This window comes from Streptococcus sp. SP8 (genome assembly GCF_030440045.1).
In the GTDB taxonomy this organism is placed as follows: Bacteria; Bacillota; Bacilli; order Lactobacillales; family Streptococcaceae; genus Streptococcus; species Streptococcus parasanguinis_I.
In genome coordinates this window covers 1-57,671 of sequence record NZ_JAQFJL010000011.1, presented here as the reverse complement: position 1 = coordinate 57,671, position 57,671 = coordinate 1, and the positions used below count along the sequence as shown (strand labels likewise).

Sequence of the window (57,671 nt, the reverse complement as noted above, 5' to 3'; positions counted from 1 at the left end):
ACTGGGTATGGTAGGTATGAATGACTGGAATCCGCAACTCGCGTCCAATCCACACTCCCAAAAGGCCCAGTGAAAACTCAGTCTGGGTATGGATAATATCCAGCTGGTATTGCTTGGCAATGGCAAGCGCCTTTGAGAAGCCACGATAAGCAACGCGGCGGTCCTTAAAGGCGAAGAAAGGCACACTTGGAATCCGAATGATCTGCCAATCTTCATAGCGGTTGACATCTTTATCCGTTGTCGTAAAGATAAAGACCGTGTGACCCAATTTTTCTAATTCTGTTTTGAGCGTCCGAATGCTGGTCGCCACTCCCGAAACTTGCGGGAAATAGGTATCTGTAAATAATCCTACACGCATCTTACATCTCCAAAACTGTTTGATAGGCTTCGACCAATTGATAAGCCACTAAGTCAATCGAACGACTTTCAGCAACCTTGTAGCCCGCCTCCCGCTTGTCTACTTGTCCGTTCAAGACCTTGTTCAAGGAATCCACAAATTCATCAACATTATGGCACAATTCAGAGGACGTCTCGTCGATCCAGCCATTGTATACTGGAATATCCCGCAAGACCGTGTGCTGATGACTGGCCAAGGCTTCCAAAACAACGATTCCTTCTGTTTCTTCATAAGATGGGAAGAAGAAAGCATCTGAACCCGTCATAGCCCCTTGGAAGACCGCTCCCTTGAAGTAGCCAGGGAATTCCACATTACTCGGATGATCCTTTTCCACGATACGACGAATCTTACGCGGAATGATCCATTTGTTGATAGAACCTAGCCAAATAAAGCGAACATCCGGCATGCGACGGGCCACTTCTACGAAATCTTCAATCCCTTTGCGTTTAAAATAAAGCCCTGCACAGATGACAACCTTTTGGCCTTCTTGGATATTAAAATGCTTTCGAAAGACCTCTTCTTTTTTCGGATCCTTCTTGTATTTTTCCAAATCAATTCCATTGGAGACCGCGATAATCGGTGTGGTCACCCCATAAGACTGAATCAGGTGTTTAGAATATTCAGATGGCGTGATCACATAGTCTGCCTTTTGGTACATGTGAGCCAAATACTTTCCAAACAAGGGCGCAAAAAAGTTAGACCCGATAAAGGAATTTTCAAAATCCTCACGGGTTGAATGGCCATGCATGATGACTTTCTTTCCACGACGCTTTGCTGCATGGAGCAAAAGGAAACTCCGTGGGCCATAGGTATTGATATGCACCACATCATAATCTCCTAAAATATCTGTCGTATACGGAATCCCAGCCAAATCAAGCGCATGCATTTGATGCTGCAAGGCTCGACCAATTCCTGATTTTTGTAATACAGATTTTCCTTCTAAATACAGTAAAACTTTCATACCTTCTATTATACCGAAATAAAGAGTGCCCAGCAAGTCTCTACCTGTTTGCAGTATAAAAAAGAGGCTAGAACAGTTCTGTTCTAACCTCTCAGACTAGTAGACACGTCTTCCCAAGTCGAGACTCTAGTCAACTAATCCTTATTTTTTGGTCGTTCCACGTTGGTTGATCGTATGAGACAACAGTACTTCGCGTTCTTCCAACTCTTCTTTATGCATGATCTTGGTCAACATGCGCATACTGATCGCACCAAGGTCATACAAAGGTTGGCCAATCGTTGATAGATTTGGACGTGTGTAACGAGTTACTTGTGAATCATCACTAGTAATGATTTCAAAGTCTTCTGGTACTTTGATACCGTGATCAGACAAGCCGTTCAAGAGACCTGCAGCCAATTCATCCCCTGTCACAAAGGCAGCTGTTGCTTTAGACGCAATGATGCGTTCTGCCAAGTTGTAACCTTCATCATAACGGTACTTGGATTCAAAGACAAGTCCTTCGCTGTAGCTCAATTTTTTCGCTTTCAAGGCATCTTTATAGCCAGCCAAACGGATTTTTCCATTGATATCATCCACCAATGGGCCACTTACAAAAGCAATTTTCTTGTTGTGTTTTGCCAATTGTGCAACAGCATCCACAGTCGCTTGCTTGTAGTCGATATTGACACTTGGTAATTGGTGTTCAACATCCACTGTCCCAGCAAGGACAACTGGCGTCCGAGAGCGTGAAAATTCTGAACGAATCTTTTCTGTCAAATGATAGCCCATGAAAATGATCCCATCCACTTGTTTTGAAAAGAGGTTGTTTACCACTGAAACTTCCTTGTCATCGTCTTCATCGCTATTTGCAAGAACGATGTTGTACTTGTACATTTCGGCAATGTCATCAATCCCTTTAGCCAAGGTAGAGAAATAGCTGTTGGTAATGTTTGGAATCACAACACCGACTGTTGTGGTTTTCTTACTGGCAAGACCACGCGCAACAGCATTTGGACGGTAATCCAAGCGTTCGATCACTTCTAAAACTTTTTTACGTGTATTTTCTTTAACGTTTTTATTTCCATTTACTACACGACTAACGGTTGCCATTGAAACCCCTGCTTCACGGGCGACATCATAAATTGTAACTGTATCGTCTGTATTCATAAGATTTCCTTTCATTGTTGAAAATTTCGTTTTCACTCTCTAATTAATCCTATTTTATCATGTATTGTAAACACTTTCAAGTATTTTGGTAAAATTTTGTAAACTCTTGCTTTTTTGGGGAAAATTTGACAAAATAGATCCATAGAAAGAAGGTAGCATTATGTCTAAATTAGATCAAATCGTCGATTTTCTTGAAACTGAAAAAACAGATGTCGCTGTTGTATCCGATCCTGTCACCATCAATTACCTGACTGGATTTTACAGTGATCCCCACGAACGTCAACTCTTCTTGTTCGTCTATACAGACCACGAACCCCTTCTCTTCGTTCCTGCACTTGAAGTGGAACGGGCGACTGCAGTTGTCGATTTCCAAGTAGTTGGCTATGTAGATTCTGAAAACCCTTGGGAAAAGATTAAAGGGGCTATCGCTAAACCAGATGCCAAAACTGTTGCACTTGAATATGATAACTTGATTCTGACCAAGTACAATGGATTGCGCACTGTCTTTGAAAAAGCGGAATTTACTAACTTAACACCACGGATTAACCGCATGCGCTTGATCAAATCTGCTGATGAGATCCAAAAGATGTTGGTGGCCGGTCAATACGCAGATAAGGCTGTCAATATGGGTTTTGACGCCATCTCACTGGATAAAACGGAAACTGATATCGTGGCAGAAATCGACTTTGGCATCAAACGCTTGGGCTATGAAATGAGCTTTGAAACTATGGTCTTGACGGGGAATAATGCAGCTAACCCACACGGAATTCCTGGAAGCAATAAAGTCGAAAACAATGCTCTCTTGCTCTTTGACCTTGGCTGTATGGTCAATGGTTATGCATCAGATATGACCCGTACCGTCGCGGTTGGAAAACCGGATGATTTCAAAAAAGAAATCTACCACTTGACGTTAGAAGCTCAACAAGCAGCCATCGATATGATCAAACCTGGTGTAACCGCACATGACGTTGACCGTGCTGCACGGAGCGTCATCGAAAAAGCTGGCTATGGTGAATACTTCAACCACCGCCTTGGACACGGTATCGGTATGGATGTGCATGAATTCCCTTCTATTATGGAAGGAAATGACCTGGTGCTTGAAGAAGGCATGTGCTTCTCAGTCGAACCTGGGATCTATATCCCAGGTAAAGTCGGAGTCCGTATCGAAGACTGCGGCTATGTCACAAAAGACGGCTTTGGACTCTTTACAGAAACCAGCAAAGACTTGCTTTACTTTGACTAATCCTTTTGTAGATCCAAGTCGCAGCAAACAGAATGTTTCGTCAATAAATATAAAAAATGAGGCTGGGACAAAAGTCCTAGCCTCTTAATTGTTTTTGGATTGTCGAACAAGACGCAGTGGTTGAGTAGTCTCTACTACGCTGATTTCATCAGCTTTTACAGCCTACTCAACTGTTCGGAGGTGGGACGACGAAATCGAATTCTAACGAATGACCGATTTCTGTCCCACTCTCTTTTTTCTTATGAAACCGATTCGAGGTCCATTCTTTTCTGCGCGTCTTCTACGACTTCTTTTAGGCTGGTTTGAGCCATCTCTTTTTCCATAGCAGTCTGAATGTCTTCGAGCTTCCCATCTAAGACATGATGGATATTGTGACCTATTGGGCAATTTGGATTGGGGTTTTCATGGAAACCAAATAATTGGCCTGTCGAACCTAAGCATTCGACCGCTTGATAGATATCCAGCAGACTGATCTCATCTGCTGCTTTAGCGAGTTCAGCTCCTCCTGTCCCACGCGCTACATGGATCAATCCCGCTTTCTTTAACTGAGACAAGGTCTTTCGAATAATGACCGGGTTCACCCCAACACTCTCAGCAATCATATCACTGGTCACCTTGGTACAGTCCCCTTTTAGGGCAATCATCACTAGTACATGGGTTCCAATGGTAAACCGACTCGAAATTTGCATGTCTTTTCTCCTTTCTGCCTGTTCTAAAAGTGACATCCATTGGACGATTGTCAACAGACGACTCTTACTACCCTTATTATACTAGTTTTTGTTGTAATGTCAACAGTTACACTATTGAAAAAAGTCCTCTAACCAAGCATCGATTTCTCGATCATGACCTTCTCTCTGCTCAATCTCATGAAGTAGCTCATGATCGTGGGTATGATGAATGCCATTGACCAAACTTTCATAATACACTTGATAATAAGGAAGATGGAGGTCTTTAGCAAGTTGGAGTTCTTTTTGCACATCATAATCCACCCGTCTAAAATCGATATCTTTTAGCCCCATTTGATCAAATTCAAGAATGGCATACATGGCCCGAAGATCCTTGCGAAGATTCTTTTCCAAAAAGAAAGGTTGACCGATCGACCCAGGATTGATGATCAGTTCTCCTCCTGTCCCGTAGCGAAAAAACTGCTGGTGAATGTGTCCGTAGACTGCAATATCACAAGACGGATTTGTCACCAAGCGATCAAAATCCTTCTGCTCACCAATGTGGATCAATTCCCGACCCCAATTCTTATCGGGTAAGTGGTGGGTAATGCCGATCTTTAAACCGGCGATTTCTCTATGGACCTGCATGGGCATTTCCTGCATGGCTTCAATTTCCTGAGGCGTGATTTCTTCAAGAATATATTGACACTGGCGCATAAGGTAGCGATGGCTTGATCTAGTCTCATCCAACATCCCCCTCATGGCGCGCCAAAGACTATCTTCCCAGTTTCCAAGGACTTTCACCGTAATAGGAAGCTCCTCTAACAGCTCCAAAAGGGCGCGTCTGCCTGTTCCAGGCATCAAACTATCACCCAAGAGCCAATATTCATCCACCTTGGCTTTTCGACTATCCTCAAGGACAGCTTCCAAAGCTGTCGTATTTCCATGAATATCTGAAAGTAAAGCAATTTTAGTCATGATCTTCTCCTTCTCTCCATTATAACAAAGCCTCAAAAATCTTTCAGCCTGAAACAACTATTTATAGGAAGTTCCTTTTTTTCTATTTATTTGATTTTCAAATGATTTTTCACTAAAAAGGGCAAGAAACCTCTCATTATCATGAACTATTATATATTTTATGCTATAATGGAGACAAATTGATTTATTCTTAGAAAGAAGGCTCATCATGAGTTTACAACAGTTTGAAAGGAAATCACTTCAAGAAATCAACCAATCTATTGACGTACCAAAAGGCATCCCTTTTTGGAAGACCCTCCTGCTCTTTTCAGGACCAGGAAGTCTAGTAGCTGTCGGCTATATGGATCCGGGAAACTGGATTACTAGTGTCGTCGGAGGGGCCCAATACCGTTACCTACTCTTATCAGTGGTTCTTCTCTCCTCTTTAATCGCCATGCAGTTGCAACAAATGGCTGGTAAACTAGGAATTGTCCATCGTAAGGACCTGGCCCAAACAACCGCCCATCACTTGCCAAAATGGCTTCGCTATACCCTTTGGATTGTGATCGAGCTTGCCCTGATGGCGACAGATTTAGCAGAAGTCATCGGATCAGGGATTGCCCTCCACCTTCTTTTTGGCTGGCCCTTGCTTTTTTCCATTCTGATCACCATCTTTGATGTCTTCCTCTTATTGGGGCTCATGCATCTAGGATTTCGAAAGATCGAGGCCATCGTTTCAACCTTGATCCTCACGATCCTTGCAATTTTCGGCTATCTGGTTTTCCTATCGAAACCAGATATCGGGGGAATCTTTGCTGGATTCCTGCCTCAAAAAGAAGTACTGGGAATTGGGCTTCCAAAAGGAAATGAAGCCTTGACCTTGGCACTTGGAATCATCGGGGCAACGGTAATGCCCCACAACCTCTACCTCCACTCTTCCATTTCGCAAACGCGAAAAGTTGATTATAAGGATCCAGCAGATATCAAACGGGCAGTGCGCTTTATGACCTGGGATTCAAATATTGAATTGAGTTTGGCTTTCGTCGTCAACTCCCTCCTCTTGATTCTTGGAGCGGCCCTCTTCTTCGGGCACGGAGATAAGATTGGTGCTTTCTCTAGCATGTACAATGCCCTCAAGGATAACCATATTGCTGGTGCCATCGCAAGTCCTTTCTTGTCCACTCTCTTTGCCATCGCTTTGTTAGCTAGTGGTCAAAATTCAACCATTACTGGGACCCTAACCGGTCAAATCGTTATGGAAGGTTTCTTGAGATTCCGCCTGCCACAATGGGTCGTTCGTCTCATGACTCGGATCATTGCCCTTCTTCCTGTCATCATCGTTGCGATCTTATTTGGAGATCAGGAACATGTCCTCGACGACCTTCTAGTCTACTCTCAAGTCTTCCTATCAGCGGCTCTTCCATTCTCCATCTTCCCTCTGGTTTATTTCACCTCCAACAAGGAAATCATGGGAGAACATGTTAATGCGAAATGGAATACTTTCTTAGGCTATCTCGTTGCGATTGTCTTAACTATCTTAAATTTCAATTTGATCGTGACGACTTTTATCAAATAAAGAGAGAGTGGGACAGAAATCGGTAATTCGTTAGAATTCGTTTTCGTCGTCCCACCTCCGCACAGTTGAGTAGGGCTGTATAAGCTGATGAAATCAACGTAGTAGAGCCCACTCAACCACTGCGTCTTGCTCGACAATCCAAAAATAATTGAGAGGCTAGGACTTTTGTCCCAGCCTCTTTTGGTTTATTACACTCCCTTTTCCATCTTGCTCCTCCATTTCCTAAAAATTTCCTGACCATTTTTTTAGGAGGGAATTATTTTAAATCACTAATTATTGTGAGATTTTCACAAAATCTTGTCAGTGCCCGTCACTCATAAACTTTTAAAATTTTTGTACATTTTTCGTTATCTGTACAAAAATGAGAATTGTTGTCTAATTTATTCTTTTGGAGTATAATGCTCTTTGTTAGTGTCGTGAAATTATTTAACCTATAAATTATTTTAACGTCAAATAAATAAGAATAAATTTATACAACTACAGAAAGGAACATATGGTACGCCAAAGACAAACAACAACCAAGTCAGACTTACGAAATGCGCTCTCAAAACTCCTCTTGCAACAACCTTTTGAAAGCATCACTATTCGACAATTAACTGAAACCGCTGGGATTAACCGCGGGACCTTCTACTTGCACTATGTCGATAAATACGACATGTTTGAGCAAATGAAAATGGACATGATGCAAGAATTGGATAGCCTCTTCGTTGAAGGAAGCCCTGTCAAGGTGAACTTTCTCAATGTCTTGACTGCTATTAAAGAGAATTATGATTTTATTTATGCGTTGTCCCAATCCTGCTGCTCGGACTTCCGTAAATTGGTAAGAAGTTTTACCCTCCATGCACTAGACGATACTCCCCATGCGAAAGAACACATCATTTCAGACTTTCAAGTTCCATACAAGTATGGGCTAGAAATTTTCATCGCTACGATTGAATCTGTAATTGTGACCTGGTTAGAATCCGGTGCCAAGGAAGAGCCAATCGAAATCGGGACGATCATTCTCAGCGTCTGCGACTTTGCTAACTGGAACTAAATTCCCCAACCTTCTCCTACCTTTATGGAGAAGGTTTTTCTTTTTGGCAAATAAACAACATTCAGATCACCTTGTCCAACTTGTTTGTAGAAAGCAAAAAGGCAGGATCCTAACATCCTACTTTTAGAATGTAGACAAATTACTTTAAAGTAAAATAAGTTAAGCGATTTTGCAAAAAAAAATAAAAATGAGTTCCAATTTTTAAATCGATTCAAGAAAATACCGAAACTTTCCGCTGTGAGAAAAGTGCCTGAAACAATAACATTTCAGGCACTCGGGAGTTTTGAGACCCTAGGCTCAAAACTAAGTCTTGGAACTTCTTGGATTGCTGAAATCATCCACTGGATAATTTCACCTAACGTCCGTACTCACCTAAGGAAGGTTTTTTAAATGACTTTGTCTTCAATCTGAAGGCAGGATCTTAACATCCTGCTTTTTCTTTATTTTTCTTTGCCAACATGGTTGCAAATCGAAGTTGAATCCGATGGCCATTTTCATCTCGACGATGGAGATGGCCTGGATTTTCATTGTACTTGACCAATTCCCAATCCTTGTAATACTCCGCCAATTCTCCTTCTTTAAAGGTGAACGAGAAGGGCATCTGGCAAGGATAATCTTCCGTATCCATGGCACAGACAATGAGATTGTAACCACCTGGATTGGTATGCTCTTGCATATTGCGGATAATCGCTGGAATCCGATCAGCCTCTAAAAACATGAGGACCACAGTCGATATGATGAAGTCATAGTTTTGGGTAAGAGCTGCAGCATTGATATCATAGAGTCCCACTGGCATCTCTAGATCTTCCTCAGCGACAATACTTTGTAAGATCTCAAGAGCCAGTTCATTTTGATCCACCGCTGTTACGTCAAAGCCATGTTGGGCCAAAAAGAGGGCGTTTCGACCTTGCCCGCATCCTAGATCCAGCGCCTTTCCAGCTGGGACAATTCCCACTGCTTCTAGCACTTCTGAATGGACAGGATTGGTATTGTATTTTTTGGGGAAATAGTCTTTTGGCTCACAGTAAAATTCCAAGTACCACTCCACATCGTCCGTCGCTACTTCCACACGGTGCCAGGCCTGGGGCTCAGCCATGGGGTTCTCTGCTCCTGCTTCAAATAGGTGGCTCGCGATTTCTTCCCCCTCTTCGGTCAATTCAATAAATCGTAACTGACCTTTTAAAACTGTAATCTTCCCCCAGGTTCCTACCTTGGTATTGTGCTTTCTTTGAAGAGCTTCTGGCATGCTATCCTTAGTCCAGATAGGCATGCGTTTGTAGGCGATCAATTTTTGTGTCATGCTGCTTCTCCTTTTTCTTTCACTACCCTTATCATACAGAAAAAAGCCCCTTTTTACAAGTTGGAAAAAGGAGAGCCCATCTCCAAGAAAAAAGACAGATCTGAAACAAGTTTCAAAACTGTCTTTTTCTTTAACGTGTATTGTATTGTTTCATGACCCGTGCGATGTCCCGGTTTTGTTCCCGACGCTTGATGGATTCACGCTTGTCATAATCATGTTTCCCTTTAGCGAGCCCCAAAAGCAATTTGGCATAGCCGTCCTTGAGATAGACCTTCAAAGGCACCAAGGTCATTCCGGTCCCTTTGGTGTCTTGGTCCAGATTTTGGATTTGCTTTTTATGAAGAAGGAGCTTGCGACGACGGTCTGGATCTTGGTTCCAGATATTGCCTTCCTCATAAGGGGCAATGTGGACATTGCTAAGCCAAACTTCGCCATTTTTTACTTGTGCAAAGCCATCTTTCAAGTTAATGCGTGCCGCACGGACACTTTTGATCTCTGTCCCCGTCAGCACCATCCCTGCTTCAATCGTATCCACGATGGTGTAGTCATGTCTCGCCTTTTTATTTTGCGCGACTACCTTTCCTTCGCCCTTTGCCATGTTTGGCTCCTTTCTTTGCTACTTCCTTGTAAAATGGTTTCTTCCCTTTTTTCTTTTTGGATTTAGAGGAAGAATCTTTCCGCTTGTCATCTTTTCTAGCGGTTGATCCCTTAGAAACTTTTTTGTCCTTGCGTCTGCGATCTCTACGATTGCCATCTCGGTCACGTCCTTTAGACTTGAGACCTTTTTCGACGACATCCCATTCACTTGGAATATAAGAGAAATCAATCTCTCCTGTCATCTTGTCGGCTCTTTCTACCTTGATCCGGATTTGCTGACCGACACGGAAGGTCACTCCTGATTTTTCTCCGCGAAGGGTTAGATCCCGTTCGTTAAAATGGTAGAATTCAGGAAGATTAGTAATATGGATCAAACCTTCAACCGTATTGGGCAACTCCACAAAGAGGCCAAATTTTACCACACTGGAAACCACGGCATCGTATTCTTCACCAACATAGTCTTCCATGTATTCAGCCTTCTTCATGGCTTCTACTTCGCGCTCGGCATCAATAGCCCGGCGTTCCCGACTAGAGGATTGGCTGGCAATGTCTGGAAGGACTTGTTCAAAGTGTTCAGCCACTTCTTGGGATTTTCCATATTCGCGCACCATTCGATGAACCATCAGGTCCGGATACCGACGGATGGGACTGGTAAAGTGGGTATAAAACTCAGCAGCAAGCCCATAGTGGCCATGGTTGTGCTCTGAGTAGCGGGCCTGTTGCATCGAGCGCAACAACATCATTGAGAGAACGTCTGCATAGGGTTCTCCTTCGACCTTGCGCATAATTTCTTGTAGGGCTTCTTGACTCATCTCACTAGCCGTTCCGTAGATTTGGATCCCAAAGCTGGAAGCATAATCGATAAACTTCTGTACTTTTTCTGCCTTTGGATCTTCATGGATCCGGTAGATGAACGGCAGTTTCAGTCGCGTAAAGTGCTCCGCCACCGTTTCATTGGCAATCAACATAAAGGACTCAATCATCCGCTCCGCAATTCCTCTTTGACGGAGGACGATATCAACTGGTTTTCCTTCTTTATTGACTAGGATTTTAGCCTCATTGGTATCAAAATTGAGGGCTCCTCGGCGAATCCGCATGCTTTCTAGAATACCATGCAGGGTGGCCATTTGATGAATACTTGGGACAATTTTCTTAAACTCTTGAGCCTTTTCTTCGTCGCCTGCTAAGATATCATTGACGTCACTATAGGTCATTCGGAAGGTCGTATTGATCACTGTTTGGGTAATGGTGTGCTTGACTACCTTGCCATGAGGATCAATCTCCATGATGGCAGACTGGGTCAAGCGGTCCACATTTGGATTTAAAGAACAGATCCCATTAGAGAGACGCTCTGGTAACATGGGTACTACTCGGTCAGTCACATAGACAGAAGTTGCACGATTTAGAGCTTCCTTATCAAGTGCTGAGCCTTCTGTAACGTAATAAGAGACATCTGCGATGTGAACCCCCAGCTCAAAATTGCCGTTCTTGAGCGGCTTGATATGGACCGCATCGTCCAAGTCTTTGGCATCCGCTCCGTCGATCGTAAAGGTAATCTCCTCTCGCAGATCCAACCGCCCCTCTAAATCCTTTGCAGACGGTGCATCTGGAACCTGCTCAGCCTCTTTCAGCACTTCTTCTGGAAATTCTGAGACAATGTCCATGGATTCTAACACTTCCAAGACATCGATTCCTGGATCTGTCACATGACCGACCACATCCCGCACAGTCGCCACAAAATAATTGTGTTTGCGGCTCGGGTATTGATCAATTTCGACTTTGAGGATTTCGGTCCCTTCCAATTGGATGGCTGGCTTCTTCACATAGATCAGCTGGCTGATTTTTTGATTTTTCGAACGAATGTAGCCGGCATATTTGGGCTTTTCCTCATCCAGAACAATTTGTCCAACAACCGTTTTGACGCTATGATCCAAGACATCAATAATCTTAGCTTCTGCTGCCGTTCCTTTGTTTCGGTCTGCTACCTTGGTAATGACGATCTCAACAGTATCCCCATCGATGGCGTGGTTGACATCATTTCGACCAACAAAGAGGTCCTCTTCTTCGCCTTCTAAACTGACAAAGCCAAAGCCATTTTTATGGGCATGAAAGAGCCCCTTGAGGGTAATGGCTGGGGCCTTCTTTTGAGCCAAACGAAGAGAGCCATCATCCTCGAATTTCAACTCATGACGGCGTTCCATCAGAGAGATGGTTTTGACCAAGTCACGAAAATCCTTAGATCCTTCTTTTCCTAGAGCTGCTGCCAGATCATTGATCTGGGCTTTGTCATGCTCTTGTAAATATTCTTTTATATCTGTTTTCATTAATTTTTTGCTGGTTATCCAGCCTCCTTTTTTCTATCTAATTTTATAATCATCGTTTTGCAAAATAAAAATAGGCAAAGACATTGTCTGAGCCTATCTTATCTACTAGAAAGTACCATTAAGATCATCGCGATCAATAACCAAAAGAAGATCATAATAGCTGTTAAACGCTGCATCACGGCTTCAAACCCGCGCGCTTTTGAACGTTCAAACAAGTCATTTGAGCTTGCGTCAAAGACGTTGCTCGATTGGTTTTTTGTTGGTTGCATAAAAATTGCGATAATAATCAATACTGATAATACTAGTAAAATAGTTGTTAATGCTCCGCTCATATTCAAAACTCCTTAAAATCCTCACTATTATACCATGAAAATCATTTTGATTCAATATGTAAGGTTACTTTTCTTTCCTTGGGACAATACTTCAAGACCTCGATCTTTTCAGGATGGGTTTTGGTATTTTTACTGGTCAAATAATTCTGACTCCCACAGCTGGTGCAGGTCAATTGAACTTTAATTCGCACGTACGTCTCTCACTTTCAAATACTTTCTAAATAAGAATAAGAGGAACATCAAATCGGTAAAGGCCAAAAGGGCTGTACCGTAAAATACCCAATGATAGCCAAAATGCATGAAAATACTCGATCCCATCATTGGCCCTAATACACCACCTAAGTAATAAAAGAGCTGGTTGTAGCTAAAGATCCGAGAAATCCCTTCAGGAGGGGTTAAACGATTCAATAATGCAGAAACTCCAGGTAGTAGGGCTCCTGTCCCGATCCCAAAGAGGAAGCGTAAAATCCCTAATTGAAGGGGTGATTGCGCTTGGGCACAAAGGATATAGAGACAGCCACTATAAAGAAGGGCGATTAATAAGAGCCGGTGATTCCCGATTCGGTCTCCGAGTTTTCCCATCCAACCTGAAAAGAGCATACTAGAGACTCCCATAGCTGAAACAATCATCCCCGATACAAAGATCAGGTTATCTCTTTGTCCCAAAGCTCGCACATAAAGAGGCAGGATCGGAGAAATAGATTGGGCGATCATTTGAATGGTCATGCTGGTCAAAAAGAGTCCCAAGAGGATATCTTTTTGCTGAATAGACATGAGCAACTGCCAACTGGATTTTTGTTCTTCTTTTGGAAGGGGCTCATACTCTTCCTCAATACCCCAGAAGGTTAAGAGGGAAACCAAAAATAAAAAGAAGCCGACCAAGAGAAAGACATTGCGCATTCCTAGATTTTCAGCAATGAGTCCTCCAATCAAAGGCCCCATCAAGGTTCCAGCCACGACACCGGTCGACAAGGTCCCTAGGGCATAGCCGGATTGGTCCTTGGGAACTTGACTGGCAATCAAGGCTGTACTATTAGGGACAAAGCCTGAAAAGACCCCATTGAGCAAGCGAAGGACCAAGAGCCAAAAGACAGAAGGGACAAAGGCAATGCCTCCCATGGTCAGCGTCATGGCAATGGAAGCTCTAAGCATCATAGGTTTTCGACCATAGCGGTCGGCTAAGCTCCCCCAGATGGGAGACATGATCGCAGAAGTCACAGAAGAACTCGCGACGGCAATCCCAGCATAAAGGGGAACAGCCTTGCCCGTAACACCCAACTCTTCCACAAAGAGGGCCATAAAAGGGACGACTAAAGAAAGGCTGGCTCCGATGAAAAAGCACCCGATCCAGGCAATATATAGATTTTTACGCCAATTGATTTCTCTTGTGATAAAATCATCTTCTTTCTAATTGTTTTAGGGCTGCATCTAATTGGACATAGAGGGCCGTTAGATCGCCATTATTGTCTAAGACCAGATCTGCATGGACTCTTTTTTCATCTAGCGGCATTTGAGACGCGATGCGTTCTTGGGCCTGCAGTTCTGATAAGTGGTTGCGTTCCATCAAGCGTTTGAGCTGGGTTTCTTTTGATACAGCTACCAACCAGACAGATTCAAACCACTCGTCATAGTGCTGCTCGATTAAGAGAGGAATATCCATAAAAAAGAGATCGGATTGTGCAGCTTGTCTGTCTCTTACCTCAGCTAGAGCCTCACGAATAAGCCTTCCTTGGACGCGATTGGACCAGTCTCTTTCACTAGGGGCTGAAAAGATCCGCTGACCCAAAGCGACGCGATCCAACTCTCCTTCTTTGGTAAGGATCTCTCTACCAAAATGATCCACTAGGACACGGTAGAGGGCTCCTCCTGGTGCCTGCAAACCATGAACCACTTGATCCGCATCAATGACAGGATACCCTTTTTCTCTCAGATAGGAGGTCACAGTGGACTTTCCTGAAGCAATCCCTCCTGTTAATCCGATGATTCTTGCCATCTAGTTCTCCTTTTGACAGTGCGGGCAAAAATGGGTTCCGCGTCCCCCCAGCTGGATTTTCTCGATCGGTGTCCCGCAGTGCAAACAAGGCTGGCCTGTTTTCCCATAGACCTGGTGCTCTTCCTGCATGGTACCATCCTCTCCGAAGGCATTGCTGTAGGAGCGAATGGTGGAGCCACCCTTTTCAACAGCTTGAGCAAGCACAGCAATCGTTTCTTTGCGAACGGCTTTGGCTTCTCTAGCAGTCAAGCTTTGACCCAAACGGGCTGGATGAACCTTGGCTCGATAAAGAACCTCATCCACATAAATATTGCCCAAACCAGCTACTAATTTTTGGTCTAAAAGAGCTGATTTAATGGGTTTCTTTGATTTTTTAAGAGCTGCTTGGAAGGCTGGTGCTTTAAAATCCGCTTCCGTCGGCTCTGGACCAATTTTTTTCGCCAAAAAATAGCTGTCGACAAGCTCAGGTATGAGGACTTCCATGGTCCCAAACTTGCGGACATCTTCATAGACCAGGGTGCTACCATCTGTAAAATGAAAGAAGACATGGGCATGCTTGCGAAGAGGAACCTCGTCTGGATAAAAGAAATACTTGCCTTCCATCCGCAAATGCGAGATGAGGACCAGATCCGTCAGATAAAATAAAAGGTATTTCCCACGGCGCCCCATGACCCGAATTTCTTGGCCTGGGAGATCTTGACGAAAAGTATCCAGATCCGTCTGAATCATCTTTGGATACTTTACTTCCACGGACTGGATGATTTTCCCAAGAATTAATTTCTCAAGACCGCGTCGAACCGTCTCTACTTCTGGTAATTCAGGCATAGCTTCTCCTTCTCTAAAAACAAGAAGCAGGCTTCTGCCCACCTCTTCTTAATATTCTTTTTCGTTGTATCCGAAATCAGCTAGGTCTAATTTCTTATCCCGCCAATTTTTCTTGACCTTGACCCAGGTTTCTAGGAAGACTTTGTCCCCTAGCATGAGCTCGATATCCTTACGCGCAAGGGTTCCAATCTTCTTGAGCATGGCGCCACCTTTTCCGATGACAATGCCTTTTTGGCTATCGCGCTCGACCATGATGGTTGCACGGATATGAACCTTATCTGTCTCCTCATCCCGCTTCATAGAATCCACTACTACTGCCACAGAGTGGGGAATTTCTTCCCGCGTCAAGTGCAAGACCTTTTCACGGATCATTTCAGAGACCAAGAAGCGCTCTGGGTGGTCAGTGATTTGGTCAGCAGGGAAATATTGAAAACCTTCTTCTAAGTTTTCACTTAAAATATCAATCAAACGCGAAACATTGTTTCCTTGAAGGGCTGAAATCGGCACGATTTCCTTGAAATCCATCTGACTACGGAAGTCATCGATTTGCGCCAAGAGTTGGTCAGGGTGCACCTTGTCGATCTTGTTGACCACCAGAATAACCGGCACCTTAGCAGCCTTGAGGCGCTCGATGATCATGTCATCGCCCTTCCCACGTGGCTCATCTGCTGGCACCATAAAGAGAACGGTATCGACTTCTCGAAGGGTGCTATAGGCCGACTCCACCATGAAGTCTCCAAGCGCTGTCTTGGGTTTGTGAATCCCTGGGGTATCGATAAAGACGATCTGTTCCTTATCGGTCGTGTAGATTCCCATAATCTTGTTGCGCGTTGTCTGCGCCTTGTCACTCATGATGGCAATTTTTTGCCCCATGACGTGGTTCAAAAAAGTTGACTTCCCAACATTGGGACGTCCTAAAATGGCTACAAAGCCTGATTTAAATGTCATATTATCCTTTCACGAGGGCATACTCCCTCTTATCCAAATACCAAGGCCCAGAATTTGGGCACAAAAATCACCAGTCCTGTTAGTAGGGCAAAGCCTGATACGACGAGGACTGCTCCAGCCGCCATGTCTTTGGCATTCTTTGCCAACATGGAGAAATGGTAGTTACTAGCTAGATCCACCACATTTTCAATGGCTGAATTCATAATTTCAAAAGCAATCACCAAGGTGATGCTGAGCAACAAAAAGAGCCACTCTGTCGCAGAAATCCTAAATACCAAACCAGCAAGAATTGCTACAAGGGCTGATAAGGCATGTTTGCGCATATTGCGCTCTTCTTTGATCGAAGTAAAAATTCCTGTTATCGCAAACTCCAGGCTTGAAGTGAAGTCCCGATTTTTCCATTTTCGCTTATTGTCTTGTGAGTCCATAGGCTGTCAAAATCTCTTCCTGTAAGCCAAACATTTCCTTTTCTTCTTCCGGCGTATAATGATCATAGCCATTAATGTGAAGAAAACCATGCACTGCTAAAAATCCCATTTCGCGCTCAAAACTGTGGCCATATTCTTCGGCTTGCTCACGCGCCTTATCAATTGAAATAAAGAGCTCACCAATATAGGTATCGAATTCAGCCATCATCTCTGCCAATTCTGGATTTTCTGCAAGGTCTTCCTCGTCAAAAGAAATCTCCATCTCTGGCTTGTATTCTAAACTGATGACATCCGTCGGACGATCCGTATCACGGTATTCAAGATTTAGTTCATGACTGCGTTCATTGGTTACAAAAGTCACAGCCATTTCCTTGTCTTCTTTCCCAATTTTTTGAGCAGCAAATTCTAAAATTTCTTGCGTTTGTTTTAAGATTTCGTCAGAGACTTGACCAGTCTCATCTACCATTTCAATATACATCTGGATCACCTCACTATTATCACTTTATTATATCACAAAAACCAGCCTATATACTAGATACAGGCTGGTTTTCAATCTTTTTCTTTGCAGGACAATCTTACACCACTGTTTGCTGGATGGCATTCATCTGGGCATAGATCCCGCCTTGTGCAACCAGTTCCTCGTGTCTACCACGTTCCACAATGCGCCCTTCGGATAAGACTAAGATCTGATCCGCATCTTGAATAGTGGACAAGCGATGGGCAATGATAAAGGTGGTCCGGCCCTTTTGCAGGACTGCCATAGCCTTCTGGATGATTTCTTCTGTTTCCGTATCGATGTGAGAGGTAGCCTCATCCAAAATCAGAATTTGCGGATTCATATAGAGCGTCCGCGCAAAGGAAATCAATTGGCGCTCACCACTTGAAAAGGCGGATCCTTTTTCTACGACTGGATGGTCGATTCCCTTTTCAAGGCGCTCTACAAAGGGCCAAGCCCCGACTTTTTTCAAGGCATCTTTGACCGCATCCCGATCAATGTGATCCTGACTCATGGCTACATTACTAGCTATGGTTCCTGTAAATAGATAAGGATCCTGCAGAACAATCCCCATATGGCTGCGTAAGCTCTCACGAGAGACTTGGCGAATATCTTGACCATCAATCAAAATCGCTCCTTCTTGAGGATCATAAAAACGATAGAGCAGGTTCATAATGGAAGACTTACCTGATCCAGTATGGCCCACAAGAGCGATGGTTTGACCTGGACTAGCCTGAAAGGCAATATCCCGCAGAACTGGCTTGCCTTCTTCATAGGCAAATTGAACGTCGTCAAACACGACTTCTGCCTTTTCTATCTTCAGTTCCGATGCACCATCGGCCTCTAAGGGTTGGTCTAAGAAGGCAAGGACGCGGCTCCCCGTTTCTAAGGATCGCCGAATATTTGGGAATTGACGACTGAGATTGGCCATGAGATCAAATAGATTAATGACATAGTTAATATTGATAAATAAGAAACCAGCCGTCACACCGATATTACCCTGTAGGAAAGAAATCCCAGCTATAGTCAAAATGCCTGCAATCACTAAAAACTTGAGCAATTCCGTCAAGGTCCAAGAAGCAATAGAATCGGCTAAGAGGATTCGATCATTGGCTCCTAACATCTTCTGGGTAGTGGCTTCAAACTCCTCTACCACACCAGGCTCTTGATGATAGAGCTGAATCATACTGGCACCATGCAAGAGTTCATTGACCTGGGTATTGACCTCGCTTCGCGCATCAAAGAAATCCTTCATCGGCTGGTCCGTCATGACCTTGTAGAGATACTGAATCCCATAGAAAATTGGAAAGACCAAACACAAGAGAAGGCCCATCATAGGACTTAGGTAAAAGAGAATCCCTAGGATAAAGAGAAAGCGAACCAAATAAATGACTAAAATCATACAAGAGTTATAAAACTGGGTCCGCAAGGTCTCCGTATCATTGACAATTCTTGTCGCGATCTTCCCAGCCGGTTTATCATCAAAATAAGAAATAGGCAGCCCTTGCATGACTTGAAAGGCTTGATCTCTCAGACTAGCGGTTACTTGATTACTTCCATGTAGCAAGATCCGATTTCCCATGTAGCTAATCAGCTGCCCCAGGCTCAAGACCAAGAGATAAAATCCTCCCATCTGAAGCAAGTCACCTTGCCCGCCACCGTGGGTCAGTGCGGTCAAAGGCCCATCGATCATCTTTTGGAGAAGAAAGGGTGACAATTCAGAAAAAATGGTGGCTAGTAAGAGGCAAATAAAGCCAGCAAGAAAGACAGTTGGATAAAGCGTGATCCTAGATAATAATCGTTTCAAAACTTTCATCTTATTCTCCTTCCTGTTTTTGTTGCCGTTGGTATTGTTCATAATACCAGCCTTCTTGAGCCAATAAATCACTAGCTCTGCCTTCTTCTACAATCTGTCCTTGATCCAAGACGATGATCCAATCCGCCTGATGAACAGCAGACAAGCGATGAGAAACAATAATGGTCGTCTTGTCTTTTCGTTCCTTTTGAAGCGTGTCAATAATGGCCTGTTCAGTCTTAGCATCTACTGCCGAAAGGGAATCATCTAACAGCAAGAGCTCTGCATCTCTTAAGAAGGCACGTGCCAGAGAAATCCGTTGTTTTTGACCTCCTGATACAGAGACCCCTTTCTCACCGATCAGGGTGTCCATTCCCTGAGACATCCGCTCGAGATCATCCGCAAAAGCAGCTTGGGCTACTGCTTCCACCAAGTCATCTTGGCTGGCTCCTTTTTTACCAAGCGCTATATTCTCACGGATAGACTTGGAGAATAAAATATGTTCTTGGGAAACATAGCCAATTTTTTCTTCGATGGAGTGTCGGTTGTAGTCCACGATCGGTTGCTGGTTGACCAAAAACTCTCCCTCACCAACTGGGTACTGCCGCAAGAATTGTCGAACCAGGGTAGTCTTTCCTGCACCGGTACGACCAACAATTCCAACCGTCTGTCCTTTCTGAATGGTCCAATCAATGCCTGACAGGCTCTTTCGCTCAACACCAGGATAGCTGAAAGAATAGTCCTTAAACTGCACCAAATCAATCTGCTCTAAGTAGTGAGGACCATCTGGCTCCAGATCATCCGTTTCATCAATCACTTCTTTTAATTTTTTATAGGACATTTGACCTGTCTGGTAGACCAAGATCAGGTCCGCCATCATCCACATAGGCTCAATTAAGAAGACCAAATACAGCTGTAAAGCCAATAACTTACCAAGGCTCAACTGCCCGCTTGCCAGGGACTGGCCTCCAAATAGCAGGAGCAAGACCGTCGAGAATCCAATAAACAACAGGGCTAAAGGTCCAAAAGAATACTGGATAGAGGCAATTTTGTCCCCTGTTTTGGAGAGACTGGCTGTTTTTTTCTGAAACTGTTTGACCTGCTGGTCCCGTCTACTATAGGCCCGCATGACCCGGATCCCTTCGATCGACTCCAAGACCTCATCGTTCAACTGAGCGACTGCTTCCCGGTTTTGCTCAACATACTCCTCCTGCTTTCTACTCAAAAAATAGGTAGAGACGACGAGGAAGATCATGGGAATAAAGGAAATCAAGGTTAATTGCCAAGAAATGAAAAACATGGTCGGAATAATAAAGGCAAACAAGCCACCGCCAAACAGGAGCACCATCATCCCGTAACCAGCCATATCGGCCATCCCATCCACATCTGTCGTAAAGCGCGTCAAGAGATCTCCTGAACGGAATTTCTCAAAAAAGGGACGCCGCATGGCTACTAGCTTACGAAACGCTTGACCCTGAAGGGTCGCCTTGAAATGGACTGACGACTGAAAGAGTCGCAACTGCCAATAAAAAGCCGTCAAATAATTGAGGATGGCTGACCCTACCAATAGGACCATATCCCATACAAAGTTCGATTGCGTCAGCGTCTGCTGACTCAAATGATCCACTAAACGCTGGATAACTTGCGTCGGGATCAATAAGGTGTAATCATAAAGAATCAGGACCATAGCGATCTTCACATATCGCCACTTGCGCTCCCTGATATACTCCCAAATAGCTCTGATCATATATTCTCCTTTTCAAAATGGAACAGAAAAAACCCAAGCAAGGAGCTGAGTAGGTGCTCAGTCCACACTTGGGCCTTCTGATGCCTGTCACCAATTCAGTTAAGGCAGGCAAAAATGCATACAAAAAACCCAAGACAGACTCCTCCATCTTGGGTTTCATTCAATTTTTACATAGAACTCAACTGAGATTGGAGAAGTTGTGTATTCAATTGTGTCATCAAAACATCTACTTTGTTCATGATGGTTTTCTCCTTTCTCTTTGTTGTTCTAACTTTACCACGGATTTCCTTGCTTGTCAACGTTTTTTTGAAAATTGTTGAAAAAAGCCGGACTGTTAAAGATAGACTCGCAAAAAAAGAAGCCTAGATCTTCTCTAAGCTTCTCTCTTCTGCTATGCTAGTTGCCGGGATTGAACCGGCGACCTCATCCTTACCATGGATGCGCTCTACCGACTGAGCTAAACCAGCAGTACCTATCTACTATATCATGGAGATAGGTCTTTTGTCAATATCCTGAATCATTTTTCTGCCAAATATTCTTCCTTCGTGAGGACATAGTGGACTCTTGTCACCATTCGCCCCTCTTCATGCAAGTCTAGCATCGCGTAGGGCTCCTCGTGAGAATATTTCATACCTGATTTAGCCATCACCCGGCCAGAAGCTGGATTGTCCTTATCATGAACAGCAATGAGCTTGTTCATTCCTAACTGTTCAAAAGCCAAGGCAATGACTGCCTTGGTAGCCTCTGTCGCAAGACCCTGGTTCCAATAATCTTTATTCAGAACATAGCCAATACTCCCCTTCTTCAGACAAAGATCCAAATCCAGTAAATCAATCGTCCCTATAAATTTTTCATTTTCTTTGAGCTCGATCCCCCATCTTCCAAGTGGGCTCGCTAGGTAAAAGAGGGCAATATTATTACGCGTCTCTTCTATACTTTGATTGGTTGCAAAGGTATAGCGCGTAACTGTCTCATCAGAAGCATACTCAAACATAGCTGGTGCATCTTCAAGAGTGACCGGACGCAAGTGCAAGCGCTCAGTCTCTATTTCTAGATAAGCCGCTAACTTCACATATAAATTTTCCATTTGACACTCCTTCTTTAGGGATTAGTTTAGCAAATAACCTAAAGGAAGGCAAGCTCAAATTTTTCTTGCTTTTTAACCCACTTTTCTATACAATAAAATCAATCAAAACAATCAGATAAGGAGTGAAAAGGTCATTGAGTCAAGAGAGCAATCTCACACCAATGGCCTTTTTACACCTAAATCTGAGCAAGGAGGCAAAAATGCTCATTGGAATTCCTAAAGAAATTAAAAACAACGAAAATCGGGTCGGTTTGACACCTGCAGGCGTACAAAGCTTGGTGAAGAAAGGACATCAAGTGTTGGTGGAAACAAATGCTGGACTTGGTTCTGGCTTTGTCGATGAAGATTACGCCAAACAAGGAGCGACTATTGTAGCAACTGCTGCAGAAGCTTGGGCCGCTGAGATGGTGGTCAAAGTCAAAGAACCTCTCGCTGAAGAATACGGCTTCCTTCGCGAAGACCTCTTGCTCTTCACTTACTTGCATATGGCTGCTGCTCCAGAATTAGCGGACGCTATGGTCTCAGCTAAAACAACAGGGGTGGCCTACGAAACGGTGCGTGACCTTGATGGACAATTGCCTCTCTTGGTGCCAATGAGTGAGGTTGCTGGACGGATGGCCGTGCAAATCGGTGCTCACTTCCTGACCAAACAAGAAGGTGGATCAGGCGTCCTCCTAGGTGGGGTGCCAGGTGTTCCCAAAGGGAAAGTCACCATCATCGGAGGCGGGGTCGTTGGAACCCACGCAGCTCGTATCGCCCTTGGACTCGGTGCCCAAGTGACCATCTTAGATATCAGCGCCAAACGTCTGGCTGTTCTGGAAGATGTCTTTGGTCATCAAATCCAAACCCTTATGTCCAACCCATTTAATATTGAGGCCAGCGTCCGTGATGCCGATGTTGTCATCGGTGCTGTCTTGATTCCTGGTGCTAAAGCTCCTAAATTAGTGACAGACGATATGGTTAAACAAATGCGTCCCGGTTCAGTCATCGTCGATGTGGCCGTTGACCAAGGTGGGGTTATCGAAACAGCAGACCGTGTCACAACGCATACGGAGCCAGTTTACGAAAAACATGGCGTGCTCCATTATGCCGTTGCCAATATCCCAGGGGCTGTCGCTCGTACCTCTACTATCGCCCTTACCAATGTGACCCTTCCTTATGTCGAATCCCTAGCTGACAATGGCTTCCACAAGGCAATTGCCCTCGACGAAGGCCTGCGCCAAGGGGTCACCACTTACCAAGGCCATATCACAAGCCAACCTGTTGCTACTGGTTTAGAGCGCGACTTCACCCCAATCGATGAATTGGTTTAATTTCTAACATAAAAAAGGCAAAGATCTGATGATCTTTGCCTTTTCTTTTATTCTTCTTCTTCCACATCCGGTTTTTCTTTGAGGACTGGATTTGGAATGGGCTCATAGGCCCGAATAATCTCTGCTACTACTGGATGGCGAACGACATCCTTGGCAGAGAAATGCACAAAGTCAATTTGAGAAATGTTCTTCAATTTCTCCTGAGCATCAATCAAGCCGGATTTGACATTTCGAGGAAGGTCAATCTGGCTAGTATCTCCATTGACAATCATCTTAGAGTTAAAACCAAGACGGGTCAAAAACATCTTCATCTGCATGATGGTGGTGTTTTGCGCTTCATCGAGGATGACAAAGGCATCGTCCAAGGTCCGCCCCCGCATATAAGCCAAAGGCGCTATCTCGATAATCTCCCGCTCCATCATCCGAGTGGTTTGGTCTTTCCCTAAAATTTGATAAAGAGCATCATAGACCGGACGTAGATAAGGGTCTACTTTTTCTTTGAGATCTCCTGGAAGGAAACCAAGGCTCTCTCCAGCTTCAACAGCAGGACGCGTCAAAATGATCCGCTTGACTTGACCACGCTTGAGGGCAGTCACAGCCAAGGTCACTGCTAGGAAGGTTTTCCCAGTCCCCGCTGGTCCAATCCCAAAAGTGACATCATGATTCTTGACACTATCCACATAGATCTTTTGACCAAGCGTTTTAACTCGAATGGGCTTACCGTAACTATCCTTGATAATCTCTTCTTCATAGAGAGCGATGAACTTATCCAATTCACCATTTCTCACCATGGTAATGGCGGTCACCACATCCGGCGTTCCAATGGTCATGCCACGGTTGACGAGGACCAAAAGAGCCTGGATGACTTGACGAACCTGCTCGCAGCTTTCTTCTTCCCCAATGATTTGGACGATTTCTGTCCGGGCGTGAATAGTTACCCCAAATTCTTGCTCCATCAAACGAAGATGGCGTTCGTTAGATCCAAACAAATGAAAGAGATCGTCTGGATGCGTTAATGTAATTTCAACTGAATGTTCTTGCAAATAAAGAACCTCTCTACCTGTATTTTTCTATTATTATAACAAAGAGGCCGAGAAAAAACCATCCTCGACCTATCCTTCTCTAGTGGGCTTGGTATTCTTCCCAAATCGCATCAAAATCGCCAAGATTAAAGGAAAAGCTCGCATGCTCTTCTAGATAGCGACTGACCTCGTCAAAGTCATCTGTATGCTTGGGAAAAGCAGACTCGTGAAAAGCAAGATCTGCTAGAATGGCCTTAGGAGCATTGCTTTTAGGATTACGCTCCGTCATCAACCAAGTATAAAACGATTTTCGCATAAGCCTCCTCTTAGATTAACTCTGTTCCAAACTGGTCCTGCTTGATTTTTTTGGCCTTCATCAAGCCACCCAAGGCCTTTTTGAACTGGCCTTTTGAAATCCCAAAAGTTGCCTTGATCTCTTCTGGAGATGATTTATCATTCAAGGTCATAAAGCCACCATTGGCTTCCAAATAGGTCAAAATCATTTGGGCATCGTTTTCCAACATCTCAAAGGAGCGTGGCTTCAAAGATAGGTTCAAGGTCCGGTCCACCTCACGAAAACCAATAACGCGAGCATTTAAGACCTCTCCCAAACGAGGTTCTGCATAGCGCTCACTTGGGTGGATAAAGCCCAGCATATTATTCTCTGGAAGGTAAACAAAGGTCCCAGACAATTTCAAGCGGTAGACAATGGCTGGCCAGTTTTGGTTTTGCATATTGTTGTAGGCTGGACGAGCCAAACGCTGGAAATCTTCCTGGTAGGCTAAGATCCCCCAAATCCGATCTTTCTTATCGACTTCTAAACGAATATAGAGACGATCGCCCTTTTTAGGCCATAGATCTTTGATCTCCGGTAGGATATCTAGTGAGACAACAATCTGCTTATCTGGAAGCCCTGTATCCACGAAGACTCCCAAATCCTTGCGCACTTCCGTGACCGTTCCCCAGCCAAAGCTTTCTTGAGTTGCAGTGACTTCAAGTGTCGTGAGTCGTAGTTTTTGCTTCATATCTGTATAGGCAAAGCCCTTGACACTTTCTCCGACTTGGTGTGGGCCTTCTGCTTTATCAAGCGCGTAGGTTTGGCCATCTTTTTGAACAAAATAGAAGTGATCATTTTCATCGATGACCATTCCCATGATGTAGCTTGCTAGATTCGTATTCATGTTTCCTTCTTTCCTCTTGCCTCTTCACAAGAATAATGGAAATAAAACCCAGCCAGCAGTGCCAACTGAGTCTATCTTTCCTGTAATGGTTGGGATGGATTAAACTTCCATCAATTCTTTTTCTTTGTGAGCTGTCATTTCATCTACATGCTTAACAGCGTCATCCGTAACTTTTTGAATCTCTTTTTCAAGACCTTTCAATTCATCTTCTGTGATTTCTTTTGCTTTTTCTTGTTTCTTCGCTTCATCCATAGCATCACGACGAATGTTACGGATCGCTACTTTAGCATTTTCACCCACTTTTTTCACTTCTTTTGCCAAGTCGCGACGAGTTTCTTCTGTCAAAGCTGGGATAACCAAGCGGATAACAGATCCATCGTTGGCTGGAGTGATACCAAGGTCAGAAGCATTGATGCTGTGCTCGATGTCTTTCAAAGATGATTTATCAAATGGTGTGATCAACAAGACACGCGCCTCTGGAATGGTGATAGATGCCAATTGGTTCAATGGAGTCTCTACTCCGTAGTATTCTACGAAAATACGATCCAAAAGACTTGCATTTGCACGTCCAGCACGGATGCTACCAAATTCACGTCCCAAACTTTGGTGAGACTGGGTCATTCTTTCTTTTGCTTTTTCTACGATTGGGTTTGCCATAATCTTCCTCTATTTTCTATTATTTTTCTACGTTATTCGATACGGTTGTACCGATATTTTCACCAAAGACAACACGTTTGATATTGCCTGGTTCATTCATGTTAAAGACAACCAAGTCAATGTCGTTGTCCATGGAGAGTGTAGAAGCTGTTGAGTCCATGATGCGAAGACCTTTATTGATCACATCACGGTGAGTCAATTCCTCAAATTTCACAGCTGAAGCATCTTTTTTCGGATCGGCATTGTAAACACCATCGACCCCATTTTTGGCCATGAGAATGGCATCTGCTTCAATCTCAGCTGCACGAAGGGCTGCGGTCGTATCTGTTGAGAAGTAAGGAGAACCGATCCCTGCACCAAAGATCACGATCCGATCTTTTTCAAGGTGACGAAGGGCACGACCACGGATATATGGTTCTGCGACTTGTTGCATGGCAATCGCAGTTTGAACACGGGTATCCACGCCAACTTGTTGAAGCGAATCAGCCATCACAAGAGCGTTCATGACAGTCCCAAGCATACCTGTGTAGTCTGCTTGGACACGATCCATCCCTGCTTCAGCAGCAGGTTCTCCACGCCAAAGGTTTCCCCCTCCAATCACCAAGGCAATTTCAATTCCAAGTTCATGAACTTCCTTGATTTCTTGGGCCATATTTTGGACAGTTTTGATATCGATTCCGACACCACGTTCGCCGGCAAGAGCCTCACCAGATAGCTTGATTAAGATACGTTTATACTTAGGTTCTACCATTTTCTCTCTCCTTTTTTGATCTGTATTATTTTACCATAAATTACGTTTTTTATATAGTCATATCTATCAAAATTTTCTTTTTTCCATCCGATTAGTTTTACCAACTGTAGCAAATAAAAATGGCGTACAAAAAAAGCTACCCGAAGGCAGCTTTTCATTTCAATTAAAGTGAGTTAACATCCACTTTGATACCAGGACCTTGAGTTGTAGTCAAAGTCAAGCTAGTTACGTAAGTACCTTTAGCTGTAGCTGGTTTTGCTTTTTGGATTGTGTCGTTGAAAGCTTTAAAGTTTTCAACCAATTTAGTATCATCGAATGAAACTTTACCGATGATCGCTTGAACGATACCTGCTTTATCAGCACGGTAAGTGATTTTACCACCTTTAGACTCTTCAACTGCTTTCGCAACATCCATTGTTACTGTACCAGTTTTAGGGTTTGGCATCAAGTTACGTGGTCCAAGGACACGTCCAAGACGTCCAACAAGAGCCATCATGTCAGGTGTAGCGATAACAACGTCGAAGTCCAACCAACCATCGTTGATTTTCGCAACAAGGTCATCTTCACCTACGAAGTCTGCACCAGCAGCTTTTGCTTCTTCAGCTTTTGCACCACGTGCAAATACAAGTACGCGAGCTGTTTTACCAGTTCCGTTTGGCAATACCATTGCACCACGGATTTGTTGGTCAGCTTTTTTCACGTCGATGTTCAAGTTGTAAGCAACTTCTACAGTTGCGTCAAATTTTGCAAAGTTAGTTTCTTTTGCAAGAGCTACAGCTTCTTCTACGCTGTAGACTTTTGTGCTGTCGATTTTTTCAAGAGCAGCACGAAGTTGTTTGCTTTTTTTAGCCATTTTATCTTTCTCCTTGTAATGTGGTCATATCGATTTTCATCTCCCACGTCACTCGTCATTTGATCAAGTGTATTGCGGGCAAATAGGATTGTTACAATTAGTCAGTAACAGTGAATCCCATAGAACGAGCAGTACCTTCGATCATACGCATTGCAGACTCAATGTTTGCAGCGTTCAAATCTGGCATCTTAGTTTCAGCGATTTGTTGTACTTGTGCACGAGTTACAGTTGCAACTTTCGTTTTGTTCGGTGTACCTGAACCTTTTTCAACACCTGCAGCTTTTTTCAAAAGAACAGCAGCTGGTGGTGTTTTTGTAACGAAATCGAATGATTTGTCTTCATAAACAGTGATAACAACTGGGATGATCATACCAGCTTGATCAGCTGTACGAGCGTTAAACTCTTTAGTGAATCCCATGATGTTGATACCTGCTTGACCAAGCGCTGGACCAACCGGTGGAGCTGGAGTAGCTTTACCAGCAGGGATTTGCAATTTTACAAGTTTTTCGACTTTTTTAGCCATTTCTTAAATCCTCCTTTGTGGTTTTGGCGGTAATTACAGATTTTTACCTCCCACAAGTATGCTTTGTGCATACCTTTCTATTATACACGATTTCTCTTTTTTTGCAAGAAAAAATTAAAATATAGTAAACTTTTTTTTCGTTTTATGATAGAATGAAGCTATGTTAATCAAAGTTGCTTCTGTATTATTTATTTTTTTAACGCTGATTCTGAGCGGCATCATTGTTCACCTCTTTAAACTCCAAAAAAGAGGATGGCGATCTACCGATATTGCCTTTCCTTTATTTGCCTTGGAGTACTACCTGATCTCAGACAGCGCCTTTTACCACAGCCTCTTACCACTATTAGCCTTGAGCCTTTCGCTTTTGGCCTTGGGGCTAACGATTTATTTCTTAAAAAAGAAAAAGTGTTTTTATTATCCGAAATTTATCAAATACTTCTGGCGCGCTGGATTTCTAGTTACCTTCTTGCTCTATCTGATCTTAACCGCTAGTTTGTTTATCTAATGGCAAAGAGGCTGGGACAAAAGTCCTAGCCTCTCAATTATTTTTGGATTGTCGAGCAAGACACAGTGGTTGAGTGGGCTCTACTACGCTGATTTCATCAGCTTTTACAGCCATACTCAACTGTGCGGAGGTGGGACGACGAAATCGAATTCTAACGAATTACCGATTTCTGTCCCACTCTCTTTTTTATTTCTTTCGATGAAAGAACCAGCCCACTAGTTTCTTGAATACTTGAATCAAGAAGAGAGCAAGAACTGCCATGATAGCGCAGATAAGCAGCGTTTGAAGCCTCAAGGGGCTCATGTTAAAGAATCTCCCTAAGATACTACTTGAAACCAGGAAGGCTAGGATATTTCCTAGAAGAACCAGTCTCTTGTAGTGATTGAGAGGCTGGGATTCTTGATAGATAATGGTAAAGCCAACGAAGGCCATCAAGCAGATGGCTGCACTTGAGAGTTCTTCCGACCTCATGCCAAATGTTGAAGAGAGCAATACCAAACTAAAGATCAGTATAAAATCCGTCAAGGCAGCAGGTAGCGCATTTTTAAAGACCGTTTCGATAAAGCGCCCTTTGATGCGCTCGCTATTGGGCTCAAGCGCTAGAAAGAATCCTGGAATCCCAATCGTAAAACCACTGATCAAAGACATCTGTGACGGCATAATGGGATAGGTAAAGGCTAAAAGCGTCACTGAGATGGCCAACAAAATGGAAAAGATATTCTTGATCAAAAAGAGACTGGCTGATCGTTGAATATTATTGACCACCCGCCGACCTTCTGCCACGATGGACGGCATCTTTCCAAAGTCGGAATCCAGTAAAACCACTTGCGCCATCTTTTTGGTCGCATCATTTCCAGATTCCATCGCAATACTACAATCCGCTGTTTTGAGGGCCAGAATATCGTTGACGCCATCTCCAGTCATGGCGACTTTATGCCCCTTTGCCTGCAAGCCTTCTACAAGGCTTTTCTTTTGCTCTGGTGTCACTCGACCAAAGACTGTATACTGGCTCGCCGCTTGGTGCAAGTCTTCTTCCGTCAGCAAGGTTCTGGCATCGATTAGATCTTCTGCTCCTTTAATGCCTGCTTTTTGCGCGATGGCAGAAACTGTAGCTGGGTTGTCCCCTGAAATGACCTTAATGGTCACTCCTTGTTGTTTGAAGTAGGCGAAGGTTTCTTTGGCATTTTTTCTCAAAGGATTGGAGAGAATAATCCAGGCTACCAAGTCTACAGGAGCCTCTAAAGTCTCTCCCAGGTGTTCTCCCTTATATTTCCCAAAGGCCAAGACCCGATTCCCTGCCTGAGTAGCAGGAGCTATCTCTTGTTCAAGCTCAGAGAAGCCCTCTCGTAAGACAAATTCTGGAGCCCCCAATACATAGATCCCAGATTCAAAGGCAATGGCCCCATACTTTTTCTTAGACGTAAAGGGCTGAATGTCGAGAGCCTCCCAAGGCTGGCTGACTTGTGTCTTGTGGAATTTACGGATGGCATCCATGGTATCGTTTTGATCCATACTAGCTTCTACATACTGAGCTAGAGCTTCCAAGTCTTGAGCGTCTTTAACTGGACGAATCTCTGTTACTTCCATACCCGGCTCTGTAATGGTCCCTGTCTTATCGACACAAAGGATATCCACGCGCGATAAGGTCTCAATCCCCTTCATGCTATTGAGCAGGACCTTTTCCTTGGCTAATCTGACAGCACCCAGAGCCAGTGCCAAGGTCATCAAGAGATACAAGCCTTCTGGAATCATCCCGATCAAGGCCCCGACTGTTGAAGTCACACTGAGCTTGAGACTATCGCCTAGGCTGATATAGCTGCGAAGAAAAAGGAGCGAACCTAGCGGAATGATAAGGAGACCAATGATCCCCACAATGCGATTGACCGCATGGACCATATCGGACTCCTCATGAGACTTGACCTGCTTGGCTTCCAGGCTCAATTGGTTGATGTAGGAGTCGTTCCCAACTTTATCCAATCGTGCCAGTCCTTGACCAGCAATCACAAAGCTACCTGACATGAGCGCATCTTGCGCTCCTTTTTTGACCTCATCGGCTTCACCTGTCAATTGCGACTCATCGACTTTTAGCTCGCCCTCCAGCAAGACCCCATCCGCATAGATCTGATCTCCAGCTTGAAAACGAACCAGATCGCCCTCTACCAGCTGATCGATCGGTAGAGCGACTTCTTTTCCTTCGCGAAGAACGATCGCCTCACTCATATGCAGAAATTGCATCTGACGCAAGATCCGTCGAGAGCGGACTTCCTGCACAATTCCTACCAAGGAGTTGACCACGACGACCGGGACAAACAAGAGATTGTTCCAAGACTTCACTGCTACCAGCAAGACCGCTAAGACCAGGAAAATCAGATTAAAGTAAGTAAAGACATTGTCTCGAATGATCTGCCCAATACTTTTTTCTGTCTTAATCGTGACCCTATTTTGCTTGCCCTCTTGGATCTTTTTGGCTACTTCTTCCTGACTGAGTCCTTCTAATCTAACCATTGCTTTCCTCACTCATGTATTTCCAAGGGCAATCCTTCTGGATCAAAGAAAAATGCCATCTTCTTGCCATCAAAATCATCATAGCGAAGGCCTGTATTCTCAATACCTAGCTGATCCAATCTAGCTAGATAGGCCTCTACATCATCCACTTGAAAGGCCAGATGACGCAGTCCCGCATGCTCGGGCAAGGGGAGCTTAGGCCGTTCTGGGGCTGTCGGTTTGATAAAGAGTTCTAAAGTCAGCTGCCCCTGACGGAGATTGATCAAGATATCTCCGCGTTCGGGACGGTCATACTCACTGACAATCGCAAAGCCCAACTGGTCCACATAAAAATGCAACATAGCGTCGCGATCCCGTCCAATGATGGCAATATGATGAATCGTGTCTAACTTCATCTGGTCCTACTTTCTATTTTCTATAAAAAGAAAAGGGAGTGGGGCATATGCCCTTTTTCCCTATCCTTATGATTGTTGCAATACTTTTCGAGGCTTGGTCCCTTCAGCTGGTCCAATCACACCCGCTGCTTCCAACTCTTCCATGAGGCGAGTCGCCCGGTTAAAACCAACCGATAAGCGGCGCTGGATCATCGAAGCACTGGCTTTTTGGGTCTCGATGACGAGTGCTTTGGCCTCTTCAAAGAGAGGATCACCCTCGTCTGAGCCACCCATACCTCCATCAAAGTCTGACTCCGATACTTCTCCTGGATCAAAGGCATCATCATAATCAGCTTCTGCCTGCTCTTTGACAAAGTTGACAATCCGCTCGACATCGTCATCTGAGATAAAGGATCCCTGTAGACGAATCGGATGATTTTCATCAATCGGTTTAAAGAGCATGTCTCCGCGACCGAGCAATTTCTCTGCTCCATTTTCATCCAAGATGGTCCGTGAGTCGGTCCCAGATGATACCGCAAAAGCGACACGGGAAGGCACATTGGCCTTGATCAAACCTGAGATAACGTCAACCGATGGCCGTTGGGTCGCAAGGATCATGTGGATCCCTGCTGCACGCGCCTTTTGTCCAAGACGAATAATGGCATCTTCCACTTCTTTACTTGCGACCATCATCAAGTCTGCCAACTCATCGACAATGACCACGATCAATGGAAGGGGCACTTGCTTCATCTCAGACTGGGCATTGTACTCCGCAACCTTGGCATTAAAGCCAGCAATATTCCGAGCGCCCACTTTCGAGAAGAGTTCATAACGATTTTCCATCTCATCAACGACCTTCTGCAGGGCCCGACTAGCCTTGCGTGGATTGGTCACCACTGGAATCAAAAGGTGAGGAATATCATTGTAGACAGAAAGCTCCACCATCTTTGGATCGACCATCATAAACTTGACTTCGTCCGGACGAGCCTTCATCAAGATACTCGAAATAATCCCATTGACCGCTACTGACTTACCAGATCCGGTAGACCCCGCGACCAAAAGGTGGGGCATCCGGGCCAAATCAAAGGTCCGAGCCGAGCCATCTACAGCCTTCCCAAGAGGAATCTCAAGGAGTTTAGCCGGATCTGTTTTGGACTGCTCCCACAATTCACGGAAGGAAACGGTCGCTATCTCTGAGTTGGGCACTTCAATCCCGACCAGAGACTTCCCTGGAATCGGTGCTTCAATCCGCACATCCTTGGCAGCTAGGGCCAAGGCCAAATCATCTGCTAGGTTAGAGATGCGGTTGACCCGCACACCGACAGCTGGCTTAACCTCATACTTGGTAACAGAAGGACCGATTTCCGCCCGCTCCACTGTCGCCTTGATATTGAAGCTTGCAAAGGTCTCTTCCAAAATGCGGATATTCTGACGAACGATGTTTTTCTCTTTGGATTGATTTTTCGGCTTGTCAGGTGCGAAGAGATCAATCGTTGGAAGCTTGTACTGAAGGAGTTCCTTAGGTGTGAAATCTACTTGAACTTCTTCCCCATCGTCCTCGAATTCTTCGGCTTCCGGAAACTCTTCGTATGCTTCAGGCTCTTCAGGCCATTCTTCATCTGGCAGGTAGATCTCTGGTGTGGTTGGTGCGACAATTTCGGCTTCTGGGAAGGACTCTGTGAACGGCTCCTCCGCCAACACCTCTCCCGTTTCAGGGTCTACAGGATGCCCTTCCATTGAAAGGGGAGTTGGAAGAACTGCACTTGCTTCTTCTTGCTCTCTTTCAGCTGCCGCGGCTTCCTCAGCAGCTCTCGCTTCCTTTTCAAGGAATTTCTGCTCGCGACGCTCTTTACGTTTTTCCATAGAAGAATGGAAGGCTTCCGAGCCCTTTTCAAACAAATCATAGATGGAGTAAGGACTCATCAAGAGAATCCCCAATCCAATAAAGAGAAGGCCGATAAAATAAGAGCCAATATTTGAAAAGAGGAAGGAAATAGGAGCATAAAGAAGGGCACCTATCATACCACCACCGGCAAAGCTCTCCACTCGCAGATGAATCAAGTCTGCCATGATTCTTGAAAAGGTGACCTTGATCCCATTATTGTCTAAATGAAGGGAGGATACAAAGAAGGCCTGAAACATCAAGAGAAGCCCAGCAAAGAAGCTTAGGAATCCTGAAATCACCCCTTCGTGTTTGTCCAGCCATTTAAAGGCATAGAGGTAGAAAAAGGTCGCTAAAATAGCCAAGTAAGCCAAACTCCCAACAAACAGTCGGATCAAGTTGTAGGCCAAGACACCTACTGCTCCCAATTTCAAGGTCGCAAAAACTAAAACCAGACTAATCAGAATGGTCGCAATCATGCGATGAATCGCTTTTTTTCTTTCTAATTCTGCTTTGGACAGTCGTCTCGTCGACCGTGTTTTTTTTGATTGATTATTGTTTGCCATAACCTTTATTATATCACATTTCCAAGCCAGTTCTCTAGTAAAATCATTTCCTCAATTTTTCAAAATAAAGTAAAAAAACAGCACCGATTGGGTACTGTTCTTTAGAGCTGTTTAGAACGATATTCAATGATGTTCAAATTCCAAAATGGTTCTTACTCAGATTTTTTATCCTCCGGTGTGATGGTATCTAGAACTTGGTTGAATTTTTGCTCTCTTTCCAAGTCATGATCCATTTGAATGATATCGATTTGATCTTGTACATTTGTTTGTTGGACTTGTGGTTTATATAGTGAGGTAAATCCTACTCCAATCACCAGTAGACTCGCTCCAAGGACGCAAAGTCTTTTGACATGCCAAGCCATAGGCAAGGGAATTTTTGCTCCGAAACCTGATTTCTTAATCCAATCCGGATGGTCTCGCATGACACGATTTACCGCCATCAGAGGCTTCAGGTAGCCAAAGAGCGCAATGACCGTTGTCAACCCAATCACCCGAAAACGATTCTGATTGGACGGAGAAACATGGTTCACTTCCATCAAGACCATTCCCGTAATCACTAAAGTAATGACCAGTAATAAGCCCAAAGATCTCCATAGACCTTCCCTACGGTAGCATTTCAATTCATCAAATGACATCTGGTTAAAATTCTTATTCATTCTCCAATAACTCCTTGTGTTTTTTCAGGTATTGTTTCCCATACCATTCTTCTACAGACTTGCCTTCCCATTCACGGTATTCTTCAGGAAATTTCCATTTGTAATATGCTTGAAGGAAGTATGGTAAGCCTATAAAAGCACTGACAGCAAGCACTACTATATTACAAAAGATCCACAGCAATAAAAAGCCAAATGCCTTGATGGAAGTTGAAACATCTAATGAAAAGATTCCCAAAATATGCTTGATAATGATCCCTATTCCTAAAATAGCCATCCCATAAAGAGAAATCATTTTTGCGATCTTATTAAGGAAAGTATCTTCCGAAGCCTCTGCATACATAAGTTTTCTTAATCCTGCTAACGCAATTGTAAACAGCATGTAAGTTGCTATCATCATGATTCCATAAATGGCAATGATTTCTGCAGTGGATAGATTGGCCAATAAAATGTCAAAAACAACTAGATCTATTTCCAATATGAACCAAACCAAAAATGTAAAAACGTGAAACTGATAGCGATATGGTAACAGGTAAGCTCGTTTCACCCACTTTCCAATCACAACGAAAGAAAGCCAAATGAGAACCAAGATTAAAAATACATTTACTGTTAAGGATTCATGCTTAGCTATTGGAAGAGTTAACGTCTTGCTTTCATGAAATTCCATTGATACAATCAACAGAAAGAAGTTAAAACCGACAGGAAAAATAAGGGATAAAATAAAACTTCGAATTCGAAACCAAAGAGAAGCATGCCCATTCTTAAAAAATTTCGCTGTCTTATCATGTTGCTCTTGCTGTAACTTTACAAACCCATCGTCTTCGAGATTGAGACTTTCTTCAAAACTGGCTTTAAAGATCGATTTCTTCATTCTTATCTTCCAACAACTCCTTGTGTTTTTTCAGGTACTTCTTACCATACCACTCTTCCAGTGATTTTCCTTCGAACTCTCGATATTCTTCTGAATATTTATTTCGATAGTAACCATATAGTGAATGGGGCAAAAGTAATATAAAATACATACCCAAAAATATCACATTCATTAGAAATATCATACCAATCACTGATACTACACCTATAATATCGGTTCTAACTTCTCCGATTTGTGGAAAAAAGAATTTTAAAACCATCCAAATTGCAACAATTCCTCCAGCAAATCCTGTAACTAATTGAATTTGTTTAGATTGAGAACCATTATCAGTTTGTTTTTCATATAATCGAGTTCGAATTGAAGATATTCTTTTTCGAATAATCATCCCATCAATGATTCCAATTAGAGAATAAATTACAAGTAAACCAGGAATGGTTAAAGTTCTCCCAAAACCACTAATAAAGAATAAATTAACAAACAATATCATCCATATTATATACAAGTTTCCATTTAGAATGCTAACATATGGAACTTTTGCAATGTATTGTTTTCTACAATTGACTTTACTTATGGCATACCACAAAAAACCGCACAAGAAAAATAACCAGAATGGCAAAAAATTGATGCCCCAAGTTTTCACAGTCATGCCATTCTGTGGATGGGCAATATTTGAATCGGTTATTGCTGATAGTCCAAACAGGAACAAAATCCCCATAAATGAGAATAGTTTTCTCGCAATACTAAATGGCTTTGTGTAGATTTTTCGACTATTTGTGTCCTTGACCATATAATCGATAAAGCCATCATGACGCAAACGACGGCTCTCATAAAAATTGGCATTAAAGATTGATTTCTTCATTTTTATCTTCCAACAACTCCTTATGTTTTTCAGGTTCTTTCATTTAATCTCTATTTCGATTGGAGAATTTACAGATGATTGCCTTCATCCTTCAAGTATTGTTTAGCCTTTCGAACAATATAAAGTGATTCATCTTCTGAAACTAACTTGTGAAAGAGATCATTGGCTCTGTGCTGATCACCTTTAAGAGTGGCATTCAAGGCTTGGTAGTAGATAATTTCCAACTGCTGGTACTTGAAATCATTGCTTAAATCTTCGAAATAGTCATTGCTTTGATGCGCAATGGTTAAATCATAAAGGGCAAGACAGACCTTTCTTGTTTTCTCAGCCAGTGTCGGGTCTGTGATAGTCAATTCATTCAACCGACCCTCCAGTTCTCCTCTAGACAAATCAGGATCTGTCAGGACAGTTGATCGCATGAGATAACTTTCAAAAAAGTTTTTATATTTCTGCGGATAATCCGTCTGACTAAGTGCTTCCCTAGCTTCTTTTATGACAGTATCGAAATCTCCCATCATAAAAGAATAGGCAACCGATGTCAGCTTAATATCTATCTGTGAAATAGCTTTTTTCACATTCTTGTTCAACTGAAGGTATTGCTGCCAAAAAGCTAAATCTAAGTCTACATGGAGCAAGGTGTTGCACTTGTTGGTGTAGCTTTTCTTGAGCAATTGGATGAATAAAATCAAGCATGCAATAACCAATAAAACGCCAGCAGTCTGAAGAAGATTATCCCTGACCACTAATCCAATGCAAAAGATCAGAAGCATTGCTAACAAGCCTGCAGATCTAATATAGAGTCTATAGTTTTTGCGTAGAGTTTTATAATCCAATTTGTAGCCTCCTATTCATGATACGGTTTTTGAGGGAATTCGTTCATTTTCCACCAAATCAACTTATCTTCCATCATACCGAATTATCTATCTATATGCAACTTCCTTCTTAATTAGTGATTTATCAAATGTTATCAATCTTGAAACAACTTCAGAAAATAGAGAATCCCGTCCAGATTTGAAAGTATCGCAAAATTAAGGTACAATAGAGAAAGACAACTATGTTGGAAAGGAAGAATATGAAAAAATTAATCGCACTACTATTATTTTCCGGCTTGGCTTTGACAGCTTGTTCGTCTAATAAGACTGATGCTAACTCTTCAAGTTCAAGCAAAGAAAAGACAGAGCAGACAGCAACTTCTAGCTCTAGTGAAAAAGATCAAAAGAAAATTGAACAAGAACAAAAGAAATTAGAACAACTGCGCAAAGATTTTAACGATGCCATGACCAATGAAAATGCCGTCTTCCCACAACTCTCAACTGATGTGGCTGAAGACGAAGCAGAGGTTAAAATCACAACAACTGAAGGCGATATCACTGTGAAGCTCTTCCCTAAATATGCGCCCCTTGCAGTTGAAAACTTCTTGACCCATGCAAAAGAAGGCTACTACAATGGCTTGCTTTTCCACCGTGTTATTAACAACTTTATGATCCAAACTGGGGATCCTAAGGGAGATGGTACTGGTGGCGAATCCATCTGGAAGGGCAAAGACAAATCCAAAGATTCAGGTACTGGTTTTGAAAATGAGTATTCTCCATACCTTTACAACCTTCGTGGAGCCCTTGCCATGGCCAATTCTGGTCCAAATACCAATGGTAGTCAATTCTATATCAACCAAAATAAGGATGATATTTCAAGTAAACTCCCAACTGACCGCTTCCCAGCTAAGATCATCGATGCTTATAAAAATGGTGGAAATCCAACCCTCGATGGTGGTAACTACACTGTCTTTGGCCAAGTGATCGATGGCATGGATGTGGTCGATAAAATCGCCTCTGCCGAAACTGATGATAAGGACAAACCAAAAACAGATATCAAAATTGAAAAAATTGAAATCTTAAAAGACTATGATTTCAAGAAATAATGAAAAGAGAACCGAGAGGTTCTCTTTTTAAGATATTGATAAACAATTTACATAAAATTAGCTAGTAGATTCATTGGTAAAAAAAATGAATTCTAATTATTTAAGACATTCATCTACTGGAACTTTCCGCTGTGAGAAAAGTGAGGCTGGGACAAAAGTCCTAGCCCCTCAATTATTTTTGGATTGTCGAGCAAGACGCAGTGGTTGAGTGGGCTCTACTACGCTGATTTCATCAGCTTTTACAGCCCTACTCAACTGTGCGGAGGTGGGACGACGAAATCGAATTCTAACGAATTACCGATTTCTGTCCCACTCTCACCCGGAATTATTGAGACCTTAGGCTCAATAATTAGTCATGGAACTTCCTGGATTGCTGAAATCATCCACTGGATAATTTCACCTAACCTCCGTACTCACCTAAGGAAAGTTTCTAAGAAGAATCTGAAAAGAGAACCATGCAGTTCTCTTTTTGTCTTTACGTCAATTCATTAAAGTCCCAGATTTGGTCCATCCAGCCTTCATAGAAATCTGGCTCGTGGCAAACCATGAGAATCGATCCCTTGTACTCTTTCAGAGCCCGTTTCAATTCATCTTTGGCATCCACATCCAAGTGGTTGGTCGGCTCGTCTAGTACCAAGACATTGTTTTCACGGTTCATCAAGAGACAGAAGCGTACCTTGGTTTGCTCCCCACCAGATAGCACCTGAATTTGGCTCTCGATATGTTTGGTGGTCAAACCACAACGGGCAAGGGCGGCACGGACTTCTGCTTGGTTGAGAGCCGGAAAGGCATTCCAGACCGCCTCAAGCGGTGTCTGACGATTGCCACCTTCGACCTCTTGCTCGAAGTAACCAAGCTCTAGGTAATCTCCCCGCTCGACTTCTCCAGCGATCGGCGGGATGATTCCTAACAAGCTCTTCAAGAGAGTGGTTTTCCCGATCCCGTTGGCCCCGATGATGGCCACCTTTTGATTGCGCTCGAAGGTTAAGTTCAAAGGCTTGGTCAAAGGACGATCATACCCAATCTGGAGATCCTTGGCCTGGAAGATAAAGCGGCCAGGAGTCCGGGCATTTTTAAATTCAAAGGATGGCTTTGGTTTCTCACTTTGCAACTCAATAAGTTCCATCTTGTCCAGCTTCTTCTGACGAGACATGGCCATATTCCGTGTCGCCACACGCGCCTTATTGCGGGCTACGAAATCTTTCAAATCAGCAATCTCTTTTTGCTGGCGCTCATAAGCCGCTTCCAATTGCGATTTCTTCATTTCATAGACTTCAAGGAATTGGTAGTAGTCTCCTGAATAGCGGGTTAACTGCTGATTTTCCACATGGTAGACGATATTGATCACATCATTCAAGAAAGGAATGTCGTGGGAAATGAGGACAAAGGCATTTTCATAATTCTGCAAGTAGCGTTTGAGCCAATCGATATGCTCTGCATCCAAGTAGTTGGTCGGCTCGTCCAAGAGAAGGATATCTGGTTTCTCAAGTAAGAGTTTGGCCAAGAGGACCTTGGTCCGTTGCCCACCTGATAAGGAAGTCACATCCGTGTCCATGCCAAAATCCATAACCCCAAGAGCACGCGCCACTTCATCGATCTTGGCATCCAAGGTATAAAAATCACGGCTTTCTAGACGCTCTTGGAGTTCTCCAACCTCTTCCATCAGAGCATCAACATCGGCTCCCTCTTCCGCCATGGCCATATAGAGGTCATTGATGCGAGCTTCAGCTGTGAACAACTCATCAAAAGCGGTCCGTAAGACATCGCGAACCGTTTGTCCTTCTTCTAAGACCGAATGCTGATCCAGGTAACCTGCCGTCACATACTTAGACCACTCGACCTTCCCTTCGTCAGGTTGCATCTTGCCCGTCACGATGCTCATGAAGGTGGATTTCCCTTCACCATTGGCCCCGACAAGACCGATATGTTCTCCCTTTAGCAAACGGAAGGACACATCCTCAAAAATCGCACGGTCCCCAAAACCGTGACTCAAATTTTTCACTTCTAAAATACTCATGCTTGACTCTCTTTCATTGATTTCACTCGTATGATTATATCATCTTCACTACAAAATGAAAAGGGAGCCCAACTCCCTTTAGAATATATATAAATAAATTATAAGTAAGATAGGTTACGCGATTTTGTCAAGAAATCAAAATAAGTTCTAACTTATGAATCTCATAAAGAATATACCGAAACTTTCCGCCGTGAGAAAAGTGCTAGAAACATTATTGTTTCTAGCACTCGGGAGTTTTGAGACCTTAGGCTCAAAACTAAGTCATGGAACTTCTTTGAAGTTCGCTGACGTCCGTACTCACCCAAGGAAAGCTTCTGGCATACCTTTATTATAGATCTGAAGAAAATCCAACTCCCTTTTCTTTTACAAACCTAAGTCTGCGTATGGTTTTCGGTAGCCCACTTGAACAACTTTTCCGTCTTTGACAAGCAAAGGCCGCTTGATCAGCATACCGTCTGAAGCAAGGAGATCCGCCGCTTCTTTCACTGTCAGTTGATCCACCTTATCTTTCAAACCGAGTTCACGGTATTTCATTCCGCTAGTATTGAAGAAAGACTTGATCGGTAGGCCAGATGCTGCCATCCAGTCTTGCAATTCTTTGCTAGTCGGTGTTTCTGTGACAATGTTTTGGCTTTGGAACTCACATTGGAGACCGTCCAATTCTGATTTAGCCTTTCGACAAGTCGAACATTTTGGATATTCAATAAAGGTATACATCGATTTCACTTCTCCTTCCAGGTAATTCCTTCATGGTGTAAGAGCCAGCGTTTGCGATCGAGTCCAGACGCGTAGCCCGTCAGTTGTCCATCTTTTCCCATCACACGGTGGCAAGGGACTAAGATCGTCAAGGGATTGCGTCCGACAGCCTGTCCCACGGCCTGGGCTGAACCACAAGAAAGATCCTGGGCCAGCTGGCCATAGGTCTTGGTCTCACCATATGGGATCTCTCGCAATAACTGCCACACACGCTCTTGGAAGGCTGTTCCTTGCGGTGCTAGTGGAAAACTGATAGCGATTGGATCCCCCGCAAAATAGTGGTCCAACCACTCCATTACCTTCTCATGGTAGGGATGGACCTGCTCCAGCGCCCCATAGGAATCAGGCGCCTCCTCTTTCGGATCATAAAAATCAAGCTCTACAAGGCCTTCTTCACTGACAATGATCGAAAGAAGCCCCATAGGGCTTTCATAAAATTGTTTAAGATAGAGAGTCATTGTAGGCTGCTTCTGCTCTTTGGTCCCAGCGGTCTTCTTCTGAGACCACTTGGAATAGACTAGTTTCTGCTTTTCGTTTGATCTTTTGATAAGCCATACGGACTCCATCAATAGGGACCTTTCCACAATAATGGTAGCCCAATTTTTCAAGCAAATGTTGCATGACCAGATTATCTGGGTGCGTATCGCAACGGAAATCCGGTCCTTTTTCCCCTTCGATTAAACCTTGAAGGAAGGTCTGAGCTACCCCTTTGCCAGCAGCTTCTTTGGCTACAGCGACACGGTGAAAAGTGATATACATATAGTTGTCATGCTCCCACTTGCCATCGTAAATCTCATTATAGGCCGCTTCATTTCCCTTGTGGACAGCTGCATAGGCTACGACCTCTTGGTCTTCAACGGCCACATAGCCACGACTTTCTAGAATATCCTCAAAAATGATCTCTTCATCTGGATAGCCATCCTGCCACTGGTCGACCTGTCTTTGAGCCAGGCTTTCCTTGGCATCTTGGATGATTTCCATAATTCGCTTAATCTCGTTGGGATAAGCCATTCTAATTTCCATCCTGCTTCCAACCTTTCCTACTCTTGATGGTAACGAGCATAGAGCTCACTCTTTTGCAAGCCGTATTGTTTGGCGACCTGTTTAATTGCTTGATTCTTCTTCATCCCCTCTTGGACCAAGGTATCGATCTCTTGGATCAAGTCGACCTCTTCTAGGTCTAGCTCTTCTTCCTTGGCTCCTTCGACGATCAAGAGACACTCCCCTTTGAGAGGATTTTCTTCAAGAAATGCGACTAACTCAGAAATACTGCCGCGAGTATATTCCTCGTAGATCTTTGTCAATTCACGAACCAATACGACAGGACGATCCCCATAGACAGCCAACATATTCTCTAAGGTCGCCTTCACCCGATGGGGCGACTCATAAAAGATCTGAGTCTCAGGGTAGGCCACTTTTTCTTGGAAAAAGGCCTTTTGTTGCCCCTCTTTGCGAGGCAGAAATCCATAAAAAATATGAGGTTGAGGGGCTAGGCCACTGGCAATCAAACCCGTTATACCTGCACTAGGACCAGGCACAGCTACGACAGGAATCTCGCGTTCAATCGCTGCCTTGACCAAATCATGACCAGGGTCAGAAATACTAGGGAGTCCTGCATCTGAGACTTGCGCTAAGTCTTTTCCAGATTCTAAATGGGCGATCAGATCTGGAATTTTCTCCATGGCATTGTGCTCATGAAAGCTGGTCTGGGGTGTCGCAATCTCAAAATGCTTGAGCAAGAGGCCTGTATTTCTAGTATCCTCAGCTGCGATCAAGTCCACATCCTTTAGGGTCTGGACCATGCGGTAACTCATATCCTCCCGGTTACCGATCGGTGTTGGGACCAAGTAAAGCACCCCAGTTTTCTTTTCCCCTTTAAAACTTCGTTGGATCTGCATGCTTACTCCCTAAATAACAACTCGTCACAAAACATACACTCTTCATCGTTCTCACGGCGTTGACCATAGGAATAAGTGCAGATATGAAAACCATCGTTGTAAATACGTTGCAAATTTTCACGACCATGGTGTTGTGACTTTGCGGATGAAGTCTTCTCCACTTCCCCCAAACGCTCTCTCAATTTATCATTTTCTAAGCGAAGAGCTGTATTTTCTTCGATGACTTGTTTCAAATTTTTCTTGATGGCTTCGACTTCAGCCAAGGTGACCAACAAATTCTGAGAAAAGCCGTCTAAAGCATCAAATAATTCTTTTTTATTCATTCTGACTCCTTAACTTTCTAAGCTCAAAACCATATATTCTAGAGCATTTTGAAAAGAAACATTGGCCTTCCACATCCTGCGAGCAAGACTCAATTTCTCAAGCAACTGCTGGGAGCGACTCAAGCACAACTGCTCTTCTAAAGCCAACTCCATCAAACGAAAGGCCTGGCTTTGTTTTTCCTTATCATCTGCTAGGCTCACTAAGCGGGTCACTTCCAAATAAGCACGATTTAAATTGGATTGACAACGTTCGATGAATTGATCACAAATTTTGGCCAGTTCAAAAAAAGTGGCATTCCTTTTTTGCTGCTCTGCTTCTTCGAGACTAAAACTAAAACGAGCTACTAAATTTGCCTGTGATTTGATCAAGCCTTCTTTTTCTAGCAGTTCGGTTAGGTAGGCTTGCTTTTTAGGAAAATGGACCTGCTGGGCCCGACTCTTGATGGTCGGTAAGATCAAGTTTTCATCGGAAGTCAACAAGAAGAGATAGATCTCACTCTGGGGCTCCTCCATGACTTTTAAGAGAGAATTGGCCGCATTGGTATGCATCTTATCCGCATCTTGGACGATAAAGACCTGCCGACTTCCTTCAAATCCTGATTGAGAAAAGTCTTGAACGAGCGAGCGAATGCGGTCAGTCTTAATGATTTGGTTGACTGGACGCACGATCTTTACGTCTGAGAATTCTTCTTCTTCAATCAAGCGGCAGGAACGGCATTTGCCACAAGGCCAGACTCCCTGCAAATCTTCGCAAAATTGACTTTGAGCTAGCAAGAGGGCCATCTCAAAACTGGCAAAAGAACCCGTAAAGAGATAAGCATGACTGAGCTGTTTGTGTTCCAAGATCTGGGTGAAGCGCTCCACCAATTCTGGCTGGAGCTGTTGGATCTCTTCTAGCTTCATTTCAATATCCCCAAGCGATTTTCTAAAACAGCCAAGACATCCGCAAAGACTGCTTCAAAGGATTGACTGGCATCGATTTTCACAATGCGCTCTGGTTCCTTTTCATACAAGGCCAAATAACCTTGTCTGACTTTTTGGTGAAGCTCCAATCCTTCCAAATCTAAACGATTGACTTCCCGCTCTTGGTTTTTGGCAATTCGAGCGAGCCCTTCTTCGACATCCAGATCAAAGTAAAGGGTGAGGTCTGGTTTAAGACCATCTGTCGCGAATTGATTGAGCCACTCGATATCTTCCACACTCAGACCGCGACCATACCCTTGATAAGCGACCGAGCTGTCAATAAAGCGGTCCATCAAGACAACCTTCCCAGCTGCAAGGGCTGGCAGGACACGTTCCACCAAATGCTGCCGGCGACTAGCAATATAGAGCAACAACTCGGTCTTGGCATCCATACTAGTATGGTCTGGATCCAAAATGACTTGGCGGATCTTTTCGGCAATGTCGACACCACCTGGTTCACGGGTTGTAATAAAAGGAATTCCTTTTTCTTCAAGTAGAGGCAAAATGGCTTCTAGGACCGATGATTTTCCCGCTCCTTCTGGACCTTCAAATGAAATTAATGTACCGTTTACCATAGTATCCTCTTTCTAGTTTTCTTCTTTTTATTTTACCAAAAATAAGGGTAAAAATCTTGTATTTTAGGAGAGAAAATTTTTCAAAGTCATTTTCATTTTTTCACTTTTTTGTTACAATGTTCTTATAAAGTTTTAGGAGACAACCTATCATGTTTAAATTTAAAGATATTCTGGCTATCATCTTGGGGGCCGGCATTTTTTCATTTGGGATCTATTTTTTGGTCATTCCCTTTCACTTCTATGAAGGAGGAGCGACAGGGATTACCTTGATCACCTATTACCTCTTAAAAGTCCCCGTATCCCTGATGAACTTGCTGATCAATATCCCTCTCTTCGTTCTGGCTTGGAAACTGCTGGGCAAAAAATCTCTTTATCTGAGCTTACTTGGGACTTTCTCGGTTTCGGCTTGGATGGCGATTTTTGAAGCCATGCCCCTCAGCCACCACTACCATCACTTTATCTTTACAGCCTTTAAAGGAGATATTCTGCTTGCCTGTATCGCCTCAGGGGTTGTGCTTGGTTTGGGGCTAGGGATCATCTTCAATGCTGGTGGAACTACTGGAGGAACAGATATCCTCGCTCGCATCTTTAACAAATACACTTCCCTCAGTATGGGAAAACTCATGTTGATTGTAGATGCCATTGTTCTGATAACTGTTGTCGTTGTCTTCCAAGATGTCCGTACGGCTATGTATACCCTCTTCTTTATCCTGATTGACACCCTTGTGATCGACTTGATTGGAGAAGGTGGTTTTGCTGGAAAAGGCTTCCTTATCGTCACATCTAAACCAGAAGAAATTGCCCAAAAGGTATCTGACGACCTGGGTCGCGGGATTACCTTTATCCGCGGGATGGGCTATTACAGCCGTAAGGACCTGGATATTGTCTACTGTGTCGTTTCGCGGAATGAGATGAAACAAATGAAAGACATCATCAATCAGATTGATCCATTCGCCTTCATCACCATTTCTGAAGCCCATGAAATTCTCGGCGAAGGCTTTACTTTAGATAAAGAAAAACAACCCATTAATCGTTAATACAAAAATCAGACTGGATTGTCATCCAGCCTGATTTTTTATTAAATTACTTTTGCGGTTGTTCGAGTGATTTCATCGACTTTCAAACCGTTGGCTTCAAATTTACTACGGATTCCTTCTAGATCTGTCACCCCATCAATTTGGACTTCGATAACCACACGATCGTCTTTGGTTGGGATATTGACTGTATTGGCGATGTTATACCCTTCTTCTACAATCAAGTGAATGATTTGTTCGAGAACGCCAACCTTATCTTCAGTCACAAAGCGAACACGAACTCCTTCTTCTCCATAACCGGATACTTCAAGGAAGGCACGGAAAATATCACGGTCTGTGATGACACCGGATACTTGGTCATTGTCCACGACTGGAAGAATTCCCACCTTGTTCTTATACATGAGGTAGGTCGCATCTTCTAAGCTCGCAAATTTAGAGACGGTAATGACATCACGAAGCATGACATCTTTAACCTTAGTCTTGTTCAAGAGATAGTTCATCTCGAAAATAGACAAGCTTGTAGCTTTAGATGGACTTGCTTCTGCAATCGTACCTTCTGTCACCAAACCAACCAATTTATCATTTTCAATGACTGGCAAACGGTGCAAACCTTGTTCGCGCATCAAATCTGCCGCGTGGGCAATTGTAGTATCTGGACTAATGTAAACCACTTTATGTGTCATAAAATCTTTAACAGCCATAACAAGTTCTCCTATGCTTTTATTAGTTTTATTATACTTGATTTTAAGAATGATTTCAAACGCTTTCAGCAGTTTTCTCTTGTTTTCAAAATTTAGAAAAATCAAACACACGTACCTTTTTATGCAACATTTAATCTTGTAAACTAATCATAGTCACTAGCAACCGATTTATTAGAAAATAAGGAAAGTACAAATACCACAATGGATAATAATAAGAATATACCCCAGGCAAACTGAGAGCTCCACATAGATAAACTTGTAAATAAAATGGTTGCTATTGGCATTGATAATACTGATATAACCTTAAAAAAACTACTAGTTTGTGCAAGAATATCCGGTGGAAGTTTTGCCATTAAGAGACTATTTAATTTGGGATTTACCTTACTACTAAGATACATCATGAATGCCAACACACTAAAGGAAATAATTTCCAAACCATTTATCCAACCACATATTCCTATTACTATTAATAATCCACTATCTATTTGAAGTATTTTAATAAGTGAAAGTTTAGAAAAATAATCATTAGGGGTCATTCCACCAATTAGGGCTGAAACAAATAATATTGTTTGAAGTAAAAACACCGACTGAGCAAAAGATAAACCAAAAGGAGTTATTTCTGTAAATTTCAAATTGTACATTATTAAAATAGCACTGCCTAGCGAATTTAATCCTAAAATTGAAAAAATCATTAGACCAAAACGTACTTTCTCTTGATATTTAAATATACTTTTACTATTTTTGTAAAGGTTCTTAAGTTGTGAGATAAACCCATTTTCTGGTGAATAATTAACTTCTGGATGTGTCAATTGTCTTTGGATTTTGAGCAATACCATCGATGATAATAAGAAACTAATAGCATTTATCGTAGCTAAAAAGAAGAAATTATTATGAGAAATCGTTAGTAACCAAACTCCCAAAGTTTGACCAGAAATCAAAGTTATTTGACTAATTACTTGATCAAAAGAGTACGCTTCCATCAGGTCTTCTTCGGGAATGTGTGACTGAAACATAGGTAATACTAGGCCTCTTCTGTACTCTGCAATACAATCTGATAGGATGTTTATGAAACATACAATCGAGAAAACTAGCCATGAATTTTCTTTCGATAAGAACGCAACCATAATAAATAATACTGCTTGTATATATCCTAATAATAGCAACCACAATTTCTTATTCTTTGTTTTATCAGCCTGCATTGCAATAAAAAGAGAACAAATCGTTGGAATATATTGTATAAAACTTGCTACACCAACCGCCAATTTACTATTCGCCATACTTGCTGCAAATACTACAAAAACAAGATTATAAATAGTTGATCCTAAATCATCGAAGAAACTAGACAAGACCAGATTCCTAAAAAAAATATTTCTTAAAAAAACTTTCATCTGCTATACCTTTCTAGTAGAAACTTGATAGACATAACTTCATTCAAATAAAAAATATTTTTAAGTTTTTCAGAATTACTTTTTCTTTTATATGAATTAACGAAATATCGAAGTATTTAATTGTTATATCTAAATATAGTTTACTACTAAATTTTAAATATTTAACAGAGTTTCAAATATGAAATATCCTGTCTCATACATCTGATCTTTTGCCTAATTTATATGTATCCCAAACTGGTCCAATTTTACCTCTAAAATATTAATCAGTTGACTATGAATGAAACCAGATAAGGAGAAAACGTAAATTGTGTTAATGATAGCAGACATGATTATGGAGTGAATATCTTATTTGGAGGAAAAACAAATGGTACAATCAATCTTTGAGGAAATGGGCGGCAGATACGAACGGCAAGGCGAATACATTTTACCCTGCCTTACCATACCACCCGAAAAGGAACAGCCGATAGACTTATTCGGACGGCGGCACTTGGACTATCTGCGGGAGTACCGCAAAATTACATACACCAATCTTCTCACAAGCGGCAGGCTCAATGCTTACCTTGCCGACATTGACAGACAGGCACAGGAACGCTTTGAACGGCTCATAGAGGGCATGAAACAAGCACAGGGCATAACAGAACAGTTAAAGGCAGAAAACGCCTTAAAATGGACTGGAAGAATGAATAACATAAGGGCTTGTGCGAGGGAGATTGTGGAAAAGGAAATTATTTTTGCATAAACAGATGATTAGTGGCAGGGGGAAATCCTGCCGCTTTTTCTGCTTTAGTTTGTCAGCTTGACAAATAAAGGGTTAAGGAATATAATTAGATTCAGTATTATACAAGGAGTTAATAAATATGCGGCAAGGTATTCTTAAATAAACTGTCAATTTGATAGTGGGAACAAAAAGTAGCAGTCCCGTTTCACTTTTAATATGGGGCTTAGTTTTTTGTACCCAGTTTAAGAATACTTTTATCATGTAATTTTATATGCCCGAAAACATATAAGTGTTTTGGGGCTATTGGAGTTATTTACCCAGTGATAGGAGTATTTATCACTGGGTATTTTTATGCCCTTTTTTGGGTGTTGATAGGAGGAAAATCACATGAAAATAATTAACTTAGGCATTCTGGCTCACGTTGACGCAGGAAAGACAACATTAACGGAGAGTTTATTGTATACCAGTGGTGCAATTGCAGAACCAGGGAGCGTAGATAAAGGCACAACAAGGACAGATACAATGAATTTGGAGCGTCAAAGGGGAATCACTATCCAGACAGCAGTGACATCTTTTCAGTGGGAGGATGTAAAAGTCAACATTATAGATACGCCAGGCCATATGGATTTTTTGGCGGAAGTATACCGTTCTTTATCCGTATTAGACGGAGCAGTATTATTAGTTTCTGCAAAGGATGGCATACAGGCACAGACCCGTATACTGTTTCATGCACTACAGACAATGAAGATTCCGACAATTTTTTTCATCAATAAAATTGACCAAGAGGGGATTGATTTGCCAATGGTATATCAAGAAATGAAAGCAAAGCTTTCTTCGGAAATTATAGTGAAGCAAAAGGTTGGGCAGCATCCCCATATAAATGTAACGGACAATGACGATATGGAACAGTGGGATGCGGTAATTATGGGAAACGATGAACTATTAGAGAAATATATGTCAGGGAAACCGTTTAAAATGTCAGAACTGGAACAGGAAGAAAACAGGAGATTCCAAAACGGAACGTTATTTCCCGTTTATCACGGAAGTGCTAAAAACAATCTGGGGATTCGGCAGCTTATAGAAGTGATTGCCAGTAAGTTTTATTCATCAACGCCTGAAGGTCAATCTGAACTATGCGGGCAGGTTTTTAAGATTGAATATTCAGAGAAAAGGCGGCGTTTTGTTTATGTGCGTATATATAGCGGAACATTGCATTTGAGGGATGTTATTAAAATATCTGAAAAAGAGAAAATAAAAATCACAGAGATGTGTGTTCCGACAAACGGTGAATTATATTCATCCGATACAGCCTGCTCTGGTGATATTGTAATTTTACCAAATGATGTTTTGCAGCTAAACAGTATTTTGGGGAACGAAATGCTGTTGCCGCAGAGAGCATTTATTGAAAATCCTCTCCCTATGCTCCAAACAACGATTGCAGTAAAGAAATCTGAACAGCGGGAAATATTGCTTGGGGCACTTACAGAAATTTCAGATGGCGACCCTCTTTTAAAATATTATGTGGATACTACAACGCATGAGATTATACTTTCTTTTTTGGGGAATGTGCAGATGGAAGTCATTTGTGCCATCCTTGAGGAAAAATACCATGTGGAGGCAGAAATAAAAGAGCCTACTGTTATATATATGGAAAGACCGCTTAGAAAAGCAGAATATACCATCCACATAGAAGTCCCGCCAAATCCTTTCTGGGCTTCTGTCGGGTTGTCCATAGAGCCGCTCCCTATTGGAAGCGGAGTGCAGTATGAAAGCAGAGTTTCACTTGGATATTTAAACCAATCGTTCCAAAATGCGGTTATGGAGGGGGTTCTTTATGGCTGCGAGCAGGGGCTGTATGGATGGAAAGTGACAGACTGTAAAATCTGTTTTGAATATGGATTGTATTATAGTCCTGTAAGTACCCCCGCAGACTTTCGGCTGCTTTCCCCTATCGTATTGGAGCAGGCTTTAAAAAAAGCAGGGACAGAACTATTAGAGCCATATCTCCACTTTGAAATTTATGCACCGCAGGAATATCTCTCACGGGCGTATCATGATGCCCCAAGGTATTGTGCAGATATTGTAAGTACTCAGGTAAAGAATGACGAGGTCATTCTGAAAGGAGAAATCCCTGCCAGATGTATTCAAGAATACAGGAACGATTTAACTTATTTCACAAATGGGCAGGGAGTCTGCTTGACAGAGTTAAAAGGATACCAGCCAGCTATTGGTAAATTTATTTGCCAACCCCGCCGCCCGAATAGCCGTATAGATAAGGTTCGGCATATGTTCCACAAGTTAGCTTAACAGCTTGCAAAAGTCATATAAAATGAGATTTGAAAGGATTAGAGACTAATTATGATGAAATGCGAATGGATATTGTGTCCTGTTTGTGGGAGCAAAACCCGTAATAAAATTAGGAAGGACACTGTTTTGGAGAATTATCCCCTTTATTGTCCAAAATGCAGACAAGAAAGCTTGATTAAAGTTGACAACTTGAAGATAACTGTCATCAAAGAGCCAGACGCTTAAGACGCAGAGCCGATGAAATTGTGGAACAATTCACGAATCATCGGCTCTTTTTGTTTCGTATTTGAAAGAACAAACTCACCAAATAAAAAAAACGATATTCGGGTGGGTTATTTTGTTATACCCTAAATTACCCTCTGAATTTGTTTTTAAATTTGGAGGGATTTTTTTATGTTCTTTTTTCGGGCGGTTATTCATCTGCTTATATAAAGCAAAGTTTATCTATACATAGCATATCAGGGACTGGCAGGAAGCCAGTTAAAAAAATCCCTGCCAGTGCAACGGTACTTCTCACCATGAAGGTAGAAGTACAATCTCCATACAACAGAATTAGTATTTCCCATAACCGTAGAGGTCACAGAGCCTTTGCGGTTTTTCTTTTGTCGTTTTTTATCGGAATACGCCGCAGGGCTGTTACTTGTTTTGGGTGTCGTTCCCCGCCTCTCCATCTGGATTTTTACATTTCATCGCAGGCTAAAGCCTGCTCAATTCAGATTGATTGGAGGAAAAAAGAATGGCATATAACAACGGACGTGAGGACAGGAAGTGGCGTATCTGGAAAGAAGCCGAGGAAAAAGTGTTGCGGGAACATGGAGTTGATGAAACTACCATTGAACAAATCCGTATAGACGACAGGGCAGACTTTAATTCCAACAGGCGGTTTTACCATTGGACAAGCGATTTCGGGGAATACCTTGAGGGAATGGCAGACAAAGAGCAATCATCCGAGATAAAGACCGTTACGGATTTATTAGATGAAATCGAGGATGAAAATCTGTATCAGGCATTGCTTACGGTGGACAGGCGTACTCTGCAAATCGTTCTGCTGAAAATGCAGGGCTATTCCACAAAAGAGATTGCCCCGCTTGTGCATTTAACGACGGGTGCTATCTATGCACGGTTAGACCATCTCAGAAAAAAGTTGCAGAAGATTTTATAGGCATCTAATACAGCACGCTTTCTTATGGGCTATTGGGTGGGGGATAAAATTCTCCCGCCCAATTTTAGAATAAGTGAATAAAATCCCTGTCCATAGGGAATACTAAAAAGTTTGTGCAAAATCTTGACAGCCATATTGCCGCTATGGTATTCTAAAATACTAATGGGGAAATTGGAAGATTGAAAATTAAATAAGTACATAGATATAAAATTGAAATGTTGGTCAATCGACAAGGCTGACATGGGTTTTGAATTTCAAAGCCGCTACATAACATTGCGAATCAGATTGAGAGGGAATCCTCTTGTCGTTCGTGGTGTGGTGCAGCGGCTTTTTCATTTATCCAAAAGTCAAAGGTAATCAAATCCAGAACGGAGGTGGAAGCACATAGGATTTTCTTTTCGGAGGGTAAGGGCAGGTATAAAGAATGTCGCTGCACAGAAAAGTTGCCCTGCGGAGATGTCCGCAGGGATAGCGAGCATCGGATTGTGTCAGCCACAATCCCAATCCACAGCCTAAAGGCGTGTGTACTAACTTAGGGGACAGGTCTACGCTCCGCTTCGGTCGGCGCTAAGCGGACGTCCACTGGACGTCCAGCGCCCCTAGCTACCCCGATAAAAGAAAAAATAAGACTGGAGGATTAAGAAAAATGAGTAGAGAAAAATCAGAAAAAGTATGCATTACTTTTAGATTGAGCGAAGAAGAACATGAAAAATTAAAGCAGTATTCATCCGCCTGCGGTCTGTCCGCAGCAGAATTTATGCGTCAGTTATGCAGGGGAAATGCCCCACAGCCAATGCCGCAAACCGAGTTTTGGGAACTGCTAGGCAAGCTCTATGAAGTGCATGATGCTTTCAGAAAATGCGTCCCTTTCTATCCTGCCGCCGCTGAAATCTGTAAGGAGATTGAGCAGTTAGTGATGGATTTGCAGCAGAGATTTACTATGCCACAACCGTTTGATATGGAAAAATATGCAGGGAAAGGGGTAGTCTGATATGGCGGCAACGAGCCTCTGGCACATCGAAGGACGGTTGAAAGACCTGATTTCTTATGTGGAAAATCCAGAAAAGACCGTGCCGAATAAGGAGATGCAGGACTTCTTTGACGTGTTCTCCTATGTGAAAAATCCAGAGAAAACGGACAATGGAGAGTTTGTTTCCGCCATCAACTGTTTAAAAGAAACAGCGTTACAGCAGATGATTCTGACGAAAAAGCAGTACCAGAAGACAGGCGGGTATATCGCTTGGCACGGCTACCAGAGCTTCAAGCCAGACGAGGTAACGCCCGAACAATGCCACGAAATCGGCTTGAAACTGGCAAGGGAGATGTGGGGCGACAAGTACCAGATAATCGTTGCCACCCACCTTGACAGGGGGCATCTCCACAACCACTTCTGCTTCAACTCCGTTTCCTATCTGGATGGGAGCAAATATAATTACTCAAAATCGGAGCAGAAACGGCTAAGGGAAACGTCAGACCGCTTGTGCAGAGAGTACGGATTATCGGTGATTGAGAACCCGAAGAAAGCCCCTTCAAGACCGCTGTATCTGGATGAAAAGAGCGGCAAGCCGACACGCTACAACGTCTATCTGGAAGATTTGGCGGAGGCAATCAGCGGCAGTCGGGATATTCCGCACATGATGAGATACCTTACCGACAAAGGCTACGAGGTTGATTTTTCGGGCGGGCATTGGAAGATGAAGCTGCCGCAGTATAAGCATTTTACAAGATTAGATACGCTTGATGAACGCTTAACGCCCGATTTTATCCGCTCACATTTAGGCACAAGGGCAAGGTACGGGAACTATAAAGCGAGGATTTCCTACTCTCCCCATATGCCAGAGGAATATAAAAAGGCTTGGAAACCGCACCAGAAAACCACGGGAATCTTAGCGTTGTATTATTACTGGTGCTATCAGTTGGGGATATTCCCGAAAGGCACGGACTACAAGCCGACAAGCCCGCTGATGAAAGAGGAGCTTCGGAAACTGGACGAGATTACCGCACAGGTACGCTATATGTCAGAGCATGACATCTCCACCCTCTCCGATTTGCACGCCGACAGGGAGAAAAACCAGACGGAAATGGACATGCTTACCGACTATCGGCGGCACTTGCAGAATAAGATACGGCGTGCTTCACCCGCCGAGAAAGAAACGCTCCGAGAAGAAAAAAACGGAGTGACGGAGCAGATAACAGAACTGCGAAAGCGGCTGAAATATGCGGATGGAATTGAAAAACGCTCTGCCCACATTGATGATTGTTTAAACCAAATCCACGATACGGCTGAAAAACAGCGTTCAAACCAGAACGGGAGGGCAGGCAAAACAGACCGCAGGAGGGAGGAATCATTGCGATGAGCAGAAAGTCCGAAGAAGAAATACAGGCAATCATGGAGGAATACAGGGACGCCCCTATGGTAAATCCCGATAAAGTATATCCCCCTCTGCCGCCCGTCCAAAACGTCACTCCCCTTGTCCGTGTTCCAGAGCAGATGAGCTTTACCGAGAAAATCGGCGGCACGGAATACACCGTCGACGCCCATTTCCGAAAGGACGGGCGGGATTTGCTTTCCAAGCTTACGGATATTTTTATGCGTGGCATGCAGGGATATGAATGTTATAATGACGGGGATTGGAGTGGCGATGACGGAGCATAGCAGACCGCAGAAGAATTACCGCTTTAAAGCGTTGAAGTTTGAGGACAGGTATGGTACACTGTACCTACACTTCACAATACCGTGTCTGCTGTCGGAAAGGAGAACCTTATGAAAAGACAGCAGGAAAAATTTACCGCCTTGTACTGCCGTTTAAGCCAGGACGACGGACGGGAAGGCGAGAGCAACAGCATTGTAAACCAGAAAGAATATCTGATGAAGTACGCAAAGGAACACGGTTTCCCTAACCCGAAATTCTATGTGGACGACGGCTATACGGGTACGAATTTTGACCGCCCAAGCTTTAAGGAAATGTCGGCGGATATTGAAAAAGGGCTTGTAAAGACAGTCATTGTCAAAGATTTGTCACGCTTCGGCAGGAATTATATTGAGGTCGGCTCTTACTCCGAAATCATCTATCCCGAAGCGGGCGTGAGGTTCATCGCCATCATGGACAACGTGGACACTGGCAGCCTTGAGAGCAATGAATTTGCCGCCTTTACCAACCTTTTTAACGAATGGTATCCCAAAAGCACGAGCAAAAAGGTAAAGGAAGTTAAGAAAGCGAAGGGGCTTGCAGGCGAACATCTGGGTGCGCCGCCTTATGGATATTTACGGAATCCAGATGACAAGACCCGATGGCTTGTGGACGGGGAAGCGGCGGCAGTCGTCCGCAGGATATTCTCCCTCTGCATGCAGGGAAAGGGCGTGTCTGCCATAGCCACAACCCTCTGGAAAGACAGGACGCTTACCCCGTCAGCCTACAAAGCGTCAAAGGGAATCGGCGTTGCAAAAGTGTCGGAAGACCCGTATTGCTGGGAAACATCTGCCGTAGCCGCCATTCTGGAAAACGTAGCATATATCGGCATAACGGAAAGCTTCAAATCCACAAGGCTTGGCTTTAAGAGCAAAAAACGCATCCCCACCGCAAAGGACAGGCGGGCGTATATCGAAAATGCCCATGCCCCCATCATTGACAGGGATATATGGGAAAAGGTACAGATAATACGGGAAAACAAACGCAGACCGAACAAAAGCGGGATTACGAGCATGTTTTCTGGACTGCTCTATTGTGCCGACTGCGGGGCAAAGTTAAGCCTTGCCACTGCCAACGGATACGCCCATTTCCGCTGTTCGCAGTACAAACGGACGAGCCGCACGCAGAACTGCACGCAGCATTATATCCGAGAGGACGCATTAAACCAGTTGGTTTTGAAACAGCTTCAGCATTTCCTGTCCTATTTACAGCAGTTTGAGCGGGTATTTATCCGACGGCAGATAGACACCACCCTTGCGGAACGCCGATACGAACTGTCCGCAAAGCAGAAACAGATAGAAAAAGACGAAAAGCGGATGGATGAGCTTGACCGCCTGTTCCGCAAAATCTACGAGGACAATGTCAGCGGAAAACTGAATGACGAACGCTTTTACAAGCTGTCAGACGGATATGAAGCGGAGCAGGGACAGTTAAAGCGTGAAATCGAAGCGTTGACCGCAGAGGTCAGCCAAGCCGATATGGAAGTGACCAATGTAGCAAAGCTGATAGCCGTCACGAAGAAATATACCCGCATTGACGAACTCACGCCCGAAATCCTAAACGCATTTGTGGATAAAATCGTAATCCATGAGCGTGAGAAAAAGGACGGGAAACGGACACAGCAAATCGACATTTACTATTCCTATGTCGGGATTGTGGATATTCCCACAGACGAGGAAATGCGGGAAATGGAGCGGGAATATATGCGGCGTACTACACGTCAAACCGCCTGAATAAAGGCGAAAGCAGGAGTAAATCTGTACTCCTGCCGATACATATCTATTTTTATCCCTATCTGGTTTAACTCATCACCAACAACTCGAAGAGACTCTATAAATTGTTTAATTTCCTTTTTAGAATTTTTTGACTTTAAGTAACCATTTACTAATTTTAAAAATTTTAACAACATGATTTCTAGCATATCATATGGGAAAAAAAGCTTTTCTAGCTCGAGTATAAACAATGGAACTTGAGTATCAATTTTTCTTAAAATCAATTCGCCAATTAAATTTATGTACGTTAATTTTAAAGAACTTAAATTGTGTTTAAGAAAATTATAATCTTTAGTCCTTTCCGCAAGCTGATCTCCAAAAAATAATAAATCTTCATCAGAAATTAAAGTCATGGTATTCCCAAATACATATAATTCAAACCATGTCCAAGATTCGATTGAAAATAGATAATCTACCAACACTTTTCTATCTTCTATATTTCTTTCATAGTTTTGATCTAATGAATGTATCGCATTTTCAATAATGAATGACTGAATTCTTTGATATCGATCCGTCTCTTCACTCTGTAATACTTCGGTTAATAGATACTCTAATCCTTTAATATCCTGTTTCAAAAATAAAGTGGATATCTTCTTACCTAAAATAATATCTTTAGGTAATTCATAATTATTTAATTTATGGCCAAACTCTTCAAAAGTCATGTGGATTGATTCTATCGCTATTAATAATTTATCAGCACTTAACATCGTTTGCCCATTTTCAAATTTAGACAATTGTGCTATGCTTAACCCTTTCCTAGCAACATCCTTTTGTTTTAAGCCTCTGGCAATTCTCAGTTCCTTATATAATTCACCCAATTGAATTTTTCGATCTATATGCATAACTTATAATCCATTTCAATCATTAGTAATTACGTTTATTTTACCATATTAATAAAGGAAATTATATATTTTAAATTATTTTACTAAGAAAAAATCTTAGCCAGTAAAAATGAAAAAAGAGAGTGGGACAGAAATCGGTAATTCGTTAGAATTCGATTTCGTCGTCCCACCTCCGCACAGTTGAGTAGGGCTGTAAAAGCTGATGAAATCAGCGTAGTAGAGCCCACTCAACCACTGCG

General features: G+C 43.0%; 59 protein-coding genes and 1 tRNA gene (1 of these 60 running past the window's edge). 15 read left to right on the top strand and 45 right to left on the bottom strand.

Going from position 1 to position 57,671, the window contains the following annotated elements; all coding sequences use genetic code 11:
- The 3 genes from PCY11_RS07980 to ccpA form a co-directional block, all read right to left on the bottom strand.
- On the bottom strand, window positions 1–358 hold the 5' end (the start) of the coding sequence (locus tag PCY11_RS07980) for a glycosyltransferase family 4 protein (protein ID WP_049485662.1). It extends 965 nt beyond the left edge of the window; only the first 358 of its 1,323 coding nucleotides appear in the window; its start codon is at window positions 356–358; its stop codon lies beyond the left edge, outside the window.
- A 1-nt stretch (window position 359) separates the two neighbouring features.
- Entirely contained in the window at window positions 360–1,358 is a 999-nt protein-coding gene (locus PCY11_RS07975) for a glycosyltransferase family 4 protein (protein ID WP_003008161.1), read from the bottom strand.
- Between the two features lie 141 nt (window positions 1,359–1,499).
- A complete protein-coding gene (gene ccpA / locus PCY11_RS07970) occupies window positions 1,500–2,504 on the bottom strand; it encodes a catabolite control protein A (RefSeq protein ID WP_247923867.1) in 1,005 nt (334 codons plus the stop codon).
- A 160-nt stretch (window positions 2,505–2,664) separates the two neighbouring features.
- Here ccpA and PCY11_RS07965 point away from each other — a divergent pair, with 160 nt between their 5' ends.
- Window positions 2,665–3,747 carry a Xaa-Pro peptidase family protein gene (locus tag PCY11_RS07965; protein WP_024055142.1) on the top strand — a complete coding sequence of 361 codons (1,083 nt, stop codon included), beginning with the start codon at window positions 2,665–2,667 and terminating at the stop codon, window positions 3,745–3,747.
- A gap of 239 nt (window positions 3,748–3,986) precedes the next feature.
- Here the strand turns inward: PCY11_RS07965 and PCY11_RS07960 are convergent, their stop codons facing one another.
- On the bottom strand, window positions 3,987–4,436 hold the full coding sequence (locus tag PCY11_RS07960) for an Rrf2 family transcriptional regulator (protein WP_045759708.1): 450 nt from the start codon (window positions 4,434–4,436) through the stop codon (window positions 3,987–3,989).
- A 111-nt stretch (window positions 4,437–4,547) separates the two neighbouring features.
- Window positions 4,548–5,390, bottom strand: coding sequence for a metallophosphoesterase (locus PCY11_RS07955; protein ID WP_049474334.1), 843 nt, complete (start codon window positions 5,388–5,390; stop codon window positions 4,548–4,550).
- Between the two features lie 208 nt (window positions 5,391–5,598).
- On the opposite strand from PCY11_RS07955, the gene PCY11_RS07950 reads away from it, so the two are divergent.
- Together PCY11_RS07950 and PCY11_RS07945 are read left to right on the top strand one after the other, a co-directional pair.
- A complete protein-coding gene (locus PCY11_RS07950; protein WP_003013089.1) occupies window positions 5,599–6,945 on the top strand; it encodes an Nramp family divalent metal transporter in 1,347 nt (448 codons plus the stop codon).
- Between the two features lie 493 nt (window positions 6,946–7,438).
- On the top strand, window positions 7,439–7,981 hold the full coding sequence (locus PCY11_RS07945; protein ID WP_070845988.1) for a TetR/AcrR family transcriptional regulator: 543 nt from the start codon (window positions 7,439–7,441) through the stop codon (window positions 7,979–7,981).
- Window positions 7,982–8,402: 421 nt separating this feature from the next.
- On the opposite strand, the gene tehB is transcribed toward PCY11_RS07945, so the two are convergent.
- The 15 genes from tehB to PCY11_RS07870 form a co-directional block, all read right to left on the bottom strand.
- The gene (gene tehB, locus PCY11_RS07940) at window positions 8,403–9,281 is read right to left on the bottom strand and encodes an SAM-dependent methyltransferase TehB (RefSeq protein WP_070845986.1); all 879 of its coding nucleotides are present in this window, start codon (window positions 9,279–9,281) and stop codon (window positions 8,403–8,405) included.
- Between the two features lie 130 nt (window positions 9,282–9,411).
- Window positions 9,412–9,879 carry an SsrA-binding protein SmpB gene (gene smpB, locus PCY11_RS07935; RefSeq protein ID WP_301362667.1) on the bottom strand — a complete coding sequence of 156 codons (468 nt, stop codon included), beginning with the start codon at window positions 9,877–9,879 and terminating at the stop codon, window positions 9,412–9,414.
- The gene (gene rnr / locus PCY11_RS07930; RefSeq protein WP_070845984.1) at window positions 9,842–12,202 is read right to left on the bottom strand and encodes a ribonuclease R; all 2,361 of its coding nucleotides are present in this window, start codon (window positions 12,200–12,202) and stop codon (window positions 9,842–9,844) included. The genes smpB and rnr overlap by 38 nt, the downstream gene beginning before the upstream one ends.
- Window positions 12,203–12,300: 98 nt before the next feature.
- Window positions 12,301–12,534: a preprotein translocase subunit SecG gene (gene secG, locus PCY11_RS07925; protein WP_003008189.1), complete on the bottom strand. Its 234-nt coding sequence runs from the start codon at window positions 12,532–12,534 to the stop codon at window positions 12,301–12,303.
- A 41-nt stretch (window positions 12,535–12,575) separates the two neighbouring features.
- Complete coding sequence (rpmG, locus tag PCY11_RS07920) at window positions 12,576–12,725, bottom strand: 50S ribosomal protein L33 (protein WP_003005699.1); 150 nt, start codon at window positions 12,723–12,725, stop codon at window positions 12,576–12,578.
- The gene (locus PCY11_RS07915) at window positions 12,715–13,914 is read right to left on the bottom strand and encodes a multidrug efflux MFS transporter (RefSeq protein WP_301362668.1); all 1,200 of its coding nucleotides are present in this window, start codon (window positions 13,912–13,914) and stop codon (window positions 12,715–12,717) included. Before PCY11_RS07915 ends, rpmG begins: the two co-directional genes overlap by 11 nt.
- 16 nt (window positions 13,915–13,930) lie before the next feature.
- Entirely contained in the window at window positions 13,931–14,527 is a 597-nt protein-coding gene (coaE, locus tag PCY11_RS07910; RefSeq protein ID WP_301362666.1) for a dephospho-CoA kinase, read from the bottom strand.
- Window positions 14,528–15,352 carry a DNA-formamidopyrimidine glycosylase gene (mutM, locus tag PCY11_RS07905; protein WP_301362665.1) on the bottom strand — a complete coding sequence of 275 codons (825 nt, stop codon included), beginning with the start codon at window positions 15,350–15,352 and terminating at the stop codon, window positions 14,528–14,530.
- Window positions 15,353–15,400: 48 nt separating this feature from the next.
- On the bottom strand, window positions 15,401–16,300 hold the full coding sequence (era, locus tag PCY11_RS07900) for a GTPase Era (RefSeq protein WP_003004993.1): 900 nt from the start codon (window positions 16,298–16,300) through the stop codon (window positions 15,401–15,403).
- Between the two features lie 29 nt (window positions 16,301–16,329).
- Window positions 16,330–16,728 (bottom strand): diacylglycerol kinase family protein, encoded by a 399-nt coding sequence (locus PCY11_RS07895; RefSeq protein ID WP_003005463.1) that lies wholly within the window; start codon window positions 16,726–16,728, stop codon window positions 16,330–16,332.
- Window positions 16,709–17,206 carry an rRNA maturation RNase YbeY gene (ybeY, locus tag PCY11_RS07890; RefSeq protein ID WP_003005431.1) on the bottom strand — a complete coding sequence of 166 codons (498 nt, stop codon included), beginning with the start codon at window positions 17,204–17,206 and terminating at the stop codon, window positions 16,709–16,711. The genes PCY11_RS07895 and ybeY overlap by 20 nt, the downstream gene beginning before the upstream one ends.
- Window positions 17,207–17,303: 97 nt before the next feature.
- Window positions 17,304–19,040, bottom strand: a complete 1,737-nt coding sequence (tetB(46), locus tag PCY11_RS07885; protein ID WP_070449688.1) for a tetracycline efflux ABC transporter Tet(46) subunit B — start codon at window positions 19,038–19,040, stop codon at window positions 17,304–17,306.
- Window position 19,041: 1 nt separating this feature from the next.
- A complete protein-coding gene (gene tetA(46) / locus PCY11_RS07880) occupies window positions 19,042–20,766 on the bottom strand; it encodes a tetracycline efflux ABC transporter Tet(46) subunit A (protein ID WP_070466347.1) in 1,725 nt (574 codons plus the stop codon).
- A gap of 394 nt (window positions 20,767–21,160) precedes the next feature.
- Window positions 21,161–21,233: transfer RNA gene (locus PCY11_RS07875), tRNA-Thr, on the bottom strand.
- Window positions 21,234–21,283: 50 nt separating this feature from the next.
- Window positions 21,284–21,853: a GNAT family N-acetyltransferase gene (locus PCY11_RS07870; RefSeq protein WP_070466351.1), complete on the bottom strand. Its 570-nt coding sequence runs from the start codon at window positions 21,851–21,853 to the stop codon at window positions 21,284–21,286.
- A gap of 200 nt (window positions 21,854–22,053) precedes the next feature.
- On the opposite strand from PCY11_RS07870, the gene ald reads away from it, so the two are divergent.
- On the top strand, window positions 22,054–23,166 hold the full coding sequence (gene ald, locus PCY11_RS07865) for an alanine dehydrogenase (RefSeq protein ID WP_023918764.1): 1,113 nt from the start codon (window positions 22,054–22,056) through the stop codon (window positions 23,164–23,166).
- A gap of 47 nt (window positions 23,167–23,213) precedes the next feature.
- On the opposite strand, the gene PCY11_RS07860 is transcribed toward ald, so the two are convergent.
- The 7 genes from PCY11_RS07860 to rplK form a co-directional block, all read right to left on the bottom strand.
- Window positions 23,214–24,209, bottom strand: coding sequence for a PhoH family protein (locus PCY11_RS07860; RefSeq protein ID WP_023918766.1), 996 nt, complete (start codon window positions 24,207–24,209; stop codon window positions 23,214–23,216).
- A 79-nt stretch (window positions 24,210–24,288) separates the two neighbouring features.
- Window positions 24,289–24,504, bottom strand: coding sequence for a YozE family protein (locus PCY11_RS07855; protein ID WP_003005127.1), 216 nt, complete (start codon window positions 24,502–24,504; stop codon window positions 24,289–24,291).
- Between the two features lie 10 nt (window positions 24,505–24,514).
- Complete coding sequence (cvfB, locus tag PCY11_RS07850) at window positions 24,515–25,369, bottom strand: RNA-binding virulence regulatory protein CvfB (RefSeq protein WP_003005366.1); 855 nt, start codon at window positions 25,367–25,369, stop codon at window positions 24,515–24,517.
- 99 nt (window positions 25,370–25,468) lie between these two features.
- The gene (frr, locus tag PCY11_RS07845) at window positions 25,469–26,026 is read right to left on the bottom strand and encodes a ribosome recycling factor (RefSeq protein ID WP_003005165.1); all 558 of its coding nucleotides are present in this window, start codon (window positions 26,024–26,026) and stop codon (window positions 25,469–25,471) included.
- 19 nt (window positions 26,027–26,045) lie between these two features.
- Entirely contained in the window at window positions 26,046–26,777 is a 732-nt protein-coding gene (pyrH, locus tag PCY11_RS07840) for a UMP kinase (protein WP_003005706.1), read from the bottom strand.
- A gap of 163 nt (window positions 26,778–26,940) precedes the next feature.
- Complete coding sequence (gene rplA / locus PCY11_RS07835; protein WP_003005355.1) at window positions 26,941–27,630, bottom strand: 50S ribosomal protein L1; 690 nt, start codon at window positions 27,628–27,630, stop codon at window positions 26,941–26,943.
- A 97-nt stretch (window positions 27,631–27,727) separates the two neighbouring features.
- The gene (gene rplK, locus PCY11_RS07830; protein WP_003005369.1) at window positions 27,728–28,153 is read right to left on the bottom strand and encodes a 50S ribosomal protein L11; all 426 of its coding nucleotides are present in this window, start codon (window positions 28,151–28,153) and stop codon (window positions 27,728–27,730) included.
- Between the two features lie 160 nt (window positions 28,154–28,313).
- Between rplK and PCY11_RS07825 the strand changes: the two genes are divergently transcribed.
- On the top strand, window positions 28,314–28,658 hold the full coding sequence (locus tag PCY11_RS07825; protein ID WP_024056054.1) for a DUF3397 family protein: 345 nt from the start codon (window positions 28,314–28,316) through the stop codon (window positions 28,656–28,658).
- 186 nt (window positions 28,659–28,844) lie between these two features.
- On the opposite strand, the gene PCY11_RS07820 is transcribed toward PCY11_RS07825, so the two are convergent.
- The 7 genes from PCY11_RS07820 to PCY11_RS07790 all read right to left on the bottom strand — a co-directional run bounded on the left by PCY11_RS07820 (window position 28,845) and on the right by PCY11_RS07790 (window position 37,201).
- On the bottom strand, window positions 28,845–31,163 hold the full coding sequence (locus PCY11_RS07820; RefSeq protein WP_049522637.1) for an HAD-IC family P-type ATPase: 2,319 nt from the start codon (window positions 31,161–31,163) through the stop codon (window positions 28,845–28,847).
- A gap of 8 nt (window positions 31,164–31,171) precedes the next feature.
- Window positions 31,172–31,558 carry a VOC family protein gene (locus PCY11_RS07815; RefSeq protein WP_049522638.1) on the bottom strand — a complete coding sequence of 129 codons (387 nt, stop codon included), beginning with the start codon at window positions 31,556–31,558 and terminating at the stop codon, window positions 31,172–31,174.
- Window positions 31,559–31,624: 66 nt separating this feature from the next.
- A complete protein-coding gene (locus PCY11_RS07810; RefSeq protein WP_070845969.1) occupies window positions 31,625–33,985 on the bottom strand; it encodes a DNA translocase FtsK in 2,361 nt (786 codons plus the stop codon).
- A gap of 152 nt (window positions 33,986–34,137) precedes the next feature.
- Window positions 34,138–34,641 (bottom strand): hypothetical protein, encoded by a 504-nt coding sequence (locus PCY11_RS07805; protein ID WP_247926572.1) that lies wholly within the window; start codon window positions 34,639–34,641, stop codon window positions 34,138–34,140.
- The gene (locus PCY11_RS07800) at window positions 34,634–35,509 is read right to left on the bottom strand and encodes a hypothetical protein (protein WP_049522640.1); all 876 of its coding nucleotides are present in this window, start codon (window positions 35,507–35,509) and stop codon (window positions 34,634–34,636) included. The genes PCY11_RS07805 and PCY11_RS07800 overlap by 8 nt, the downstream gene beginning before the upstream one ends.
- Entirely contained in the window at window positions 35,490–36,368 is an 879-nt protein-coding gene (locus PCY11_RS07795; RefSeq protein ID WP_049522641.1) for a hypothetical protein, read from the bottom strand. The genes PCY11_RS07800 and PCY11_RS07795 overlap by 20 nt, the downstream gene beginning before the upstream one ends.
- A gap of 68 nt (window positions 36,369–36,436) precedes the next feature.
- Entirely contained in the window at window positions 36,437–37,201 is a 765-nt protein-coding gene (locus PCY11_RS07790) for a hypothetical protein (RefSeq protein WP_049522642.1), read from the bottom strand.
- Window positions 37,202–37,440: 239 nt separating this feature from the next.
- On the opposite strand from PCY11_RS07790, the gene PCY11_RS07785 reads away from it, so the two are divergent.
- On the top strand, window positions 37,441–38,286 hold the full coding sequence (locus PCY11_RS07785) for a peptidylprolyl isomerase (RefSeq protein WP_070449670.1): 846 nt from the start codon (window positions 37,441–37,443) through the stop codon (window positions 38,284–38,286).
- 475 nt (window positions 38,287–38,761) lie between these two features.
- Here PCY11_RS07785 and PCY11_RS07780 read toward each other — a convergent pair whose 3' ends face one another.
- The 8 genes from PCY11_RS07780 to tmk all read right to left on the bottom strand — a co-directional run bounded on the left by PCY11_RS07780 (window position 38,762) and on the right by tmk (window position 44,818).
- Window positions 38,762–40,303 carry an ABC-F family ATP-binding cassette domain-containing protein gene (locus PCY11_RS07780; RefSeq protein ID WP_070449313.1) on the bottom strand — a complete coding sequence of 514 codons (1,542 nt, stop codon included), beginning with the start codon at window positions 40,301–40,303 and terminating at the stop codon, window positions 38,762–38,764.
- A gap of 363 nt (window positions 40,304–40,666) precedes the next feature.
- Window positions 40,667–41,020, bottom strand: coding sequence for an arsenate reductase family protein (locus tag PCY11_RS07775; RefSeq protein WP_049491206.1), 354 nt, complete (start codon window positions 41,018–41,020; stop codon window positions 40,667–40,669).
- Between the two features lie 5 nt (window positions 41,021–41,025).
- Entirely contained in the window at window positions 41,026–41,517 is a 492-nt protein-coding gene (locus PCY11_RS07770) for a methylated-DNA--[protein]-cysteine S-methyltransferase (RefSeq protein WP_070449312.1), read from the bottom strand.
- The gene (locus PCY11_RS07765) at window positions 41,501–42,082 is read right to left on the bottom strand and encodes a GNAT family N-acetyltransferase (RefSeq protein WP_070449310.1); all 582 of its coding nucleotides are present in this window, start codon (window positions 42,080–42,082) and stop codon (window positions 41,501–41,503) included. Before PCY11_RS07765 ends, PCY11_RS07770 begins: the two co-directional genes overlap by 17 nt.
- Window positions 42,083–42,099: 17 nt before the next feature.
- Window positions 42,100–42,957: a 16S rRNA (cytidine(1402)-2'-O)-methyltransferase gene (gene rsmI, locus PCY11_RS07760; RefSeq protein ID WP_301362664.1), complete on the bottom strand. Its 858-nt coding sequence runs from the start codon at window positions 42,955–42,957 to the stop codon at window positions 42,100–42,102.
- Window positions 42,958–42,959: 2 nt separating this feature from the next.
- The gene (gene yabA / locus PCY11_RS07755; RefSeq protein ID WP_003005416.1) at window positions 42,960–43,280 is read right to left on the bottom strand and encodes a DNA replication initiation control protein YabA; all 321 of its coding nucleotides are present in this window, start codon (window positions 43,278–43,280) and stop codon (window positions 42,960–42,962) included.
- Window positions 43,281–43,289: 9 nt separating this feature from the next.
- Window positions 43,290–44,183 (bottom strand): DNA polymerase III subunit delta', encoded by an 894-nt coding sequence (locus PCY11_RS07750; RefSeq protein WP_070466368.1) that lies wholly within the window; start codon window positions 44,181–44,183, stop codon window positions 43,290–43,292.
- Complete coding sequence (gene tmk, locus PCY11_RS07745; protein ID WP_024055247.1) at window positions 44,180–44,818, bottom strand: dTMP kinase; 639 nt, start codon at window positions 44,816–44,818, stop codon at window positions 44,180–44,182. The genes PCY11_RS07750 and tmk overlap by 4 nt, the downstream gene beginning before the upstream one ends.
- Before the next feature lie 149 nt (window positions 44,819–44,967).
- Here tmk and PCY11_RS07740 point away from each other — a divergent pair, with 149 nt between their 5' ends.
- Window positions 44,968–45,855 (top strand): YitT family protein, encoded by an 888-nt coding sequence (locus PCY11_RS07740; RefSeq protein WP_129824015.1) that lies wholly within the window; start codon window positions 44,968–44,970, stop codon window positions 45,853–45,855.
- A 41-nt stretch (window positions 45,856–45,896) separates the two neighbouring features.
- On the opposite strand, the gene PCY11_RS07735 is transcribed toward PCY11_RS07740, so the two are convergent.
- Both PCY11_RS07735 and PCY11_RS07730 read right to left on the bottom strand, forming a co-directional pair.
- A complete protein-coding gene (locus PCY11_RS07735) occupies window positions 45,897–46,553 on the bottom strand; it encodes a CBS domain-containing protein (protein WP_214259470.1) in 657 nt (218 codons plus the stop codon).
- Between the two features lie 143 nt (window positions 46,554–46,696).
- Window positions 46,697–47,941 (bottom strand): MFS transporter permease, encoded by a 1,245-nt coding sequence (locus tag PCY11_RS07730; protein WP_214259471.1) that lies wholly within the window; start codon window positions 47,939–47,941, stop codon window positions 46,697–46,699.
- Window positions 47,942–48,305: 364 nt separating this feature from the next.
- On the opposite strand from PCY11_RS07730, the gene PCY11_RS07725 reads away from it, so the two are divergent.
- The 8 genes from PCY11_RS07725 to PCY11_RS07690 all read left to right on the top strand — a co-directional run bounded on the left by PCY11_RS07725 (window position 48,306) and on the right by PCY11_RS07690 (window position 56,551).
- Window positions 48,306–48,680 (top strand): TnpV protein, encoded by a 375-nt coding sequence (locus tag PCY11_RS07725; protein WP_054353813.1) that lies wholly within the window; start codon window positions 48,306–48,308, stop codon window positions 48,678–48,680.
- Window positions 48,681–49,046: 366 nt separating this feature from the next.
- Entirely contained in the window at window positions 49,047–50,966 is a 1,920-nt protein-coding gene (gene tet(O), locus PCY11_RS07720; protein WP_155124703.1) for a tetracycline resistance ribosomal protection protein Tet(O), read from the top strand.
- 51 nt (window positions 50,967–51,017) lie between these two features.
- Window positions 51,018–51,191 carry a cysteine-rich KTR domain-containing protein gene (locus PCY11_RS07715; protein ID WP_011528024.1) on the top strand — a complete coding sequence of 58 codons (174 nt, stop codon included), beginning with the start codon at window positions 51,018–51,020 and terminating at the stop codon, window positions 51,189–51,191.
- Between the two features lie 511 nt (window positions 51,192–51,702).
- Window positions 51,703–52,128 (top strand): RNA polymerase subunit sigma-70, encoded by a 426-nt coding sequence (locus tag PCY11_RS07710; protein ID WP_071132115.1) that lies wholly within the window; start codon window positions 51,703–51,705, stop codon window positions 52,126–52,128.
- Between the two features lie 646 nt (window positions 52,129–52,774).
- Window positions 52,775–53,119: a hypothetical protein gene (locus tag PCY11_RS07705; RefSeq protein ID WP_071132116.1), complete on the top strand. Its 345-nt coding sequence runs from the start codon at window positions 52,775–52,777 to the stop codon at window positions 53,117–53,119.
- 1 nt (window position 53,120) lies between these two features.
- Window positions 53,121–54,485 (top strand): relaxase/mobilization nuclease domain-containing protein, encoded by a 1,365-nt coding sequence (locus PCY11_RS07700; protein WP_071132117.1) that lies wholly within the window; start codon window positions 53,121–53,123, stop codon window positions 54,483–54,485.
- On the top strand, window positions 54,482–54,784 hold the full coding sequence (locus PCY11_RS07695) for a hypothetical protein (protein WP_071132118.1): 303 nt from the start codon (window positions 54,482–54,484) through the stop codon (window positions 54,782–54,784). Before PCY11_RS07700 ends, PCY11_RS07695 begins: the two co-directional genes overlap by 4 nt.
- A 108-nt stretch (window positions 54,785–54,892) precedes the next feature.
- Window positions 54,893–56,551 (top strand): recombinase family protein, encoded by a 1,659-nt coding sequence (locus tag PCY11_RS07690; RefSeq protein ID WP_071132119.1) that lies wholly within the window; start codon window positions 54,893–54,895, stop codon window positions 56,549–56,551.
- Here PCY11_RS07690 and PCY11_RS07685 read toward each other — a convergent pair.
- Window positions 56,539–57,432 (bottom strand): Rgg/GadR/MutR family transcriptional regulator, encoded by an 894-nt coding sequence (locus PCY11_RS07685; protein WP_155124702.1) that lies wholly within the window; start codon window positions 57,430–57,432, stop codon window positions 56,539–56,541. The genes PCY11_RS07690 and PCY11_RS07685 overlap by 13 nt on opposite strands.
- Between the last annotated feature and the right edge of the window lie 239 nt (window positions 57,433–57,671).

Bases quoted from the DNA above. Each gene is read 5' to 3' on its own strand.
- PCY11_RS07975 (WP_003008161.1), bottom strand. From the start codon at position 1,358: ATGAAAGTTTTACTGTATTTAGAAGGAAAATCTGTATTACAAAAATCA.
- ccpA (WP_247923867.1), bottom strand. From the start codon at position 2,504: ATGAATACAGACGATACAGTTACAATTTATGATGTCGCCCGTGAAGCA.
- PCY11_RS07965 (WP_024055142.1), top strand. From the start codon at position 2,665: ATGTCTAAATTAGATCAAATCGTCGATTTTCTTGAAACTGAAAAAACA.
- PCY11_RS07960 (WP_045759708.1), bottom strand. From the start codon at position 4,436: ATGCAAATTTCGAGTCGGTTTACCATTGGAACCCATGTACTAGTGATG.
- PCY11_RS07955 (WP_049474334.1), bottom strand. From the start codon at position 5,390: ATGACTAAAATTGCTTTACTTTCAGATATTCATGGAAATACGACAGCT.
- PCY11_RS07950 (WP_003013089.1), top strand. From the start codon at position 5,599: ATGAGTTTACAACAGTTTGAAAGGAAATCACTTCAAGAAATCAACCAA.
- PCY11_RS07945 (WP_070845988.1), top strand. From the start codon at position 7,439: ATGGTACGCCAAAGACAAACAACAACCAAGTCAGACTTACGAAATGCG.
- tehB (WP_070845986.1), bottom strand. From the start codon at position 9,281: ATGACACAAAAATTGATCGCCTACAAACGCATGCCTATCTGGACTAAG.
- smpB (WP_301362667.1), bottom strand. From the start codon at position 9,879: ATGGCAAAGGGCGAAGGAAAGGTAGTCGCGCAAAATAAAAAGGCGAGA.
- rnr (WP_070845984.1), bottom strand. From the start codon at position 12,202: ATGAAAACAGATATAAAAGAATATTTACAAGAGCATGACAAAGCCCAG.
- secG (WP_003008189.1), bottom strand. From the start codon at position 12,534: ATGAGCGGAGCATTAACAACTATTTTACTAGTATTATCAGTATTGATT.
- coaE (WP_301362666.1), bottom strand. From the start codon at position 14,527: ATGGCAAGAATCATCGGATTAACAGGAGGGATTGCTTCAGGAAAGTCC.
- mutM (WP_301362665.1), bottom strand. From the start codon at position 15,352: ATGCCTGAATTACCAGAAGTAGAGACGGTTCGACGCGGTCTTGAGAAA.
- era (WP_003004993.1), bottom strand. From the start codon at position 16,300: ATGACATTTAAATCAGGCTTTGTAGCCATTTTAGGACGTCCCAATGTT.
- PCY11_RS07895 (WP_003005463.1), bottom strand. From the start codon at position 16,728: ATGGACTCACAAGACAATAAGCGAAAATGGAAAAATCGGGACTTCACT.
- ybeY (WP_003005431.1), bottom strand. From the start codon at position 17,206: ATGTATATTGAAATGGTAGATGAGACTGGTCAAGTCTCTGACGAAATC.
- PCY11_RS07870 (WP_070466351.1), bottom strand. From the start codon at position 21,853: ATGGAAAATTTATATGTGAAGTTAGCGGCTTATCTAGAAATAGAGACT.
- ald (WP_023918764.1), top strand. From the start codon at position 22,054: ATGCTCATTGGAATTCCTAAAGAAATTAAAAACAACGAAAATCGGGTC.
- PCY11_RS07855 (WP_003005127.1), bottom strand. From the start codon at position 24,504: ATGCGAAAATCGTTTTATACTTGGTTGATGACGGAGCGTAATCCTAAA.
- cvfB (WP_003005366.1), bottom strand. From the start codon at position 25,369: ATGAATACGAATCTAGCAAGCTACATCATGGGAATGGTCATCGATGAA.
- frr (WP_003005165.1), bottom strand. From the start codon at position 26,026: ATGGCAAACCCAATCGTAGAAAAAGCAAAAGAAAGAATGACCCAGTCT.
- pyrH (WP_003005706.1), bottom strand. From the start codon at position 26,777: ATGGTAGAACCTAAGTATAAACGTATCTTAATCAAGCTATCTGGTGAG.
- rplA (WP_003005355.1), bottom strand. From the start codon at position 27,630: ATGGCTAAAAAAAGCAAACAACTTCGTGCTGCTCTTGAAAAAATCGAC.
- rplK (WP_003005369.1), bottom strand. From the start codon at position 28,153: ATGGCTAAAAAAGTCGAAAAACTTGTAAAATTGCAAATCCCTGCTGGT.
- PCY11_RS07825 (WP_024056054.1), top strand. From the start codon at position 28,314: ATGTTAATCAAAGTTGCTTCTGTATTATTTATTTTTTTAACGCTGATT.
- PCY11_RS07820 (WP_049522637.1), bottom strand. From the start codon at position 31,163: ATGGTTAGATTAGAAGGACTCAGTCAGGAAGAAGTAGCCAAAAAGATC.
- PCY11_RS07815 (WP_049522638.1), bottom strand. From the start codon at position 31,558: ATGAAGTTAGACACGATTCATCATATTGCCATCATTGGACGGGATCGC.
- PCY11_RS07810 (WP_070845969.1), bottom strand. From the start codon at position 33,985: ATGGCAAACAATAATCAATCAAAAAAAACACGGTCGACGAGACGACTG.
- PCY11_RS07805 (WP_247926572.1), bottom strand. From the start codon at position 34,641: ATGAATAAGAATTTTAACCAGATGTCATTTGATGAATTGAAATGCTAC.
- PCY11_RS07800 (WP_049522640.1), bottom strand. From the start codon at position 35,509: ATGAAGAAATCGATCTTTAAAGCCAGTTTTGAAGAAAGTCTCAATCTC.
- PCY11_RS07795 (WP_049522641.1), bottom strand. From the start codon at position 36,368: ATGAAGAAATCAATCTTTAATGCCAATTTTTATGAGAGCCGTCGTTTG.
- PCY11_RS07785 (WP_070449670.1), top strand. From the start codon at position 37,441: ATGAAAAAATTAATCGCACTACTATTATTTTCCGGCTTGGCTTTGACA.
- PCY11_RS07780 (WP_070449313.1), bottom strand. From the start codon at position 40,303: ATGAGTATTTTAGAAGTGAAAAATTTGAGTCACGGTTTTGGGGACCGT.
- PCY11_RS07775 (WP_049491206.1), bottom strand. From the start codon at position 41,020: ATGTATACCTTTATTGAATATCCAAAATGTTCGACTTGTCGAAAGGCT.
- PCY11_RS07770 (WP_070449312.1), bottom strand. From the start codon at position 41,517: ATGACTCTCTATCTTAAACAATTTTATGAAAGCCCTATGGGGCTTCTT.
- PCY11_RS07765 (WP_070449310.1), bottom strand. From the start codon at position 42,082: ATGGAAATTAGAATGGCTTATCCCAACGAGATTAAGCGAATTATGGAA.
- rsmI (WP_301362664.1), bottom strand. From the start codon at position 42,957: ATGCAGATCCAACGAAGTTTTAAAGGGGAAAAGAAAACTGGGGTGCTT.
- yabA (WP_003005416.1), bottom strand. From the start codon at position 43,280: ATGAATAAAAAAGAATTATTTGATGCTTTAGACGGCTTTTCTCAGAAT.
- PCY11_RS07750 (WP_070466368.1), bottom strand. From the start codon at position 44,183: ATGAAGCTAGAAGAGATCCAACAGCTCCAGCCAGAATTGGTGGAGCGC.
- tmk (WP_024055247.1), bottom strand. From the start codon at position 44,818: ATGGTAAACGGTACATTAATTTCATTTGAAGGTCCAGAAGGAGCGGGA.
- PCY11_RS07740 (WP_129824015.1), top strand. From the start codon at position 44,968: ATGTTTAAATTTAAAGATATTCTGGCTATCATCTTGGGGGCCGGCATT.
- PCY11_RS07735 (WP_214259470.1), bottom strand. From the start codon at position 46,553: ATGGCTGTTAAAGATTTTATGACACATAAAGTGGTTTACATTAGTCCA.
- PCY11_RS07730 (WP_214259471.1), bottom strand. From the start codon at position 47,941: ATGAAAGTTTTTTTAAGAAATATTTTTTTTAGGAATCTGGTCTTGTCT.
- PCY11_RS07725 (WP_054353813.1), top strand. From the start codon at position 48,306: ATGGTACAATCAATCTTTGAGGAAATGGGCGGCAGATACGAACGGCAA.
- PCY11_RS07715 (WP_011528024.1), top strand. From the start codon at position 51,018: ATGATGAAATGCGAATGGATATTGTGTCCTGTTTGTGGGAGCAAAACC.
- PCY11_RS07710 (WP_071132115.1), top strand. From the start codon at position 51,703: ATGGCATATAACAACGGACGTGAGGACAGGAAGTGGCGTATCTGGAAA.
- PCY11_RS07705 (WP_071132116.1), top strand. From the start codon at position 52,775: ATGAGTAGAGAAAAATCAGAAAAAGTATGCATTACTTTTAGATTGAGC.
- PCY11_RS07700 (WP_071132117.1), top strand. From the start codon at position 53,121: ATGGCGGCAACGAGCCTCTGGCACATCGAAGGACGGTTGAAAGACCTG.
- PCY11_RS07695 (WP_071132118.1), top strand. From the start codon at position 54,482: ATGAGCAGAAAGTCCGAAGAAGAAATACAGGCAATCATGGAGGAATAC.
- PCY11_RS07690 (WP_071132119.1), top strand. From the start codon at position 54,893: ATGAAAAGACAGCAGGAAAAATTTACCGCCTTGTACTGCCGTTTAAGC.
- PCY11_RS07685 (WP_155124702.1), bottom strand. From the start codon at position 57,432: ATGCATATAGATCGAAAAATTCAATTGGGTGAATTATATAAGGAACTG.